The organism is Pseudohaemophilus paraphrohaemolyticus (assembly GCF_003253115.1).
GTDB classification, from domain to species: domain Bacteria; phylum Pseudomonadota; class Gammaproteobacteria; order Enterobacterales; family Pasteurellaceae; genus Haemophilus_A; species Haemophilus_A paraphrohaemolyticus_A.
This window is the reverse complement of the sequence record NZ_QEQF01000008.1, coordinates 1-57671: the sequence shown is the minus strand read 5'-3', so window position 1 is coordinate 57671 and position 57671 is coordinate 1. Positions and strand designations below refer to the sequence as shown.

Sequence of the window (57671 nt, the reverse complement as noted above, 5' to 3'; positions counted from 1 at the left end):
TAGTTGCTGTTCGTGAAAAATCTAAAAAACAAGCACGTATTAAAGCATCATTAGAATTAGCTACTCAACGTGAAAAACCAACTTGGTTAGAAGTTGATGCAACTAAAATGGAAGGTGTATTTAAACGTACCCCTGAACGCTCTGATTTATCAGCAGACATCAATGAACATCTGATCGTTGAGCTTTACTCTAAATAATAGTTAATTTATTTAACATATATTATTTAATTATTAGTAAGCTTATAAACAAAGAGAGGATAAAATGCAGGGTTCTGTGACAGAATTTTTAAAGCCGCACTTAGTGAATATTGAACAAATTAGTTTAACTCACGCAAAAGTGACCCTAGAGCCGTTAGAACGTGGTTTTGGCCATACATTAGGTAACGCACTCCGTCGCATTTTACTTTCGTCAATGCCAGGTTGTGCCGTCACTGAAGTTGAAATTGATGGTGTATTGCATGAATACAGCAGCAAGGAAGGCGTACAAGAAGATATTCTTGAAGTATTGTTAAACCTTAAAGGTCTAGCGGTAAAAGTGCAAAACAAAGATGATATTGTTTTGACACTGACTAAATCTGGAATTGGCCCTGTGACTGCAGGCGACATTACACATGATGGTGATGTTGAAATTGTAAATCCTAACCACGTTATCTGTCATTTGACAGATAAAAATGCGACCATCAATATGCGTATTCGCGTACAACGTGGTCGTGGTTATGTACCAGCATCAGCTCGTGTACATACTCAAGACGATGATCGTCCTATCGGTCGTTTACTTGTAGATGCACGTTTCAGCCCAATTGATCGCATTGCTTATAATGTAGAAGCGGCTCGTGTTGAACAACGTACAGACTTAGATAAACTCGTTATTGAGATGGAAACAAATGGCACAATCGATCCAGAAGAAGCCATTCGTCGTGCTGCAACGATTTTAGCTGAACAGTTAGACGCATTTGTTGATTTACGTGATGTTCGTCAACCAGAAGTGAAAGAAGAGAAACCAGAGTTTGATCCGATTTTACTCCGTCCAGTTGATGATCTTGAATTAACAGTTCGTTCTGCTAACTGTTTGAAAGCAGAGACAATTCACTATATCGGTGATTTAGTACAACGTACAGAAGTTGAGTTATTAAAAACGCCTAATCTTGGTAAGAAATCACTTACAGAGATTAAAGATGTTCTTGCTTCTCGTGGCTTATCACTGGGTATGCGCCTTGAAAATTGGCCACCAGCAAGCATTGCTGAAGACTAATTTCGGGTCAATAGATTTTCTAAGAAGGAATAGGTTATGCGCCATCGTAAGAGTGGACGTCAATTAAACCGTAACAGCAGCCATCGCCAAGCGATGTTCCGTAATATGGCAAGTTCTTTAGTTGAACACGAAATCATCAAAACAACATTGCCTAAAGCTAAAGAGTTACGTCGTGTAGTTGAACCATTAATTACTTTAGCAAAAGAAGACAGCGTTGCAAACCGTCGTTTAGCTTTTGCTCGTACACGCAACATCGAAACAGTTGCTAAATTATTCAATGAATTAGGTCCACGTTTTGCACAACGTGCGGGTGGTTATACTCGCATCTTAAAATGTGGTTTCCGTGCAGGCGACAATGCTCCAATGGCATACATTGAGCTTGTAGATCGTCCTGAAGTTTCAGCTGAAGCTACAGAATAATTTAAACTCAGATTGAGTTAGCTTTTAGAGGTTGATTTTGGTATTCCAGAATCAACCTTTTTTTATGGTTTTTATTGATATAGGGATGCATAACAAGACTTGAGCTTGCTTTTTTGATGTAGCTTATTTTGCTTCAATCGAGAGGGGTATCGTAGTTAGAGAATAGCAATAGACAAAATTGTTGGTAAGAGAATGCTAGAGTTTTATAGTAAAAGAACCTAAGCCACATTTTTGCAATGTGAATAAAAAAATTCCCTTATTGTTTAAATACAGAAATTTAAAAGAATGGTAGGAAAAATCATCTTCAACGATATTTCTGTATCACCCATCATAAAATGTTTTTCTTTAGGCAATAATTAGATTTAATAAGAACTTAGATTAGTTGCACTTCTGGAAATACGCTTATCAATCACTTCCATAAATCTTAATGTTTAATCTAGGCGATACAAGATATGTTGGCAAAGTCTTTTTAAATAGTATTGACGCTTATCATTAATTAATACTGCTTTTTTATCTGTTATTTTTGTGTTTTAGTAATGCTTTGTTCTATTAGGGATGTCTACTACAAACCTATCTATATTCAATAACAAGCAATGGTAAAAATGAACAGATACAGATGGAGCAATTTTATATAGATGCTATGGGATGGAAATTAAGTAAAAAACCACCGCTTGTTTCACAACAAGCGGTGGTTTTACTAGGATGTTTTACTAATTAGATTAGCCAGCTACAGCAATACGTTTCATATCTGTCATATAACCACGTAATTCCTGGCCGATTAACTCAACAGGGTGGTTGCGGATTGCATCGTTGATGTCGCGTAAGTACACGTTATCAATTTCAACCGCTGGAGTTGGCTCGCCTAAGTCACCTTTTTGTAAGGTTGGAATTAATTGCTCTGCAAGAATTGGGGTTGCTACGTTTGCGAATAAGTAGTTACCGTATTCTGCGGTGTCTGAAATTACCACGTTCATTTCATATAAACGTTTACGCGCGATAGTGTTGGCGATTAACGGTAATTCGTGTAATGACTCATAGTATGCAGATTCTTCGTAGATGCCGCTTGCTACCATTGCATCGAACGCCATTTCTACGCCTGCTTTCACCATTGCAACCATCACTACACCGTTATCGAAGTATTCTTGTTCAGAAATTTTGATACCGTCTGCTTTTGGTGCGTTTTCGAATGCAGTTTTGCCTGTGGCTTCACGCCATGCGAATAAATCTTTGTCGCCGTTCGCCCAGTCTGCCATCATTGTTGCAGAGAAGTGACCACTGATGATGTCATCCATATGTTTTAAGTATAAGAAGTTTAATTGTTCTTTAATTTCTTCTGCTAATTCAAAGGCACGGATTTTCGCACTGTTTGATAAGCGATCCATCATTAGCGTAATACCGCCTTGTTTTAACGCTTCAGTGATGGTTTCCCAACCGTATTGGATTAATTTGCCTGCGTATGCTGGGTCTTTACCGTCTGCCACTAATTTGTCGTAGCACACGATTGAACCTGCTTGTAACATACCGCAAAGAATCGTTTGCTCACCCATTAAGTCAGATTTTACTTCTGCTACGAATGAAGATTCTAACACACCCGCACGGTCGCCACCTGTTGCTGATGCCCACGCTTTCGCGATTGCCATACCTTCGCCTTTCGGGTCATTTTCAGGGTGAACTGCGATTAATGTCGGCACACCGAAACCACGTTTGTACTCTTCACGCACTTCAGTACCTGGACATTTTGGTGCTACCATCACTACAGTGATGTCTTTACGGATCTCTTCGCCCACTTCAACAATGTTGAAACCGTGTGAATAACCGAATGCCGCACCTTGTTTCATCAGTGGAACAACATCAGCCACCACTTTAGAGTGTTGTTTGTCTGGGGTTAAGTTAACCACTAAATCTGCAGTTGGAATTAACTCTTCGTAAGTGCCAACTTTGAAACCGTTTTCGGTTGCACGTTGGAATGATGCACGTTTTTCTGCAATCGCTTCAGCGCGTAATGCGTAAGCGATATCTAAGCCAGAATCACGCATATTTAAACCTTGGTTTAAACCTTGAGCTCCGCAACCCACGATCACGATTTTTTTACCTTTTAATACTTCGCAACCCTCTGCGAATTCGCTGCGATCCATAAAACGGCAGCGACCCAATTGGTCTAATTTTTGACGTAAATTTAATGTGTTGAAATAGTTATTAGCCATGTTTGCATTCCTTCTTTGAAATGGGTTTGTTTAAGTTGGAGGCAGTATAGTTCAATCAATTGGTTGCGTAAATTGATATTATTGCGATTTTATATTGCGTTTTTTGCAATATTGGCTTTCGTCACAAAGGATTAAATGAATGCTCCACGCAAGCAATTTTAGATGTATTTGCACAATATCCTGAAATCGAGCAAGTAATTATTTATGGCTCTCGCGTAAAAGGAAATTACCGTGAAGGTTTTGATATTGATTTCACGTTAAAAGGGCAAGCGTTAAACCAAGAAAAACTATATCGTATTCAAGATGCTTTAGGCGCAGCTCATACGCCTATTTATTTGATGTGTCAATTTACGATAAGCTTTCAAATCCCGCTTTAATCGAGGAATGGGGAAGGGGTTTTACCAAAAATAAAGTGTGGTTTGTAACCACACTTTTTGTTATCACTATTTCACTTCCGGAAACAACATCTTAATCACATTCTTGGTCAATCTTCTGGATTTACCTTGATAAGGGAAGATGTGCATCATCATCATTGGGTTGAAGTTGGCTTCAATCACGCCCCACGAGCTAAGCGACGGCTCGGCAGGTTTAGTGAGATCAGGAATAATTAAATCCACTCCACACACTTTTGCACCCATGGCGTGGGCGATGCCTACGGCAAGTTGTTTGTAGCTTTCGTGCATTTGGTCGGTCATATCAATAGAGTCGCCGCCCGTGCTGATGTTGGAATTGGCACGTAGCTGCACAATTTTACCGCTTGCAGGCACGCTCTCTGGCGTTAAACCTTGCTCTTTGAGCTGTAATAATTCAATATCGCCCAAGGCTATTTTTTTCAGTGGCGAACGGGATCCATCGCCTCGCAGTGGATCGGTATTTTTCGCTGCCACTAATTCACGCACTGTTTGCACTCCGTCGCCCACAACATTCGCAGGCACGCGGAGTAATACCGCCAAGGTTTCATCACCTAGCACGAAGAAACGATATTCTGTGCCAGCCAAATAATCTTCCACCATCACTTCTTTATCTTCGCGGAAAGCAATTTCAATCGCTTTAGCGAAATCTTCGCGGTTGGTTACGCCTTGTTGGAAAATCGTAATGCCTAAGCCGTAGTTGGTCGATTTCGGCTTAATCACCACCGATCTGCCTTCAAACAACGGATAGTGTGCCACTGCTTGTTCCACACTGGTAAATTCCACACTTTTTGGCACGTTAAAGTCTGCTTTCGCTAACACTTTTTTAGTCACCACTTTGTTTTCCATAATCAGCGGCGAGATGTATTGGTCGTGGCTGGTCATATTACCATTTTTGACGTATTCGAGATGATCGCCAAATTTAAGGGCAAGGAACTGATCGTTTTCGTCCAGAATTTCGGTGTTGATACCTTGTTGAATCAAATCGAATAGCAACGCTTGGGTGGAAAGCTCCATATTGTCGAATGCAGAAAGCGCATAAAAACGCTCAAAAGCTTGGGCTTTATATTGTTGTGCTAGCTTCGCTCCTAAGGCTTTATAACTGCCAGCTTGTTCAATCGCTTTGAGTAATTTGCCGTTTACCGTTTGGCTCGGATCAGCAAGCTGTGCCAATTTTTCTTCTGCAGTTTTGACCGCACTTTCGTCTGCATTGATGGTTTTCAACATCTTGATAATTTGATGTAACACTGCTTCGCCTTCTGCTTGGAACGTCGTTGGTTCACGCGGATCTTCAAGGGCAACTTGATACAAACGCTGTTTGCCAAGTTCCACCGCTTTTTGACCGCTTGTTTCATCCAGCCAAAGCATTCCAAGCAAGAAGCTGTGGATAAATTTCGCATCTGCCAAGCTAATGCCATACGGCTCCAGCGGATTTAAATCGAAAAGACGAAATTCTGCATATTGCACGCCTTTTTCTAGCAATTCGCGAGCTTTTTTAGCTCCACGCAAACGCACGTTGGAATAGAACTCTTTTTCCGCAATCAGGCGACCCGCTTTCACTTGTTCTTCTAAGGTTTCCACATAGCTTTCAAGGCTGTCGTGGTTCACCACCACATCAGGCGAATTAACATAACCGTAAGGGCTAGAGCGTAGACTTCGCACCAATTGCTCCGCTGCAAGCGGTGAATTTTCAACACCATTTCGCGAAAAATAATTCGCTTCCACCATTGGCGTTGCCGCAAGCAGATAAACCAAAATCCATTGATAACGCAGGAAGTTGTTCGCCAATTTCATATATAAGGCGTTTTGGAAATCTTTGAGTTCCGTATACTCATTTTGTAAGCTGAACACTGCTTTCACAAATTCAGGCGAAAGCTGGAAGTTGTAATGAATACCGCTCACCATCTGCTTATATTTGCCATAATTTTTCGAGAGATGTTCGCGATATTTTACGTCTTCTACATTATCGAGCTGGGCTTCTTGAATCGCACTTTCAGGTGGCAAGCCTGCTGGCATACTAAACGGAAAAATGAATTCATTTTCAGGCAAAGAACGTAAAACAACTTCGTGAATCGCAGAAAGCCAACGCAGGCTGTCTTCAAGCTTGCCATTTGGTGGGGTAATCAGCTCAAGCTGGCTTTCTGCAAAATCGGTTTGAATATAGGGGTGGTAGGAACGATTGCCAAACGCCGCAGGGTGAGGCGTGGTGACGATATTGCCATTTTTATCAATACGTTGGCTCTCCTTTTCTAAGCCAAAATTGCCTTGTTGGAAAAGTAAGCCGAGTTGGTGTTGTTTAATGAGAGATTGTAATTTCATTTGATATCCTTTTAAGAGGAAAATTGGAACTATCATATCATAGAAAACCCAAGTAAATGAGTAGGTTTTATAAGGAAATGGAAGTGAATAGAATTTTGGGTTATATCAAGGTTTTGTATGTTTTTACATAGTATAATTTACAAACTAATTTCTTCGTTTTAACTTCTGCCAAATCTCCCCGTCCCCTCTTTGCTAAAGAAGGGGTATTCTCTAAAAGTTTAATTTTTATGACGTCTTTCTTATTTGAGAATAATTTGCATTGAAATAGTTGAGTAAAAGTGTCAGAATTAGGACATCTAATTCAAAACACAAAAGGAGACTTGTTATGAAAAAAGTGTTATTAGCCTCATTACTCAGCTTTGGTATTGCCTCTATTGCACAAGCAGATATTGGTGTAGTAAAAGATGGCTTCGGTAAAATTATGCAAACGGAACAGTTTACCGTGGTGAAAAAAGCCTTGAAGAAAGGAGAGCAACTAAAACGTCATAACCACGAAGGCGATAGTGTGATTTTTACCGTACTAAGCGGAAAAATGAATGTGGTATTGAATGACAATGAAAAACATGAAATCAACGTAGGGCAAGTGCTTAACTTTGATGGAAAATACTTTATTCAAGGCGAAGCGGCAGAAGACTCAGTCATTATGGTGACATTAGTTGAGGTAGATGATGCCCCACATGAGCATCATCACGATCACAAACACTAATTAAAGCAAAAGCGGTTCAAAATGGTAAAACTTTTACCAAATTGAACCGCTTGTTGTTTTAAGCGTTTAGACCTATTTTTTCTCTTCCTTAATCATATCTTCAGGAATGAAAGATTTTTGGACTTTTTCCATATGTGGAAGATGGTGAGCAATCCCTTTGTGGCAGTCGATACAAGTTTTGTTTTGCTCTTGTGCCAAAGCGTGCATTTGCTGTGCCACGGTTTTTTGTTGGGTGAAGTCCATATCATCAAAGTTGTGGCAGTTACGGCACTCTTTTGAATTGTTGGCTTTCATACGTGCCCATTCGCGTTCTGCCATTTCTAAGCGGTGTGCTTCGAATTTCTCTTTGGTGTCCACTTTACCTGTGATGTGTGCTAAAACTTCAGTAGAAGCTTGCATTTTACGGATCATTTTCGGTACAAATTCGTGTGGTACGTGGCAGTCTGAACAAACCGCTTTCACGCCAGAACGGTTGCTGAAGTGAATCGATGCTTGATATTCAGGCACAACATCGTTCATATGGCAATCAGAACAAAACTGCTCGGTGTTGGTCATTTCCATCCCTTTGTTAAAGCCAGCTGAGGCAATTAAGGTGCCGATGCCAATCACAAGAATAAGTGTGCCAAGGGCAAGTTTGCTTGGTGTACGTAACCAATGCCAGAATTTTTTAATCATCTTGTTGCTCCTTATTTACCTTGTGCCTGACGAATAGCGTCAAATTTGTTTTGAATAATTGGGTTTACGTTTGCTTGTTGCACGTGGCATTGTAAGCAGAAGTAACGACGTGGTGATGTACCTTCAGTGTGTTTGCCATCGCGATCTAAGAAATGGCTTTCTGGCACACGTGGTGCACCTGTAGTTGGGGCAACATCAGGTGAGTGGCAACCCAAACATTGGTTGGCGTTTTTCGTTACTTGTAAACCACGAATACTATGTGGCACAAGTGGCGGTTGATGTGGGAAGGTAATCGGAATATTGCCCACATCTTTAGGAGGGGAGGTAAAGGCTGGGGCGATGCTTTCTGTCGCACCTTCAATATTATTTGCCACTTTTGGGGCATCTGCTAAAGCCACACCCGAAAGTGCGACAAGCATTACAGCAAGGAATTTTTTCATAAATCACTCCATTACAATTTTACAAATTTTTAATGTTAATCTGCTTCTCAAACCGAGAACCAAATGCAAAAACATTTTCAGCGCAAACGTCAATACAACGTCCGCAAGTAATACAATCTTTTGCTAACACAATCGGGCTATCTTCAGGCTTGCCGTGCAAGGGAATGCGTAGCACTTGGGGTTCTGGACAAACGTTGTAGCAGTCCATACAACGGTCGCAACGAGCACGATCCACCACATTCACTTTCACTAAACTTTTCGCCCCGATCAGGCCATACATTGCCCCAATCGGGCAGAGATGACCGCACCAGCCGTGTTCAGCAACCAATAAATCGAACAGGAAAATCACCGTAACTAGCCAGAGGGTTGCTCCTAAACCGTAAACGAAAATCCGTCCTAATGCAGCAACAGGGTTAATCCACTCCCACAATAGCGAGCCTGTAAAGGCACTACCCACTAAAATCACACCTAGAATCACATAGCGTAATTCACGGGAAATTTTAAGCGATTGGCGAATCCCAAGTTTTCGGCGAAGCCACGCTGCAGCATCTGTAACCATATTCATTGGGCAAACCCAACTACAAAAGGCTTTGCTAGCCACCACCGCATAAAACAGCACGATAATGAATGCCCCGATGAGCGTTGTCATTTCAGGCAAATAGCCTGTGGCTAAACTTTCTGCGGTAATCAGTGGATCAGTAAGTGGTACAGTATCGAATAACATACTCGAGCTGTAATTACCTTTTAAGATCCAGAAATTCCACATTGGTCCGCTTAAAAACATCAAAATGATGCTGAGTTGGGTGATTCTGCGTAAAATCAAAAAGCGGTAAGCATGCCAACAACCGAGTTTTTGACGGGCTTCTAAGCCTGCATCTTTCGGTTTGTTTGGGGTATATTTTGGTGCAACTGCCATTATTTCACCCCCTTAATGTTTAAGTCCAAATCCGGGAAGTGCTCTGCTTCAGGTACCGTAGTTGAACTTGGCACATAATCCATAGAAGCTCGGTTTGGCGTTGCCACTTTCTGATTTGGCTTCACTTGCATTGGTTTATAGCTTGCTTCGCTCATCCCCTCTGGCATTCTTGCCTCAAATTGCGGACGCAGTCCATCAGGGTGTTGTGCCTCAATTAAAGATTTACCCGCATTCTGTTTCTCTTTCCAGCCTAAGCGGTAATGACGACCGAGTAAGCCTTTAGCGAGATCCATCGGCAACACTTTAATTGCCGCCTCTTCCAACACACACGCTTGTTCACATTTACCGCAGCCTGTGCAAGCATCAGAATGCACGGTTGGAATCAGTTTGGCATGAATGCCTGTGCGATCGTTATGGACATTCTCAAGCGTAATCGCCTTGTCAATCAGCGGACAAACTCGGTAGCACACGTCGCAACGCAAACCTTGCCAGTTGAGGCAGGTTTCGTGGTCAAGTAACACCGCCAAGCCCATACGGGCATCGTTGATATTTTTAAGCTCTTCGCTTAATGCACCACTCGGACAAGCATTCATACAAGGAATATCGGGACACATTTCGCAAGGCTTATCGCGTGCTACGAAATACGGCGTTCCTGCTTCCATCGGAGCAATCAGCGAAGCCAAGTGCAACATATCGTAAGGACATGCTTGCACGCACTGCCCACAACGGGTACAAGCCGCTAAGAACTCATTTTCAGGCAACGCTCCAGGAGGGCGAAGTGCCACGCCTTCTTTCGCTTTGGCTTGCTGCTGTTGTAGCCCTAAAATCACGCCAGCCCCACATACCCCAGCCGCAGTTCGTGTCACATTTTTCAAAAATTGACGGCGGTTTGGATCTAGTTTCATAGCGTTTCCTTTTTTCGTGGTTTTCAAGCGGTCGGATTTTGCAAAAGATTTGCAAATTTTGACCGCTTGGTCATAGATTCCCCTCTTTTCTAAAGATGGGGTATATTTACGCCTTAACCACTTTCACCGCACATTTTTTGTAGTCGGTTTCGCCTGAAATCGGGTCGGTTGCGTCTAAGGTTAATTTATTGGCTAACTGACCTGCATCGAAGAAGGTGGTGAAAATCAAACCTTCTGGACATTTGTTACGACCGCGAGTGTCTAAGTGCGAAATCATTTCACCGCGACGGGTAATGAGTTTCACTTTATCACCGTGACGTAAGCCACGTTTTTTCGCATCCGCTGGGTGCATCCACACTAAGTTATTTGGGAACGCACGGTGTAACTCTGGTACACGACGAGTCATGGTACCGGTATGCCAGTGCTCAAGTACACGACCAGTACATAACCATAATGGATATTCTTCATCCGGTGATTCTGCAGGTGCTTCATAAGGTACACCTAAGATAATTGCTTTTTTATCAGGATAGCCGTAGAACGCAACATCTTCACCTGCTTTAACATACGGGTCGAATCCTTCACGATAACGCCAGAGCGTTTCTTTACCATCTACTACTGGCCAACGTAAACCACGCACTTTATGATAAGTATCGAATGGTGCTAAGTCATGACCATGACCACGACCGAAGTCAGCGTATTCTTCGAATAAACCTTTTTGTAGGTAGTAACCAAAGTGATCGGCTTCATCATTGATGTATCCCGGAACATCTGTTGGTACTTTATATTTGTTTACTTCACCATTTTCGTAAAGCACTTCATATAAAGTTTTGCCACGATATTCAGGCATTTGAGCTAATAACTCTTCACCCCATACTTCATCCGTTTTGAAGTATTTAGCAAATTCAACAATTTGCCATAAGTCCGAACGAGACTCACCTGGGCCTTTCACTTGTTGACGCCATAATTGAGTACGACGTTCAGCGTTACCGTAGCCCCCTTCTTTTTCTACCCACATACAAGTTGGAAGAATTAAGTCAGCCGCAACAGCAGAAACTGATGGGTAAGGGTCTGAAACAACGATAAAGTTCTCAGGGTTACGCCAACCAGGGAAAATTTCGTCATTGATATTCGGGCCACCTTGCATGTTGTTGGTGGACATTTGCCATAAGAAATTTAGTTTACCGTCTTTTAAGGCGCGACTTTGTTGTACTGCTGCATAGCCTGGTACGGTTGGAATAGTGCCTTTTGGTAATTTCCATTTTTTCTCTGTAATTTCAACGTGTTTCGGATTGGTTACTACCATGTCCGCAGGTAAACGGTGAACGAAAGTACCTACTTCACGCGCTGTACCACAAGCTGAAGGTTGACCAGTTAATGAGAACGGACCACAACCTGGTTTAGAAATTTTACCGGTTAATAAGTGTACGTTATAGAACATGTGGTTAACCCATACACCACGAGTGTGTTGGTTAACGCCCATTGTCCAGTAAGATACTAAGTTTTGTTCTGGATCTGCGTACATCTTCGCAAGAGTTTCAAGCTGATCTTTTGGTACACCAGAAATACGGTGTGCTTCATCTAATGTATAAGGAGCAACGATTTTCTTGAATTCTTCGAAGTCAGAGTCATACATTTTACCTGCAGTTTTACGATTTTTCGCTGCAACTTCAAGTGGGTGTTCTGGACGTAAACCGTAACCGATATCGGTTTCACCACGTTTGAATTTGGTGTGTTTGTTAACAAAGTCCCAGTTCACTTTATCATTTTGGATAATGTAGTTTGCAATGTAGTTAAGAATTGCAAGATCTGAATGTGGATTAAATACGATAGGCACATCAGCTAATTCAAACGAACGGTGTTCGAATGTTGACATAACCACAACTTTCACATTATCAGAAGAAAGGCGACGGTCAGAAATACGAGACCATAAAATTGGGTGCATTTCCGCCATGTTTGAACCCCAAAGCACAAACGCATCGGTTTTTTCGATATCGTTATAGCAGCCCATAGGTTCGTCCATACCAAAGGTACGCATAAACGCAACCGCTGCTGATGCCATACAGTGACGAGCATTCGGGTCGATAGTATTTGAACGAAGACCAGCTTTCCAAAGTTTTACTTTTGCATAGCCTTCATAAATCGTTGTTTGGCCTGAAGAGAACATACCGACTGCATTCGGTTCTTTTTTCTTCAAGATAGCTTTGATTTTTTCCGCCATAATAGTGAAAGCCTGATCCCAAGTCACAGGCGTGAAGTCGCCCTCTTTATGGAATTTACCATCTTTCATACGCAATAAAGGCGTTTGTACACGGTCTGCACCGTACATAATTTTTGAAAGGAAGTAGCCTTTGATACAGTTCAACCCGCGGTTTACTTCTGCATCTGGGTCGCCTTGGGTTGCCACAACACGACCATCTTTGGTGCCTACCAATACGCTACAACCTGTTCCGCAGAAACGGCACGGGGCTTTGTCCCACTTAATGCCTATATCTTCCGCATAGACGTTTTTGACAGGAATTGTCATTCCTGCCGCTGCCGCTGCTGCCATCGCTGCATTGGCTTTCATAAAATCTCTACGATTGAGTTCCATCGTTTTTCCCCACGCTATTATTTTTCATCTAAATAATTTGAAATTAACGACACCACAATTACGCCTGAAATGTCTTTAATTTCATCCATTAAATCGGCAAGTGCTAATTGGCGATTGCTCTCAAGAGTGACCACCAACTTCCCTTCTTCGGGGTTTTCGCCGTGAATTTCCGCCGTTGGGATGGCTAAAATCTCGGCTTTCACTTGTTCTAATTTTTCTGGTCTGGCTTGCACCACAATGCTACACACATACCAATTTTCGTTTTCGCTAAATTGACTCATCAGAAATCACTAAAATTAAATACCACTAAGGCTAATCGCCTTGGTTGGACAAACGCTTAAACACGCCCCACAGCCGTTACAAGCGGTTAAATCTAAAGATAATGTTGCAATTCCGCCTAAACTTGGACGGAACCGAATCGCTCGCTCAGGGCAGTAATCACCACAGGAACGGCATTCAATTTTTTGTTGCAACAAACATTGCTCAGAAATTTCCACCTTATGCGACCAAGCCGCTTCGCTAGTTGGTAAGAAAACGGGTTCAGGACACACCTGCACGCATTTTTCGCAGAAGGTACACTCTTTGTCGCCAAGGGTAAAGTCTATCTCGGGAAAACCACCCGCCCCTCGCTTGATAATCTTGGTTTCACAAGCTGTCACACACTGGCCACAAGCGGTGCATTTTTCCAAGAAATTTGCCAAATCCGCCCAAGGTGGGCGGATTGCCTGATAACCTTGCAGTGCTACTTGTTCTGTTTTTAGCGTACTTAAAAATTGCCCACGCAGAAATGCACGGCGAGGCAAAGATTGATTGGTTAAATCACTCAAAACAGATTTTTCTCTTACAAAATATTGGATGGATATTATCCAACCTTTCCAATCTTTACCTTATTACCTAAAAGGGGTATTTGCAATGCTATTCCCACTTTTCTTGATACGCATCAAAGAACGATAGAGAAAATTTCGTTAAGAAGTTAAAATGTTGTTAATTATTTTTTAGCGAAGGAACTATGATGATACTCTTTTTTATCAGCTGCCTCATTCTTGGATTGATTGTAGGCTTTTTGGCTGGCTTATTTGGCATTGGCGGTGGTTTAATTATCGTGCCAACCTTGGTTTATCTCTTCCCTATGGTGGGCCTACCACCTGAACATTTGATGTCAGCAGCACTCGGCACATCTTTTGCGACGATTGTGATTACAGCATTTTCTTCAGCACAACGCCATCATAAATTGGGCAACGTTGATTTGAGTGTGGCGAAAGTACTGCTTCCTTCTATTATGATTTCCGTCTTTCTTTGTGGGCTGTTTATCAGCGGTTTAGATGCCCAACTAGCAAAGAAACTCTTTGCGGTGATGGTGGTCTATATGGCGGGCAGAATGATTTTCTCCTTGAAAAAAACAGGTAAAATTCGACCACTTACCCAGAAAAGTATGGTAATTGCAGGTGGTGTGATTGGTGCACTTTCAAGCATTGCGGGCATTGGCGGTGGAGGTTTTATCGTGCCGTTTTTAAATGGTCGCGGTGTGGAGATGAAAACCGCAATCGGTACTTCCTCTTTCTGCGGGGCGTTTTTAGGCTTAGCGGGGATGCTTAGTTTTATCGCCAGCGGTTGGAATGTACCTGATTTGCCCGAATTTTCACTTGGTTATGTCTATTTACCTGCATTGGTTGGCATTACGTTAACGTCGTTTTTTACCTCAAAACTTGGAGCCAATGCGGCAAATAGCCTGCCTGTACCTATCCTCAAAAAAGGTTTTGCTTGCTTATTACTTGCGATGGCAGTGAAGATATTTTTGAGTTAGTTATTTACTGGGTTTCCTAAGAAATCCCGTTTTTACATACGAGGTAGGTTGGCTTCTGCCAAATCTCCCCACCCCCTCTTTACTAAAGAGAGGAAATATTTGAGAATTTTTATTACACGAAAATTCAAAAAGGAACTCTATGAACTCACAATTTTTAACTTTCCCACAAATCGATCCGATTATTTTCAGCATCGGTCCAATTTCATTGCGTTGGTACGGTTTAATGTACCTCATCGGCTTTGGTTTTGCTTATTGGCTTGGTATGCGTCGGGCAAAAAATTCGCACGGCGTTTGGACAAGCGAAAATGTCGATCAACTGCTTTACACAGGCTTTTGGGGCGTAGTATTGGGCGGTCGTATTGGCGATGTATTCTTTTACAGCTTCGATCACTTCTTACAAGATCCGCTCTATCTTTTCCGCATTTGGGAAGGTGGGATGTCATTCCACGGTGGTTTGATTGGCGTGATTGTCGCAATGATTTGGGTTTCCCGCCGCCAAGCTCGCTCATTCTGGCAAACGGCTGATTTTGTTGCACCCCTTATTCCGTTTGGATTAGGGGCTGGGCGAATTGGGAACTTTATCAACGACGAACTTTGGGGCAGAGTGACAGACGTGCCTTGGGCGGTGATGTTCCCAAACGGTGGTTATTTACCACGTCACCCTTCACAGCTTTATGAGTTTTTCCTAGAAGGCATAGTATTGTTTGTGATGCTCAATCTGTTTATCCGCAAACCACGCCCAGCGGGTTCGGTTGCCGGCTTATTCCTGATTGGCTATGGCGTGTTCCGTTTCTTGGTGGAATATGTGCGCGATTTCGATCCAACGGTAAACACCGCAGCTGACTTAATCACCCGCGGTCAGTTGTTATCACTCCCGATGATTATTGGTGGGATTGTGATTATGCTTTGGGCGTATAAACGCAAAACAGTATAAATACAAATAATATGAGTAGGCGAGTTAATTCTCGCCTGCAAAACTGATTAAAAAACAACCTCTCCGCATCCTTATTTTTCCCCATCTTTTATTCACTACATAAGATCTTGTTTTCATTGACCTTTTTGATGTGCTTGCAAAGTTACTCTAAGTTATTCACTCACTTTTTGAATTTTTATCACATTTTTATCCACAACTGATGGGGATAATTTTTCTACTGGTATGAATAAAGCTGAAAATTATGTTTTGAAAACAAAGATAAATGGATAGTTATCCAGATGCTTTCTATTTTCTGTTCAAAAATGAAGATCCATACAGTGATAAAAATAAACCAAAAGATCGATATTTTCTCTATTTCTAAAGTCAATGAAATAGCGGATTTACCTCATTTATCATCTGCTTTTTCACAAGGATCTTAAAAGTTATCCACAACTTTATCCGCAATTTGTTTTAGGCTTGTCTAAATGGGCTATTTATGAAACAATCTCTCCATTTTTTAATAAGAAATAGGGAATGAAGTGATCGATTCCGATGGTTATCGCCCGAATGTGGGTATCGTCATCTGTAATAAGTACGGGCAGGTTCTCTGGGCAAAACGGTTTGGGCAAAATTCGTGGCAGTTTCCGCAAGGAGGCATTAACGAAGGCGAAAACATCGAAACAGCGATGTACCGTGAGCTTTTTGAAGAAGTCGGCTTAACCAGAAAAGATGTGCGAGTGATTTGGGCATCAAAATATTGGCTGAAATATAAACTGCCAAGACGCTTAGTGCGTGAAAATTCGGGCAATCAGCCCGTTTGCATTGGGCAAAAGCAGCGTTGGTTTTTGTTGCAATTTATTGGCGATGAGGCGAGCATCAATCTCAAAACCACCAAATCGCCTGAATTTGATGGCTGGCGCTGGGTGAGCTTTTGGTATCCTGTCCGTCAAGTTGTCTCGTTTAAGCGCGATGTTTATCGCAAAGCAATGAAAGAGTTTGCCAGCATTTTGCTAAACGAGCCTTTTATGAAGCTGAAAGAAGAGAAACCACGAGAAGAGAAGCCAAAAGAAAAAGCCCATTTGCAAGAAAATACGAAAAAAGCACCGCTTGTAGTCTATAAGCCAAAGTCTGACAAGCCTGCTCATTTCAAATATAAAAAACACAAAGGTGCTCGACCTAAAGGGTATCGGAAATAACTTATCAAATGGCATAAAAAAATCGGGGCGAATATTCGCCTCGATTTTTTATTACTTTAGAAACAAACTAACAGGTTCCCCAAAGATCGTATTCATCTGCATTGGTAATGGTTACAGAAATAATCTGCCCCACTTGAACCGGTTGGTTTGAAAGATTATCGACATACACCACGCCATCAATTTCAGGTGCATCTGCCATTGAGCGGCCGATAATGCCTTCTTCGTCAATTTCATCGACAATGACTGCAAGGGTTTTGCCAATTTTTTGTTGTAATCGACCGCTTGAAATTTCTTGCTGTAACTGCATAAAGCGGTGGAAACGCTCTTCTTTTACCTCTTCTGGCACTTGGTCTGCCATATCGGTTGCAGGTGCGCCTTCCACAGGGCTAAATTTAAAGCAGCCTACACGGTCGAGCTGTGCTTCTTTTAAGAAATCCAACAACATTTGGAAATCTTCTTCCGTTTCGCCAGGGAAGCCAATGATAAAGGTTGAACGAAGTGTCAATTCTGGGCAGATCTCACGCCATTTTTTGATACGTTCAAGCGTGCGTTCAATCGAACCAGGGCGTTTCATCGCTTTTAAGATTTTTGGGCTGGCGTGTTGGAGTGGAATATCCAAATACGGCAGAATTTTGCCCTGCGCCATTAACGGAATTAAATTATCCACGTGCGGATAAGGGTAAACGTAGTGCAAACGCACCCAAACGCCTAATGAGCCGAGTTGTTCACATAGGCTCATTAAATCATTTTTAATCGGCATTCCGTTCCAGAAAACCGTTTTTGTGCCCTCTTCTTTTTTCTTGTCTAAGGCATAAGCCGAAGTATCTTGCGAAACGACTAAAATCTCTTTCACACCCGCATCGACAAGGCGTTTGGCTTCGTCTAAAACTTGCACGATAGAACGGCTATCTAAATCGCCACGCATTGAAGGAATAATGCAGAAGGTACAACGATGGTCGCAACCTTCGGAGATTTTCAGATAAGCGTAATGCTTCGGTGTGAGTTTCACCCCTTGTTTTGGCACTAAACTCACGTATGGGTTATATTCTGGTTTCGGCACATATTTGTGCACGTGTTTCATTACCGCCTCATAGCTGTGCGGGCCTGTGATTTCTAGCACTTTTGGATGCACTTCACGGATCTGATTTTCTTTCGCACCAAGACAGCCTGTGACGATCACTTTGCCGTTCGCTTCTAAGGCTTCGCCAATGCTTTCAAGCGATTCTTGTACCGCACTATCAATAAATCCGCAGGTGTTCACAATGACTAAATCTGCACCTTCATAGCTAGAAATAATGTTATAACCGTCTGAACGAAGTTCAGTCAAAATACGCTCGGAGTCCACTAAGTTTTTCGGACAGCCAAGACTAATAAAACCAATATTGGGGGTTGAGTTCATCATAAATAATAGGTTAATCAATTAAAAAAAGACCACCGCAAAAGCAGTGGCAAGAAATAGGCAAATATTATACAAAACAAGCGGTCAAATTTCATAAAAATTTTGCAAATTCGTTTGAATTCTCTGTTAAAAGTCACGCAAACGTTTGCTGTGGATTATCTGTCAAATTTTTGTGGCTATTTTATTAGTTTTGTATAAAAATCCGACTTTGTCAGTGTGAAATATCTCCATTTTAAAATGTCAACTTTGTCAAGTTTTGTAGTAAATGCTCGTAAAATAGTTGTCTTTTGTATGGAAAGTGTAAATTCCTGGCGAACTGTTTGATTTCCATCAAATTTCATTTGGAATAGATGTGAATTTTTGGCATAATTCTCGGGATTATCTTGTAGATAACTTAACTTAAATTTAATTTTAACAAACTACTTTCACATTTCGATGGAAAAGTAGTTCTTTTTTCTTAAAGGGCTTATATATGAACAAAATTTTCCGTGTAGTGTGGAACCAAGCAACGCAATCTTGGGTAGCGGTTTCAGAGCTAACCAAAGCGCATAAAAAACAAAGTTCATCAAATTCACAAGGAAGTACGGTTAAATTTTCAGGGAATTTTATTAAATCTTCAGCCATCGCATTGTCGCTATTAAGTGGTCATTCGGCTTATGCTGCCGTCAATGTTCCTGGTACAGGTCATGATACCAGTGTCGCTTGGGGGGCATCGTCAAATGCTTCAGGAAATAATGCAGTGGCGCTAGGTAGAAAAGCACAAGCCACAGGGGATAGTGCAATTGCAGTAGGAATTGACTCTAAAGCATCAGGAGCTTCGGCAGAGGCAATTGGTGTTGGAGCTAATGCGACTGGTGATAGATCTGTGGCGATAGGGAATCAGGGGAAAGCAGAAGGAATTGAAGCGGTAGCGATTGGTAAAGGAGCGAATGCTAGTAAAGCTAGTGCCGTTGCTCTTGGTCAAGGAGCGCAAGCCACAGGGAATCGTGCCAGTGCGATAGGTCAAAACTCTAAAGCAACCCAAGATGATACGATTGCCTTAGGCACAAATTCAAAATCTACAAATACATATACGGTAGCTCTTGGTAGAAATACAGACGCGGCTGGGCAGCGCTCGATGGCATTTGGTAATGAAGCAAAGGCTACTGCGAATGATACAATTGCTTTTGGTTCATCTAGCGAAGCAAAGAAAAATAACGATATTATCATTGGTAAAGAAGCCAAAAGCCGTGATGAAGGGGGCGGACATAGTATTGCCATAGGCTATAATTCCACAGCAGGTTCTACTAAAGTAGGAGCAGCTACTGATGTAACAAGTACAAATACAAATGCTGCTGCAGGTGGCGTGGCGATCGGGGTATCATCTTATACGGGGGTCAATAGAAATAATGCTGCTATTAACTCTTCAGTAGCTATTGGTGCTGGTGCTGGTGCGGGGTTTCGTGCGATTAATGCAGACGGCATACCAACGGGCAATGGTACTGATCCTGATGATAATGCAACTGTACTAGCTAAGGCTTTTGGTAACACATCGACAGAAGCAGGAAACAAGGATGCAGCAAATCGATTTGACTATAAAGGAGTAGATATTAATGAAGGTACTGCGGTTGGCCGTAATACCCGTGCTATCGGGGACCAAGCGGTAGCCTTAGGTGCTCAGTCGATAGCTGGTCAAGGTGCGATTGCCATTGGGGGTAATGATATTACTCAATTTGCGAATGCTAGATATTTTACGTCAAATAGAGATAATTTTGGCGTGGCAGACGTGTCTGATCATGATCAAAGTGGAACGTTAGCTAGTAAAAACATTAGTCAAAAGTACCAAGAACTTGTTGGGGCTGCGTTAAATACAGCATATCAAGCTACATATGCGCAAAATGGATCTACTGTCATTGGTATGCAAGCTCATTCTACTACTCCATTGGGGGTTGCTATCGGTACGAATGCGTTAGTTCGTAAGGGAGCCTATGGTGCCACGGCTATTGGATCTGGTTCTGCTATACAAGCAAATGCGGAAGCTGCAGTAGCCATTGGTATGGGTTCTTGGGTAAATGGCAAGTTTGGCGTAGCTGCAGGTACTGCTTCAAGGGCAGAGCAATCCGCGGTAGCTGTTGGTTATAAGGCAAATGCTGATAAATCTGCGGTAGCTGTCGGTGATAGTTCTAAGGCTACAAACTCTTCTGTTGCAGTCGGTCAGTTAGCACAAGCAACGAAAGAGGCTGATATTGCAGTTGGTCAAGGGGCGAAAGCGTCTGGTAATCAGGGTGCGATTGCCATGGGCTTGGGCACCAATGCGCAAGGTGATTCCTCTATTATGATTGGCGGCTCAGATATTTCATCGGCTGCTAATCAAAGAACAGAGTTTGAAAAAGCAACTGGCGGCATAACCGCTAAAAGCGTAACCGAGAAAATTAACGGTAAAGACGTTACCCGTAATTATACTTTTGCTGAAACAACAACGACTCCAGGAACCATCGCTGAGGCATATAAGGAGCTAACAGGCCTCGATATGGATGTATCCACCCTTGACTTTGCCGATGCGAAAAATAAAAACGGCCATGCTTCAACTTCTTTGGGTGTTCATGCATTATCAAAAGGAAATTTGGCAACGGCCATCGGTGCGGGTGCACGGGCTGATGCTATCGGTTCTCTGGCATTAGGTACCGGAGCACATGCGACTAAACAAAATGCGGTAGCAATCGGTACAGGCTCTACAACCGCGTTGGTGGGTACGCGCCAATTAAGCGTGAACTACGACAGCGACGGCAATATTGTTTCCGATAACGACAAAGACAAGATTGCTTACACATTTAAATGGGCGGGTGGTACCAATACCTCTGAAGGCGACGTAGTATCCTTCGGTAGCTCTGGCGCAGAACGTCAATTGAAAAACGTGGCAGCCGGTCGTGTAGCTGAAGACTCTACAGATGCTATCAATGGTTCTCAGTTGAACTCTATCACCAAAAAAATTGCAGCAGGTTTTAACACAAGCGGTAATGAAGTAGCGGGATCTTCAGGTGTATTTACATCTAAAAAAGCAAATGCGGATTCAGCGAAAAAAGATTATGAAACTGCAATCCGTTCGGATGACAAAGTCCAACTCCAAGTCGGCAACAACTTGAAGTTAGACCGTGATGAAACCGTATCTGAAGTTGATGTTCCGGATGATTTTGATAAAACCAAAACAGTTAAAAAGAAAATCAGAAAAGCCGATTTTGCCTACAGCCTGAACCCTGTATTAACCAACCTGACCAGCGCAGAGTTTATCGGTACGGGTACAGATGCACCGACAACCAAGCTGACTAACGACGGCGTAACTATTACTCCGAAAACTGCAGGCAAGAAACCCGTTTCATTAACTCAAAACGGTTTAGACAACGGCGGTAATCCGATTACCGACGTAGCCGGCAACCTTGACGGTGCGAAAACAGGTACAAATGCACCGACAACCAATTCAACTAAACCAGCAACACTTAATAACAGCAACGCCGCAACCGTAGGCGATGTATTGAATGCAGGCTGGAACTTGCAAGAAAAAGGTACGGCAAAAGATTTTGTTACCGCTTATGACACCGTTAATTTTGTTGACGGAGACGGCACAAGTGTATCTGTTACTACAAATACAGACGGCAAAACCAGCACAATCAAATACAGTGCAAACCTTGGCGATGGTTTGGAAAAAGATGCTACGACCAATAAAATCAAGGTAAAAGCAGCAGATAAGTCTTTAGAAGTAACAAATGACGGCGTTAAAGTAAAAGCTGCCGACAACACCCTTACAACCGATGACAACGGCTTAAAAGTTAATACTGGTACAATTAATCCTGTTGACTCAGGAGATAAAGCTGGAACCGTAGCGGTTAATACTGATGACGCTGGTAAAATCGCAACGGTAGATACGGTTGTAAACGCTGTGAACAACGCGGCTTGGAATGCAACTGCTGCAAAAACCAATGATGGCGAAAATGGCGGTACAGTTAAAAAACAAGCGGTTAAAGCAGGCGATACAGTAACCTTCGAAGCCGATAAAAACATCAAGATTGCTCAAACTGACGGTAAATTCACATTCTCGACAAAAGATAATGTTGAGTTCACAACTGTAAAAGTGGGTGATACCACAAATGGTAAAAAACCGGTTGAGTTAAAAAATGGTGATGTGATTACTGCAAATAATAATCCAGAACAGCCAACAACAGCATTGAACGTGTCTTCAGACGGCAAACCGACCCAGATTACGGGTGTAGGTTCCGTATTGAATACAACCCCTGTTGCAACAACGCCAGATGGTAGTGCTCCGACAACACAGCCTAATGTTGTCAACTTAGGTACGGCTCACGGTCAAACACCATTGTCTCCTAATGTTTTGAACTCTGCTGCAACTGTTAGAGATTTGGCGAACATGGGCTGGAAAGTCTCATCAGATAAAGCGACTGGGGCAGACGGCAAAGACTACAGTGATGTTGTGAGAAATGCGGACGAAGTGAAATTCGTCGGCAAAAACGCAGCTAAAGTATCGGGTAAAACCGAGAACGGCGTGCGCACTATTACCGTTGATGTGGAAGTGCCGGAAACAAAAACTGCCGAACTAGTTTCAAGCAAAGACGGCTCTGTTATTGCGCCGTCAACTAATCCTGAGCTTCAAAAAGCATTAAAAGATGCAAAAGACGAGTTGGCTAAATTGCCTAAAGATGCGTCAGATGAACAGAAGAAAGAGGCTGAGAATAAAGTAAAAGCTGCCGAAACAGAATTAAACAAAGCTTTAGATAACAAAGGTGTTGCTACGGCTAAAAACGTTGCGGATATGATTAACGCATCCGGCTTTACGCTGAAAACTTCCGCAACTGCCGATGGTAAGAAAGAATCCGGCGACGATGAAGTCATCAACCCGGGCAAAGCCGTTGAAATGGTGGCAGGTAAAAACTTAACCGTGAAACAGGAAGCTAATGGTAAAGTGACCTATGCAACCAAAGACAACGTTGAATTTACTTCTGTCAAAGTGGGTGATACCCAAAACGGTAAAGCACCGGTTAATTTCACAACCGAAGCTGCCAGCCCAGCAAGCAACAACGGAGCGGACAAAACTCCGACAACGGCGTTGAACGTCTCTTCAGACGGCAAACCGACCCAGATTACAGGTGTGGGCTCTACTCTGAACGTGAAACCTGTGGATACCAACACAAACGGTACGCCGACAGCCGATGCAGACAAACCAAATCTGGTTGACTTAGTGGGACCAAAAGATGCACCGGTGAATAAAAACGCTGCTGCAACCGTAGGCGACCTGCAAAATATGGGTTGGGTGGTATCAACCAAAGAAGGCAATGGCTACAACGATGTGGTGAAAAATGCCAACCAAGTAGACTTTGTGGGTAAAAATGGCATTACAGTAACAGGCGAAACCAAAGATGGTATTCGTACTATTACTGTTGAAGCGGCACAAACTCCGGTGGTTTATACCAATAAGGCTGGTGACAAGCTGGTTAAAGTTGGCGATAAATTCTATAAAACTGATGAAAATGGTAAACCGACAGCTACAGAAGTGCCTAAAGAAGACGTAATTGCCTCCATGAACAATGGCGATAACACTGCAAACAACCCTATGCACTTGTCAAACATCGGTAGCAACCTGCCGACGGTAAACGATACAACCAAACAGGCATTTGACCCGAACAGCACAACGCCAAAAGCTGACAAAAACAACAAGTCTGCGCCGATGACGGCAGCTGAAGCAGCTGAGTTGTTGAATCCTACAACAGCAGATGGTAAAGCCAATCCTAAATTTGCGGGCAACAATGCGGCAACTGTTTCCGACGTGTTGAATGCGGGTTGGAATTTGCAAAACAACGGCGAAGCTCGTGACTTTGTGAAACCTTACGACACGGTGAATTTTGTAGATGGAATCAATACCAAAGCGGTAGTGACTACGGATGCAGAAGGAAAAGTAAGTAATGTACAAATAGATGTAAAAGACTTACCGATCGCATATACAAATGAAGCTGGAGATAAAGTAGTTAAAGCAGCAGATGGAAAATATTACAAAGAAAGCGATTTAGCTGGAAAAGTATATGATCCAAAAACTAAGCAGTTTAAAAATGCAGATGGAACAGCATTGAATGAGCAACCAACAGAAGTAGCTGGAGATACTGTAAAAACTAATTTAGTAAATCCAAATGCAGAAGCAAACAAAGCTGGCAATGCAACACAATTAGGAAATGTTGCAAGCGGTGCAAATACGTTTGCTCCAGTAGAGGACAAGAAATTAGGAAATGATGGTAAATGGTATCCAGCTGATCAAGTTGAGCCTAATGGTCAACCTAAGAAAGATGCATCTCCAGTAGCTGTACCAAATAATATTGGTAAAGCAGGTTTAATTGATTTTAGTCAGTCTAATCCTAACAATGCAGCGACTGTAGGAGATTTACAAAACTTAGGTTGGGTAGTATCTGCAAAAGGTAATGACTACTCAGATCAAGTACGTAATGCAAATGAGGTGAAATTTGTAGGTGAAGGCACAGCTTCAGTAACGGGTAAAACAGATGAGAATGGTGTTCGCACGATTACTGTGAAAGTAGATGACCAAGTATCTACAAATAATGCACAAGTGCCTGTAAATTACACAACAGCAGATGGTACTAAAGTGTATCCAGTGAAGGATGAAAAAGGTAATGTAACATATCACACAACGCCAGATGGAAAAGGTAAGGGAGATACAGAGATACCAAAAGGTAATGTAATTACATCAATCAATGGTCCAGAGGGTACAACAGCACCAACAATATTATCTAATGTAGCAGGCAACTTAGATGGAGCTAAAAAAGATACAAAAGCGCCAACTACTGAACATGGTCCTGTAAATACAACAGATAAAAATGCTGTTAACTATGTAAATCCTAACAATGCGGCTACTGTAGGTGACGTATTAAATGCAGGTTGGAACTTGCAAAACAACGGCGATGCTCGTGACTTTGTGAAACCTTACGACACAGTGAATTTTGTAGATGGAATCAATACCAAAGCGGTAGTGACTACGGATGCAGAAGGAAAAGTAAGTAATGTACAAATAGATGTAAAAGACTTACCGATCGCATATACAAATGAAGCTGGAGATAAAGTAGTTAAAGCAGCAGATGGAAAATATTACAAAGAAAGCGATTTAGCTGGAAAAGTATATGATCCAAAAACTAAGCAGTTTAAAAATGCAGATGGAACAGCATTGAATGAGCAACCAACAGAAGTAGCTGGAGATACTGTAAAAACTAATTTAGTAAATCCAAATGCAGAAGCAAACAAAGCTGGCAATGCAACACAATTAGGAAATGTTGCAAGCGGTGCAAATACGTTTGCTCCAGTAGAGGACAAGAAATTAGGAAATGATGGTAAATGGTATCCAGCTGATCAAGTTGAGCCTAATGGTCAACCTAAGAAAGATGCATCTCCAGTAGCTGTACCAAATAATATTGGTAAAGCAGGTTTAATTGATTTTAGTCAGTCTAATCCTAACAATGCAGCGACTGTAGGAGATTTACAAAACTTAGGTTGGGTAGTATCTGCAAAAGGTAATGACTACTCAGATCAAGTACGTAATGCAAATGAGGTGAAATTTGTAGGTGAAGGCACAGCTTCAGTAACGGGTAAAACAGATGAGAATGGTGTTCGCACGATTACTGTGAAAGTAGATGACCAAGTATCTACAAATAATGCACAAGTGCCTGTAAATTACACAACAGCAGATGGTACTAAAGTGTATCCAGTGAAGGATGAAAAAGGTAATGTAACATATCACACAACGCCAGATGGAAAAGGTAAGGGAGATACAGAGATACCAAAAGGTAATGTAATTACATCAATCAATGGTCCAGAGGGTACAACAGCACCAACAATATTATCTAATGTAGCAGGCAACTTAGATGGAGCTAAAAAAGATACAAAAGCGCCAACTACTGAACATGGTCCTGTAAATACAACAGATAAAAATGCTGTTAACTATGTAAATCCTAACAATGCGGCTACTGTAGGCGATGTATTGAATGCAGGTTGGAACTTACAAAACAACGGCGACGCTCGTGACTTTGTGAAACCTTACGATACCGTGAACTTCATCAACGGCAAAGGCACAAAAGCAGTTGTTGAAACAGCAGACAACCTGACCAGCACCGTGAAGTTTGATGTGGATGCGGGTGAAATTACTGCGGACGAAACCAAACCTGGTGCGGTAAAAGGTCCTAACACAACAGGAAAAAACCCGGCAGAATTAGCGAAAAACTTAGCAGATGCTCAAAAAGCAGTAGATGATTTAGCGAAAGATCCATCAGCTACAAAAGATGCTAAACAAAAAGCTCAAGATGCCCTTAAAGCAGCCCAAGATGCGGCAGCTCCATTGAACAAAGTGGCGACTGCTCAAAACGTTGCGGATATGATTAACAAATCTGGCTTTACACTGAAAGCGGATAAAACTGAGGGAGACAATTTAACTGCGGCTGATTTAGCAAACGGTGAGATGATCAACCCAGGCGATACCATTACTATGAAAGCAGGCAAAAATATGTCTGTGAAACATGAGAAAGATGGTTCGATTACCTATGCAACCAAAGACGAAGTTGAGTTCAATACAGTTAAAGTAGGTAATCCTAATACTTACGTTGATAACAACGGCAAGCCGTTGGTGAAAGTAGGCGATAACTACTACAAACCAGAACAGCTTGAAAATGGTAAGCCAAAAAATGGCGAAATGCCTGTAGATCCAGCTACGGTGAAAAACCAAGTTGCTCCAGTAAATATGAAAACTGAAGCAGCAACACCAGCGAATAACAATGTTGGTAAAGATGGCAATTCTACACAGCCAACAACAGCATTGAATTTTACATCTGGTGAAGGCGACAACGCGAAACCAACGCAGTTGAAAGGTGTGGGTTCAGTGTTAGATACAAAAGCACAGCCGACATCAACAGGTAAACAAGGAGATACTCCAGCAACAGCGGGCAACCAAAACTTAGTGAACCTTGGTAACAATCCAATTACAGGTAAATCTGACCTTGCACCTGAGATTTTGAACTCAGCGGCAACCGTAGGCGATTTGGCGAACATGGGCTGGATTGTTGGTGCGCCTGAAAATGGTTATGTAGATACTGTGAAAAATGCAAATAAAGTAGACTTTAAAGGCGAAAACGGTATTTCTGTAACGGGTAAAACTAATGATAAGGGCGTTCGTGAAATCACCATCTCTGTTGCTGAAGGTAAAGTAACAAATGATGTGAAGGTTACTAAAGCTGATGGCACAGTTATAGATGGTGTAAAAGGTCCTGATGGTAAACTTTATAAGAAAGGTCCCGATGGTAAGCCAGATACTTCTAAAGAAATTACTCTTGCTGAAGGAGATAAGGTTAACAACGAAGGTTCTAAATTTGTAAGTGGTAACGCTGTCGCTACAGCAATCCAAGAGTCTGGTTGGAATGTTGGTTTGGCTGATTCATCTAAAGCTAATGAAGCATTTAATGATGATAGTAAAGCGTTATCAGCAAATAAACTTGAGAAAGTCAATCCAAATGACAATGTTCGTTTTGCTGATGGTAAAGGTACAAAAGCAGCTGTTGCGACTGTTGAGCGTGTTGATGAGTTCGGCAAGAAAGTGACTGATACTTATGTGAAGTTTGATGTGGATGCGGGTGAAATTACTGCGGACACGACCAAACCTGGTATGGTAAAAGGCCCTGTTACTGCAGATGAAGCGAAGAAACTGGCAGATGATCTGAAGAAAGCCGAACAGGCAGTAAAAGATTTGCCTGCGGATGCAACCCCGGAAGCGAAAAAAGCTGCCCAAGATGCACTTAAAGTAGCCCAAGATGCGGCAGCTCCGTTGAACAAAGTGGCAACCGCACAAAATGTTGCTGAGGCTATCAACAATTCAGGTTGGAGAACAAACTCTACCACTGCAACTGGTGGCGCAAAAGATACGCTAATCAATCCAGGTAAGGCTGTGAACTTTGAATCTGGTAAAAATATGGAAGTGGCACAAACTGTCGATAAAGATGGCAATGTGGCATATACCTATGCAACCAAAGACGATGTTCAATTCAATAGCGTACAGTTTGGAGATGCTAATGGACCTAAGATCACAAACAATGGTGGTAACATCAATGTAAGTGGTGCAGATGGTAAAGCACCAACTAAGATTACAGGTGTTGCTGCGGGTGATATTTCACCAAATAGCACAGATGCCGTAAATGGTGCACAAGTCTATGCATTAAGCCGTGGTAATGTACCAAATGTGAAGAACATTACAGTTGATGGTAAAGAGTATAAGAATGTCATTGTTGATGAGAACGGTACTCCAATCTTGAAGACTTATAATGTTCAAGGTCAAAAAGAGATTATTACTAACTCTGTTGTTGAAGCAATCCACAATATGAATGAGCAAGGTATTAAGTTCTTCCATTCAAATGATGGAATTGAACGTCCTAAACAAGAGCAAACAAATAGTTTTGACTCAAGTGCAAGTGGTAAATTTGCAACAGCGATTGGTTCTAAATCAAGTGCTGAAGGTACAAATGCTGTCGCAATTGGCTTTAATTCTGTTGTAACGGGTAATGATTCAATCAGTATTGGTACAGGTAACCGTGTGACAGGTAATAATTCTGGTGCATTTGGTGACCCAAGCACAGTAAGCGGCCAAGGAAGCTATTCTGTGGGTAACAATAATACCGTGGCGACGAATGATACCTTCGTACTTGGTAATAAAGTTACTCAGACAGTTGAAAACTCCGTTATCTTAGGTACAAAATCAACTGCAACAGCGGGTGATGGCTCTGCAACAGGTACTTTAAACAACATCAAACAAGATGGCACTAAAGGTACAAGCACAACAGCAGGCTCGAAAGGTACTGTGAAACAAGCTATCGTAGGCAATATGGTTTACGGCGGCTTTGAAGGTGCAACCGCTGATGGCGTAGTTTCTGTTGGTGCAGCAGGTAATGAGCGTCGTATTCAAAACGTAGCAGCAGGTGAAATCTCTGCAACTTCAACGGATGCGATTAACGGTAGCCAGTTGTACTCAGTGGCTCAAGGCGTAGGTAACCGTTTAGGTGACTTAAATAATAAGATCAACCGTAACAATAAAAACTTACGTGCTGGTATCGCAGGTGCGAACGCAGCAGCAGGCTTACCACAAGTTTACATTCCAGGTAAATCAATGGTGGCAGCATCTGCGGGTACTTACAAAGGTCAATCTGCATTGGCGGTAGGTTACTCAAGAGCATCAGACAACGGTAAACTTATCTTGAAACTTCAAGGTAATGCGAATACCCGTGGCGATGTTGGTGGCTCTGTAGGTGTAGGCTATCAATGGTAATTAAAGTGATGGTGGGTTAACGCCCACCTATATCTCAAAATGAAAAACCCCCTCTCCGAAAGGATTGGGGGTTTGTTTTATTCAGTGTTTTCCTTATTTATAAAATTCTTGCAAAAATTCACCGCTTATCGTTTCTCTAAAAATCCTTCTAGCCAACGTTCCGCCGTTTCATCGTGTTCAAAATTAGTCACGGTATCAATACGCTCAGAATCGCACACCTGCGCTGCACCTTTGGCTTTTAAGGCATTTTCTACAATATCCACCGCGTGGCAGAAGGTGTCGTAGTCGGAACTGCCTAAACCCACCACACCAAATTTCATCTGACTAAGATCAAGCGGTTGATTTTCGAGTGCTTCAAACAAAGGGCGGATGTTGTCTGGAAGTTCACCTGCGCCGTGGGTGGAGGTAACTACAATCAAGGTTTGTTGTGATTGAATATCGGAAAGCTCAGCGTTGTTAAACAGCTTAACCTCAAAACCTTTAGCGGTTAAACAACTTTCGAGATGATCGGCAACATATTCCGCACCGCCTAGGGTACTGCCTGTGATAATGCAAATGGATTGGGTCATAAATTTTCCTTTGAATGATATTCGTAGGGGAGGGGTTTACCCCTCCCTTTTCTTATAAATAAAGGACAGGGATAAACCCTGTCCCTACGAGTGAATTTGATTAGAAATGAGATTTGAAAAGAAGTTGGCGGAAGGTCATGGGAGTCGAACCCACCCGAGAACGCTGGCGTCCTCAACAGGATTTGAAGTCCTGCCACCTCACCGGAGATGACCACCTTCCGTTTTAAAAGTAGCTATATTCTACTTTATTTATTAGAATTATCCAACGTTTAGATTTTGGATTTTTCCTTATGCAACAGTTATTTCGTCAACTTCCATCGGTTGATAAGCTTTTAAAGCAACCACAAGCGGTCGATTTTATTCAACAATTTGGACATCAAGCAGTCGTCGAACAACTTCGTAAATTGGTTGAACGTGCCCGCCAACATATTCAGCAACATCAAGTATTACCTGATTTCCTTGCTGATGAAACTGCACTTTTTGCCGAGCTTTCCCTGCAGCTTACTCAGCTACAACAGGTTCAACTTCGCCCTGTGTTTAACTTAACGGGCACGGTGTTGCACACTAATTTGGGGCGGGGATTATGGTCAGAGGCGGCAATGCAAGCGGCAACCTGTGCGATGCAAAATAATGTGGCGTTGGAGTTTGATATTGATGAAGGTAGAAGATCGCATCGTGATCTTTATATTTCTGAGCTAGTTGCCAAGATCACAGGTGCAGAAGCGGCTTGCGTGGTGAATAACAATGCGGCGGCGGTATTGTTGATGTTGGCGACTTTTGCGAAGGATAAAGAGGTGATCGTTTCTCGCGGCGAGTTAGTCGAAATTGGCGGTGCGTTTCGCATTCCTGATATTATGTTGCAAGCGGGCTGCAAGTTGGTAGAAGTGGGCACAACCAACCGCACGCATCTCAAGGATTATCGTAACGCAATCAATGAAAACACCGCTTTTTTGATGAAGGTGCATACCAGCAATTACCACATTGAAGGCTTTACCAGTTCCGTGCTAGAGGAAGAATTAGTCGCACTTGGCAAAGAGTTTGGCTTGCCAGTAATAAGCGATTTGGGCAGCGGTTCACTGACCGATATGGCATCGCTTGGTTTACCTGCCGAACCGATGGTGCAACAGAAAGTTGCGGCAGGCGTGGATTTGGTTTCCTTCTCGGGCGATAAGCTCTTAGGCGGGCCGCAAGCGGGCATTATTGTGGGTAAAAAAGTGTGGATTGACGAGCTGCAAGCCCATCCGCTCAAGCGAGTGTTGCGTTGCGATAAAGTGATTTTATCTGCGTTGGAGGCAACCCTTCGCCAATATCTTTTACCTGAAAAATTGTCTGAAACTTTACCGACTTTGAATTTACTCACGCAATCGGTTGATTTGCTGAAAATTCGAGCAGAAGAGCTCAAAGAAGTATTAGGCAAGCGGTTAAATTCACGCTATATTTTGCAAGTTGAGCCAAGCCTTGCCCAGATTGGCAGTGGGGCTTTGCCAACGGAAAAACTTCCCTCTGTTGCTGTTACAATCGAGAGTGAAAAACAGAGCGATTTATTAGCATTAGAGCAACGGTTTAAACAATTACCAACCCCGATTATCGGGCGTTTTGCCGATAAAAAATTTTGGTTGGATTTGCGTTCTGTGGCTCAATTTGAACCGCTGATTGAGATGCTGTCTTTTAATACTCCCCTCTTTAGCAAAGAGGGGCAGGGGGAGATTTGGAAGAAATGAAAACGGAGTTCATCTGAGAATTGAACATCGTTATCAAATCTCCCCTAACCCCTCTTTTCTAAAGAGGGGGATTTTTTTATTGTGATATTCACCACCAACCTACTTCGACACCATTCAACCAGGTGATACAGAATACCGTTACAATGCAGAGCGTAAAAAATCGAAATATGTGACGTTCGACATTTTTGGGGGCGTGAGCTACAACATCGACTTACGCAAACCAAGCGGTGAGAAAATCGTTGATCTGAAACTTGCCGATGGTACCCCTGTAACTGATGATATGAAAATCAAACTTGGTATGAACTCTTATCGCTTTGGTCAAATGACCAAAAAAGGCGGTATTTGGGAAGGTCAGCAAATCCCTACCCTTTGGGAATCTAAAGTGGCAATGGGTCAAGAGAAAGGCACGATCCAAAATATGATGATCGACTACATCTCTAACGTGAAAAAAGGTAAAGTGGAAGGTGTTTCACATAATCGCTGGAAGATTGTGGGTTTATAATTCCTAAACGCTACTTCTCAGTTAACTATAACAGCCCCTTTGGGGCTGTTTTTTCTTCCCAATCGTTTTCGTTTTTCCATTCTTTTATCTTTATCAAAAAACCAACAGAATTTTGCAAAAAATCGTGTAAATCCAACCGCTTTTCAGCTAATCTATCTGAGGTATTTATTCACAATCAAATTACAGAGGATTTGTTATGGAGACACTTTTCACTACAGCTCAAAACTGGTTAAATCAAGACCCAGATCAAGAAACTCGTGCGGAGTTAGAGCAACTGATCGCAGAGGCAAAAGCAGGGAAAGCGGATGCACAAGCAGAATTAGCGAACCGTTTTAACGGTCGCTTACAATTTGGGACAGCAGGCTTGCGTGGTCGTTTGCAAGCAGGCTCAATGGGGATGAACCGTGTGTTAGTAGCACAAGCTGCGGGAGGTTTAGCGGAATACTTAAAAGGCTATGATAAAGAGCCATCTATTGTAATTGGTTACGATGGTCGTAAAAATTCGGATGTGTTCGCACGCGATACTGCAGAAATTATGGCGGGTGCAGGCATTAAAGCGTATTTATTACCACGCAAATTACCAACCCCAGTGTTAGCCTATGCAATCCAATACTTCGATACCACTGCGGGTGTAATGGTAACCGCAAGCCACAACCCACCTGAAGATAACGGCTATAAAGTTTACTTAGGTAAAGCAAACGGCGGTGGTCAAATCGTTTCACCTGCGGATAAAGAGATTGCAGCACTTATCGACAAGGTTGCCACTGGCAATATCAAAGATTTACCACGCAGCCAAAACTTCACTGTATTAAGCGATGAAATCGTAGATGCTTACATTGCGAAAACCGCAAGCCTTGCGAAAGAGCCAGCGTGCGATATCAACTACGTTTACACTGCAATGCACGGCGTGGGCTATGAAGTATTAAGCAAAACCCTATCAAAAGCAGGCTTACCGCAACCGCACGTGGTAGCTGAACAAGTATGGCCAGATGGCACATTCCCAACGGTAAACTTCCCGAATCCAGAAGAGAAAGGGGCATTAGACTTAGCGATTGAAGTGGCGAAAAAACATAACGCTGAATTTATTATCGCAAACGACCCAGATGCAGACCGTTTAGCGGTGGCATTGCCAGATGCAGAAGGTAACTGGAAACCTCTTCACGGTAACGTAATTGGTTGTTACTTAGGTTGGTATTTAGCAAAACAATATCATGCACAAGGCAAAAAAGGCGTGTTAGCATGTTCATTGGTTTCTTCACCAGCCTTAGCGGAAATTGCGAAGAAATATGGTTTTGACTCAGAAGAAACTTTAACTGGCTTCAAATATATCGGTAAAGTAAACGGTTTATTATTCGGTTTCGAAGAAGCATTAGGTTACTTAGTAGATCCAGATAAAGTACGCGATAAAGACGGTATTTCAGCGGCAATCGTATTCTTAGATTTAGTACGTAGCCTCAAAAAAGAAGGTAAAACACTTGCAGACTACGCAGCAGACTTCACAAAAGAGTTTGGAGCTTATGTAAGCGGTCAAATTTCTATTCGTGTAAGCGATTTATCTGAAATTGGTAAATTGATGAGTGCATTACGTCATAATCCGCCAGCAGAAGTGGGTGGTTTCAAAGTGGCGACATTCTTAGATCATACTAAAACAGATCGTCAAAGCGATATTTTAGTATTTGTATTAGAAAATGGCAGCCGTTTAATCGCTCGTCCATCAGGTACAGAACCGAAAATTAAGTTCTACTTAGATGCACGTGGTACTGACCCGAAAAATGCAGATGAAGTATTAGCACAATTCGATAAAAGCGTACGCGTTCTTCTGCGTCAAGAACAATATGGTAAACAAGATTGCTAATTGCAAAATAAGTAAGAAAAAACACCGCTTGTAAAAGTGGTGTTTTTGTATTTAAGCACTTTTGCTTTCTAAAATTTTCCCTAAATTTTTGCTTCATGATTCTGTCCTTCATATCAAACATTGTCTTATTTTAGCATCTCACCAAAAATTTTCGGAATAAGTATTGACTTTAACCTTAGGTCAAGGTTTATGATTTGTGCTCATTCAGTTATCACATAGGAGAAAAACATGAAAAAACTTATGACTTTTATCACACTTAGCGCTGCTGCAGTTTCAATTTGTGCCCAAGCTAATGAACAACCGCATCAAGCACACATGAATATGCCGATGTCGACAGATTCTGCAATGCAACAAGAATTAATGCAAGGTATGAATCAAATGCACCAAGACATGATGGCAGCCTCGCAATATAAAGATCCTGATGTTGCTTTTGCAGCAGGTATGTTACCACACCATATTGGTGCAGTAAAAATGGCGGAAGTTGAATTAAAATACGGAAAAGATCCTGAGATGCGTAAGCTTGCTGAGAATATTATTAACGCACAACAAGCAGAAATTGAACAAATGCAAAAATGGCTTAAAGTGCATAATAAAAAATAAAAAAAGCTCCGTAAAATAATCTGACCCAAAAAGTTAGACTGATTTAGTTCAAGGACTAAGTTCTGTAATTCACAGAGCTCAGTCCTTTTAGTTTCCCCTGAATGCGCTCATGGTTGTAATAATGAATGTACTTATGAATCGTTTTTTCCAGTTGTTAGAACGTCTCAAATCATTTACCGTAATAACATTCCGCTTTTAATCGTCCAAAGAAGCTTTCCATCGAACTATTATCTAAACAATTTTCCTTCCTTGACATACTCTGTTGAATGCCATTCTCTCGTAAAATCGCCTGATAACCGACCATTTGATACTGCCATCCTTGGTTAGAATGCAAAATGGGTTTTGTGCCTTCAAGCCTTGTGACAGCTTGTATCACGTTAAGTTTAAATTCATGTGAGTAATTTCACTTCTTATCCAACGATGCTAACCTATTGATTCTACTATGATTAAATTGGTTAACCCAACATTCTGATGTTGTTTCGGTAAGTTGAAAATGCCTGTGGGTAAGTGAACGATTTTTACCATTTTGAAGATAAAATTCGATGATTTGTTGTTTGAAAAGAAAATTGTATTTGGTCATAAAAAATCTGCACCTTAGTTAGTTGGTTATTTAGTCCAACTTTTGGGGTACAGATCATGTTTTGAATTAATGAATGCACAAGACGAATTAGAAGCTACGGCAAAGCAGAAATCACGCTGGCGTTTAATTTACCATCTAAATTTGTACTACATACAGTTGGGTTAATTATTAATAAAAGCGTCATCGAAAATGACCGTTCTTTACTGGCTGATTGTTATCGTTCATGTTTAGAATTTGCTAAAAAAAGCGGTTTAAAATCGGTCGCATTTTGCTGCATCATCACTGGTGAGTTTCGGTTTCCAAATCAACAAGCAGCAGAAATAGCTGTTCAAACCGTACAAGATTTCTTGGCTAAAAACCCTGAAATGAGCGTAATTTTTAATGTATTTAAAGAGATTGATTTAATAATTTACCAAAAGTTACTTCAACAAAAGGAATCTAGCACATCTATATAGCATTGTCCTTTTTCCTTGCATTTTTGCAAAAAAGCGGTAAAATTCTACCGCTTATTTTCTATATAAATAGAGATAAGTTTCGTACCCTCACCTCGAACGAGGGTTTATTTTTTACTATCAACAATTTAGAGGAAGGTTATGGTAACCATTCGTTTAACTCGTGGCGGAGCTAAAAAACGCCCATTCTATCAAATCGTGGTAGCGGACAGCCGTTCACCTCGTGACGGTCGTTTCATCGAGCGTATCGGTTTCTTCAACCCATTAGCAGCAGGTCAAGCTGAACGTTTACGTTTAGATGTGGCTAAAGTTGATGCTTGGGTTGCTAAAGGTGCTGCACTTTCAGATCGTGTAGAAACTTTAGTAAAAGAAGCACGCAAAGCAGCTTAATAAGCGGTTAAATTTTTAAAAATTTTGCAAAAGGTGACGAATATGAGCGAACAAAAAATTGAAGTTGTCGGAAAATTAGGGTCAACCTATGGTATCCGTGGCTGGTTACGTCTCTATTCTTCCACCGAAGAAGCAGAAAGCATTTTTGATTATCAGCCATGGTTCTTAAAAATTAAAGGTCAATGGCAACCTATCGAGCTAGAAAGCTGGCGTTATCACAGCAATGATTTGATTGTGAAATTAAAAGGTACAGACGACCGTGAAGCCGCACAATTATTAACTAACGCTGAAATTGGCGTAGATTTAAGTGTGTTTCCAGAACTGGAAGAAGGTGATTATTACTGGCACGATTTAATTGGCTGTTCAGTAGTAAACCTCGAAGGCTATACTATGGGCGTGGTAACTGAGTTAATGGAAACAGGTTCAAATGATGTGCTAGTGGTAAAAGCAAATAGCAAAGATGCTTTCGGCAAACAAGAACGATTAATTCCGTTCTTATACGAACAAGTAGTTAAAAGAGTAGATCTCGCCACCAAAACCATTACGGTGGACTGGGACGCTGGTTTCTAACCTCAGGTATGCGGTGTGAGCTTTCGCTTTTAAATAAGCAAAAATGTTGAGGGATTGACGATGTGGATTGGTATTATTTCACTTTTCCCCGAAATGTTTAAAGCAATTACCGATTTTGGGGTTACAGGTAGAGCAGTAAAACAAAATCTTTTACAGGTGCAGTGTTGGAATCCGCGTGATTTCACTCATGATAAACATAAAACCGTAGACGACCGACCTTATGGCGGTGGGCCGGGAATGTTGATGATGGTGCAGCCGCTTCGTGATGCGATTCACGCAGCGAAAGCCGCAGCAGTAAAAGAAGGCGGTGTGGCGGCGAAAGTGATTTATCTTTCTCCGCAAGGGCGTAAACTTGATCAACAAGGCGTGCAAACGCTGGCTTCAAATCAGAAATTGATTTTAATCTGTGGACGATATGAAGGGGTTGATGAAAGGTTGATTCAAACCGAAGTTGATGAGGAATGGTCAATCGGCGATTACGTTCTCACTGGTGGTGAATTGCCTGCAATGACATTGATTGATGCTGTTGCGAGATTCGTGCCAGGTGTGTTAGGCAAACAGGCTTCTGCTTTGGAAGATTCCTTCGCTGAAGGATTACTCGATTGCCCACATTACACCCGCCCTGAAGAATTAGATGGCTTGCCTGTCCCAGAAGTGCTGATGTCGGGACACCACGAAAACATTCGCAAATGGCGGTTGGAACAATCGCTTGAGAGAACGTGGTTACGACGCCCTGAGCTATTGGATAGCCTAGCTCTGACTGACGAACAACAGAAGTTGTTGCGACAAATCAAGCAACGACACAAAATCAGTTAATTCTAGGATTTAGAAAAGGTTTTTAAAATGAGTAACATCATCAAACAACTTGAAACAGAACAATTAAAACAAAACGTACCTAGCTTCCGTCCAGGTGACACATTAGAAGTTAAGGTATGGGTAGTAGAAGGTAGTAAAAAACGTTTGCAAGCGTTCGAAGGCGTGGTTATTGCAATTCGTAACCGTGGCTTGCACTCTGCATTCACTCTACGTAAAATTTCAAATGGCGTAGGTGTTGAACGTGTATTCCAAACTCACTCACCTGCAATTGATAGCATTGCTGTTAAACGTAAAGGTGCGGTACGTAAAGCTAAACTTTACTACTTACGTGAGCGTTCAGGTAAATCTGCACGTATCAAAGAGCGTTTGGGTGCGTAATCCATCGCTTAATGCGAAATTTAAAAATCTTGGGGAAACCCAAGGTTTTTATTTTAAAGGTTTTGTTTTTCGTCAAATAGCCTACAAAGCATACAATCAACCGTAATTCCCAAAAAAAATCTTGATCTTGTTAAAAAAACAAGTAATATATGCATCCGTTACGCAGTATTAAGGGTCGTTAGCTCAGTCGGTAGAGCAGCGGACTTTTAATCCGTTGGTCGAAGGTTCGAATCCTTCACGACCCACCACTTAAACTGCTCAACTCTCTAAAGGGTCGTTAGCTCAGTCGGTAGAGCAGCGGACTTTTAATCCGTTGGTCGAAGGTTCGAATCCTTCACGACCCACCACTTTAGAACATATCCTTTTGGGTCGTTAGCTCAGTCGGTAGAGCAGCGGACTTTTAATCCGTTGGTCGAAGGTTCGAATCCTTCACGACCCACCATCTAAAAAATTCTCTTTTTTATAAATTAAATCTGCTAATTTCATTTCTATTTTTAGGATAGGTTATAGTAAAATTTCAAGCCGATTATAAATTCATTTTAAATTATGCGAAAAAAGATACTACTTTCACTTGGCATGCTAGCCATTGTTGCCGTCTGTGTGTTCGGATATTGCTACCAAAAAATCAATGATCTTGCCCATCATCCCTTAACTATTCATTCCGACCAATTTTTTATTGTTGAAAAAGGTACATCAAGCCAAAAATTGGCAAAACAGCTGGAAGAGCAAGGCATTGTGCAACACGATGACGTTGCTCTTTTGCCTTATCTGATTCGCCTCAATCCTGAGCTCTCTCGTTTTAAAGCAGGCGTATATTCGCTGAATAATTTAAAAACCGTCGAAGATTTGCTCAAACATCTTAATTCGGGTAAAGAAGTACAGCTCAATGTGAAGTTTATTGAGGGCAAAACTTTCAACACTTTCCGCGAGCAATTAGCCAACGCTAGCTATTTAGAGCAAACTTTAATGGGTAAAAGTGAAGCCGAAATTGCCAAAATGCTTGGGCTTTCTCACGAGAAATTAGAGGGCTGGATTTCGCCTGACACATACAATTACGTGCCTTACTCGAGCGATTTTGACCTCCTTAAACGTGCTTACCACAAGCAACAAAAAGCCTTAGATGAAGCTTGGCAAAATCGAGCAGAAAATCTACCGCTTGCAAACCCATATGAGATGCTGGTTTTAGCCTCTATCGTAGAAAAAGAGACGGGCGTGGCAAATGAACGTCCGCAAGTGGCTTCAGTATTTGTGAATCGCCTCAAACAAGGATGGAAATTAGAAACCGATCCAACAGTGATTTACGGCCTGGGCGAGCGTTATAATGGTAAAATCTACAAAAAAGATTTGCAGGAAGCGACGCCTTACAACACCTACATCATCAATGGCTTACCACCAACACCAATTGCAATGCCAAGCGAAGATGCATTAAAAGCGGTTTCGCAGCCTGATAGCACGCCTTACTTTTTCTTTGTTGCCGATGGTACGGGCGGACATAAATTTAGCCGTTCGCTGAATGAGCATAACCAAGCGGTGAAAGAATGGCGTAAAATTGAGCGTGAGCGTAAACAAACAACGGAAGGAACAAAATGATACGGGGTAAATTTATCGTGCTAGAAGGCTTAGAAGGAGCGGGAAAATCCACTGCTCATCAAGCTGTATTAGCAAAATTGGAAGAATTAGGTATTAAAGATGTGGTATTAACCCGCGAGCCAGGCGGCACGCCATTAGCGGAAAAATTACGCCATTTGATTAAGTACGACTTAGAAGAGCCGATTTGCGACAAAGCAGAATTATTGATGCTTTATGCGGCACGTGTTCAGTTGGTAGAAAATGTGATCAAACCTGCCCTTGCAGAAGGAAAATGGGTGCTGGGTGATCGCCACGATATGTCATCGCAAGCGTATCAGGGTGGAGGTCGCCAGATTGATCGCAAAATTTTAGATAATCTAAAACGTACCGTGTTGGGCGATTTTGAGCCAGATTTAACGATCTATTTGGACATTGATCCTGCTGTAGGGCTTGAACGCGTGCGTGGTCGTGGTGAGTTGGATCGTATTGAACAACAGAGTTTAGATTTCTTCTATCGCACGCATCAACGCTATTTGGAACTCACCCAAAACAACGACAAAGCGGTAATTATTGATGCCGAGCAACCATTAGAGAATGTGACTGCCGACATCAAACAAGCGGTCGAAAATTTCGTGAAAAAAGCAAAATGACCGTGATTTCTCTTCAGTCACTCTACCCGTGGCAGCAAGCGATTTATTCGTACATCACCCAGCCTTTCAGCCAAGGGCGAGGGCATCACGCCTTATTGTTCAAAACCGAAGCGGGGCTGGGCTGTGAGGTATTGATTCGCCATTTTGCCCATTGGTTGCTTTGCCAGAATAAAAATGGCAATGAGCCTTGCCATCAATGTAAAAGTTGTTTATTGGTACAAAGCGGTAACCATCCCGATTTTCATCTGCTTGAACCGATTGAAAACAGAGATATTGGTGTCGATCAGGTGCGTGAAGTGCTAGCGACTTTGCAACGTTTCTCCCAACAAGAAGGCAACGTGGTGGTGTATATTCGCCAAGCGGAACGATTGACTGAAGCGAGTTGCAATGCTTTGCTAAAAACCTTGGAAGAACCGCACGACGGCGTTTATTTCTTGCTGGAAACTGATTTGCAAGCCCCAATGATGGCAACTATCCAAAGCCGTTGCCAAACCTGGGTGCTGCATGCTCCCGAAGCGCCCATCGCCTTGCAATGGCTACAAATACACTGCCCGCAATTTAGCGAAGCCGACATCGAAACCGCCTTGCGTTTATGTCACGGTCGCCCGTTAATTTGCAAAACATTTCTAGAAAACGACCGCTTGTCTGCCCGCAAAACCTTTTTGCAAACCTTCTGGCGTTTCTACAAAAACCGCGATCCGTTTTTGCTACTCAGCCAGTTTGAAAAAGAGCAAGTACAGATGCCACTGGAATGGTTGCAAAGCTTTTTCAGCGATGCACTCAAAGCCAAAATGGGTATGACTACAGGCTGGGTAAATCACGATTTAGATAAAGGCATCTGGCTATTTAGTGATGCTCTTTCCGCTCAACAACTTCTCAAAGGTTACGATATCTTGTTTGAGACTGAAAAAAACATTAATGAAATCAATGCAGTAAATGTTGAATTGATGTTGGCGAATGGTTTAACGAGATTGGTGTTGGAGGTGTTTTAACATTCAACACCAATTTCGTGGAAGATAGCCTTGAAAGGTATAGTAAGGGCTATAGTAATGCGAAATTTAATTACGCATTCGTATATTCCGCCTTTTCATTCAACCAGCGTTTAATCAACGCCTCTGCAAGCGGTGGATTTTCCACAATAATTTGCTTGGCGTAGCGTTGGACGAGCGGAATCATTTTGCGATCACGCATTAAATTTGCCACTTTAAATTCCGCCGAACCAGTTTGTTTTGTACCGAGAATTTCGCCTGTTCCACGAATTTCCAAATCTTTCTCTGCAATGTAAAAGCCGTCTTGACTATCTCTCATCACTTGCAGGCGTTTGCTGGAAATTTTGCCTAGCGGTGGTTTATACATCAGCACACAGTGCGAAGCGGTAGCCCCACGACCAACGCGTCCACGTAGTTGGTGCAGCTGTGCTAAGCCTAAACGCTCCGAGTTTTCGATAATCATTAGGCTTGCATTTGGCACGTCCACGCCCACTTCAATCACGGTGGTGGCAACTAGTAAATCAATATTTGCCGCTTTAAATTCCGCCATTATTTCTTGTTTTTCTTGTGGTTTCATTCGCCCATGCACCAAACCAATCCGCAAATCAGGCAAGGCACGTTGCAAATCTTCAGCAATGGCTGCCGCAGCTTGAGCTTCTAACACTTCCGACTCATCAATAAGCGTGCAAACCCAATAGGCTTGGCGTTTCTCATTTTTGCAGGCTTGATAAACCCGCTGTACAATTTCAGGACGACGATCTTCCGATACTACCACCGTGGTAATCGGTGTTCGCCCTGGTGGGAGTTCGTCAATGATTGAGGTATCCAAATCCGCATAGACCGTCATCGCCAGTGTTCTTGGAATTGGCGTTGCTGTCATAATCAGTTGATGTGGATAGTGATCGGCTTTTGCACCTTTTTCGCGTAACGTCAAACGTTGATGCACACCAAAACGGTGTTGCTCATCGATAATAATCAACGCCAAGTCATTAAATTCTACGCTTTCTTGGAACAGGGCGTGCGTGCCAATAATCATCTGCACATCACCATTTTTGATCACTTCCAGCTGGGTATTCCTCGCTTTACCTTTCACTTTTCCCGCCAGCCAGCCGACCTCAATCCCAAACGGACGAAACCAATTGGCGAAATTATTGGCGTGCTGTTCAGCCAGAATTTCCGTCGGTGCCATCAAGGCAACCTGTTTGCCGTTATCAATCGCAGCCAAAGCAGCAAGGGCAGCCACTAACGTTTTACCCGAGCCTACATCACCTTGCACCAAACGCATCATCGGCGATGGTTGAGCCAAATCGTGCTCAATATCTTCGGTAACGCGTTTTTGAGCGTTGGTTGGTTGGAATGGCAGGCTAGCTAAAAAGCGTTGTTTCAAATCGGTTTTATAACTTAATGGTTCTGCATATTGCTGTTTTATGCCCAAGCGAAGCTGTTGCATCGCAAGGTTGTGTGCCAAAAGTTCCTCAAAAATCAACCTCTTCTGAGCAGGATGTTCGCCTTTTTCCAATACCTCTGCTGATACACTTGACGGTGGACGATGCAATAACGCCAACGCTTCTTTCAAGCTATATTGATGCGGGTTGTATTGCTCAGGCAAGAGTTCAGCAACTTGCACATTCTGCAATACCGCCAAGGCTTGCTCGGTCATTTTGCGTAGCGAGGCTTGCTTTAAACCTTCGGTGGTGGAGTAAATTGGCGTGAGTGTTTCCGCCAATGCAAGCGGTTGATTATTGCGAATAATTTGATATTCGGGGTGATGAATCTCTGCCATATAACGCCCACGTTTGATTTCGCCAAAGGCTTTCACCCGCACTCCCACGGCAAGGCTATTTTTCATTCCTGCATTAAAATTGAAGAACTTGAGCATAACCTTGCTCGTACCATCCGAAAGAGTAACCGATAAAATTGGACGACGACCAAACTGCACTTCTGTATGCTGCACATAGCCTTCAATAGTGGCAAAACTCTCGGGGCGAATATCGGCAATCGGTGTAATCCGCGTACGATCCTCATACCGCATCGGTAGATGGAAGAGCAGATCTTGCACATTGTTGATACCAATTCGACTAAGTTTTTCCGCGATAGCAGCCCCCACGCCCGAAAGGCTCGTGAGTGGCACACCGTCTAAAAGTTGAGTATTCATTGCAAAAATGTTGTTAAAAATAACCGCTTGATAGAGTGGAATTATAAATAAGACTGGAAATTTATACAAACTTTCTCAGAAATTTGTACTTTTTAAGAACTTATTTCTCGGTTGTTCATCTTAATAAATGCGTAATTTCACGCAGATTGATAAGGAATACAAAATGAAATTAATCTCTAAAATGTTTGTGTTAAGTTTAGTGATGGGCATTGCTGCTTGTGGTAATCTAAATAAACAACAACGCAATACGGCGATTGGTGCGGCAATTGGTGGTGTCGCAGGACACGTCATTGGCGAATCAACAGGTGCAACCTTAGGTGGAGCCGCCTTAGGTGGTGTGATTGGGAGCCAAATTAAGTAATGTAAAGCGGTCATTTTCGCCACGTATTTTGCAAATTGCATAAGGAAAATGACCGCTTTTTTATTCTTCCAGATTACTCAACTGTCACAGACTTCGCTAAATTACGCGGCTGATCCACATCAGTACCTTTAATCAGTGCAACATGGTAAGAAAGTAGTTGCAGTGGTACGGTGTAGAAAATTGGTGCAGTGACTTCGTCCACTTTCGGGAACACTAACGTTTTGTAGCCCAAACCTGTATCGTGGTCGGCGAAGATGAATAATTGACCGCCACGTGCTTTCACTTCTTCAATGTTTGATTTCACTTTTTCGAGCAAATCATTTTCAGGGGCAACTACAATCACTGGCATTTCGCTGTCGATTAATGCTAGCGGTCCGTGTTTTAATTCGCCCGCGGCATAGGCTTCGGCGTGAATGTATGAAATCTCTTTTAATTTCAACGCAGATTCCATTGCGATTGGGTAGAATTCGCCACGACCTAAGAATAAGCTGTGTTGTTTATCTGCAAAGTCTTCAGAAAGTTTTTCGATCTCTTTTTCGTGCGTTAATGCTGCCTCAATTAACGCTGGCAAACGTTGTAATGCGTGAACGATATCCGCTTCTTGCTCCGCTGAAACATTGCCTTTTAAGCGACCTAATGCCGCCGTTAAAAGTAATAAACAGGTTAATTGGGTTGTGAAAGCTTTGGTTGAAGCTACGCCCACTTCCACGCCCGCACGAGTCATAAAGGCGAAATCTGATTCGCGAACTAATGAAGAGGTTGCCACGTTACAGATGGTCATTGCCGCCATAAAGCCCGACTCTTTCGCCAAGCGTAATGCTGCTAAAGTATCTGCAGTTTCACCTGATTGTGAGATGGTTACCAGCAAGCTATTTGCACGCGTTACAAATTTGCGGTAGCGGAATTCAGAGGCAATTTCCACATCACACGCCACGCCTGCGATCGATTCTAACCAGTAACGTGCTACCATACCAGCGTTGTAAGACGTACCGCAAGCGACGATTTGAATGTGTTCTACTTTTGATAAAATCTCTGCCGCATTTGGTGCAATGGCTTCTAAATTCACTTTGCCCTCTTTGATGCGACCGTCTAATGTGTTCATAATTGCTACAGGTTGCTCGAAGATTTCTTTCTGCATATAGTGACGGTATGGGCCTTTGTCTGCTGCATCTTGTTCGAAGTTGCCTTCGTAAATTTCACGTTCAACTTTATTGCCTTCACGGTCGTAAATATCAACTGAAGTGCGGGTAATTTCCGCCACGTCGCCTTCTTCTAAGTAAGCGAAACGGCGGGTTACGCTTAATAACGCAAGCGGATCAGAAGCTAGGAAGTTTTCACCAATGCCGTAACCGATAACTAACGGAGAACCTGAACGTGCCACGATTAAATGCTCTGGTTCTTCTTCATTTAATACTACGGTACCGTATGCACCTCGAAGTTGTTTCACGGTTTTTTGCACTGCGTCTAATAAAGAATTTGACGTGCGGAATTCCCATTCAACCAAGTGAGCGATAACTTCAGTGTCGGTTTGCGATTGGAACACATAACCGCGCGCTTGTAATTCTGCGCGTAATTCCTCGTAGTTTTCGATAATGCCGTTATGGACTACCGCAATTTTGCCTGAACGGTGCGGGTGTGCATTAGTTTCACTTGGTTCACCGTGGGTTGCCCAGCGGGTGTGTGCGATCCCTGTGCCGCCTAATAATGGTTTAGCTTCTAACGCATCGTCTAAGGCTTTTACTTTACCCACACGGCGCAAAATGTTCATTTGTTTGTCTGTACCTAATACGGCAACGCCCGCTGAATCGTAACCACGATATTCTAAGCGGTGTAATCCATCGACTAAAATTGCTGCTATATCACGTTGTGCTACCGCACCGACAATTCCACACATAAATTTGTTTCCTAATGTTTGTTTAATTTGAGTTTAAATTTATAGATTTCTCCGTTTTTTCTTCTGCCAAATCTCCCCTACTCCTCTTTGCTAAAGAGGGGGGATATCGAAGATATTTTAATATCACTTGAGATATTCACTTATCTAAAAGTGTTTCGATATTAGTTTTACGTTTGAATAGGCTCCCCTCTTTAGCAAAGAGGAGTAGGGGAGATTTGGCAGTAGTAATTAACGGAGAAAATACAAGATAAAATAAGTACTACTTCGCCACAATCACTTCTACGCCGTTTTGTTCAATCAAAACTTTCGTTTCGTAACTTAATTGGCTATCAGTGATGATTTTGTCAATCTTCGCCCAATTAAGTTCCACATTGGGCATTTTTCTTCCGATCTTTTGTGATTCAATCAATACAATCACTTCACGGCTCACTTCCGCCATGACTTGGCTTAAGCCAACTAATTCGTTGAAAGTCGTTGTGCCACGCTCTAAATCTAAGCCATCAGCACCGATAAAAAGCTGGTCGAAATCGTAAGAACGCAAGGAGTTCTCTGCTATTTTACCTTGAAAGGATTCCGAGCGAGCATCCCAAGTACCACCAGTCATGAGCACTGTAGGCTCACATTCTAAGGTGGTTAGCTCATTGGCAAGCGAAAGGGAGTTTGTCATAATGACCAACCCTTTCTGGTTCAAGGCTTTGACGAGCGCGCCTGTCGTGCTGCCGCTGTCGATAATAATGCGGTTATGATCAGCAATTATATCGCGTGCGGCTTTGGCAATGGCTAACTTTTGTTTCGAAAGTTGCTCATCGTTGTTCTCTTCTTCTATCATCTCCGATGGTATTTTTATCGCCCCACCATAACGGCGAAGCAAGAAACCGCCTTCTTCTAATACGCGTAAATCTTTACGGATAGTCACTTCTGAGGTTTCAAAAAATTGAGCGAGATAATCCACGCTTAATTCATTTTGTTCTATCAGCATCGAAACGATCAGCTGACGGCGTTGTTGGGTGTTTCGTTTTGACATAGTTTTTAAACCATAAAGTTTCGTTTCAAAACTTGTCGAATTATAATGAAATTTTGACCGCTTGCAAGCATAAAAATGGCTAGGGGGTTACCTAGCCATTGTTTTTACATTCAAAGAATATTACGCCTTCACACTCTTTTTCAAAAACGCTCCACTATATTGAGTAAGTCGAACATTGCTGACATTGCCGCATTACCTTCCTAATTGACGTTGAAGTAGTGTTTGCATAATTGCAAAATTAAAAAGAAAACCGGTCGATTGGTCGGTTTTTTGTAGGTTACTTCTTAGATTGTTTATTTAAAATATAAATAATACCTTGTGTTACTGCAATGGGTACAACAAATGCAGTAGTTAATGTTGTATAAGCTACATAAACAGGCGTAAATAACGTTATAGTTGTCAGTTCTAAGGCGATATCATCGGCTATAACTTCTTTATGTGATGTTCTTCGCACTAAAGAAATTTCGATTGGTTCAGGCATTGAAAATTTACTGATAATTTCATCTCTATTATTAAAGCGAATTCGCTTTCCAAATGCTCGGTATTGCCGTTTTAGTGCTGGCTGATTAGCTTTCCAGTTCGGATTTCTAAGTTTTACTGCTGATAAGAAATCAGAATGAATATGGCTAATAGGATTAAACCAATATTGCTTTTGCAACTGCTCTTTTTCTTCTTTACTATATTTGCTTTCGTCTAAATAAACGGTGTATTCGCCAGTGACCTCATTATCAAGGCTATCTAATTTCATTGTAAAAAAGAGTGTTTGTTTTGCATAAGGGCTAGTCAAGAAATGTTGCATTGCTTCAACATCTTGATTTTGTAAAAGATAGTCCGACTGCTCACCTATCAGATAAATTTTATTTTTTTCAATCATAAAGGCATAAATTTTTTCTGTGGTTTTTATGGGCTTGTTAATATGGGTAACGCAACTCGTGAGCAAGCAAATTAAAATAAGATAAAGTTTTTTCATTGTTATTTTGTGGGACATTTATAGTATGGGGAAAGTGAAACGTTTGTGATGTTTTCCTCAGTAATATCTTTCAAAACAACTGAGCACCCCATTGGCTTAATTTCATATTGATGCCCGGCTTTAGGGATAAATGATGCACGATTATCTCGGTGTTCTCCTCCATCGGTGGTACCCAAAGTAATGGTTTTTATCAGAAATTTTCGAATAGTATCATAGCCCGCAATTGGACCGTACTGACATAATTGTGTTGTTTCGGTCTGGCAAGGTTTTCCCGCAACGCGGCAAACAGTTTTACTGATTTGATGCGATGGGGTGAGATTGATTATTTTATCCGTAGGAATGACGTATTCTCTAAACGTATAATTTTCCTTCTGGGCGATATCTGAGTCCTCGGTTTGAGTCATACCTATTCGATGTTGCCCACCGCCAAACCATCCAGTAGGGCGAAGATGTATTCCTCTCTTATCTTTTTCACAATCCATGATTTTTATATTGATTTCGCCATCTTTTCCTATATTAAAGATTCGGATACGGGCATGTTTTGTTGCGTCATATTCTTGAGGATTGATGATTTCTTTTGTTGCACATCCTATAAGCAGTATTGCAAGCATCAGTGTTTTCCATCTATTTTTCATGTATCTCCCTTCTTTGAATAAAAAAACGACTAGGCAAAGCCTAGCCGTTAAATATATTACGCCTTCACATTTTCTTTCAAAAACCCTAACAACTGCTCTTTCGCAATCATCTGTTTTTCCCCAGTGCGACGGTTCTTATATTCAATTTCACCGTTCTCTAGGTTTTTCTCACCGATTACAACCATATGCGGTACACCAATGAGTTCCATATCGGCGAACATCACGCCTGGGCGTTCTTTACGATCATCAAAAATCACATCTACGCCTTGTGATTGTAAAGTGCGGTAAAGTTCTTCAGCGTATTTTTGCACGGTTTCAGATTTGTGCATATTCATTGGCACGATTGCCACGGTGAATGGTGCAATTTCATCTGAAGGCCAGATGATACCTCGGTCGTCGTGGTGCTGCTCAATCGCTGAAGCCACCACACGAGTTACGCCGATACCATAACAACCCATTGTCATCACAAGAGGTTTACCATCTTCGCCTTGAACAGTTGCTTTCATTGCTTCAGAGTATTTTTTACCAAGTTGGAAAATATGTCCCACTTCAATACCACGTTTGATTTGAAGAGTACCTTTACCATCTGGACTTGGATCGCCTTCAACTACGTTGCGTAAATCAAAAACTTCTGGCATTGCAACATCGCGTTCCCAGTTCACATTGAAGTAATGTTTTCCATCGATATTCGCACCACAACTAAAATCAGACATTAACGCCACAGTGCGGTCAATAATTGCAGGAATATTAAGATTTACCGCGCCTAATGATCCCACGCTCGCACCAATTTTTGCTTTAATTTCAGTTTCGTCCGCAAACTCAAGCGGATCTGCCACTAATGGATGTTTTTGTGCTTTGATTTCGTTTAATTCGTGGTCGCCACGAATAATCAAGGCAACAAGCGGTTGATTTTCATTAGATCCTTTCACAATCAAGGTTTTTATTGTTTTCTCGATTGGCAAGCTGAATTGCTCTACAAGTTCATTGATCGTTTTCGCATTTGGCGTATCTACTAAGATCATTTCTGCCGTTGGTGCTTGACGCTCACCGATAGCCACCGCTTCTGCAAGCTCAATATTCGCTGCAAAATCTGATTCTGTTGAGAATACAACATCATCTTCACCGCTTGAAGCTAACACTTGGAACTCGTGCGAAGCTGAACCACCAATAGACCCTGTATCCGCCTGTACCGCACGGAAATCTAAGCCTAAACGGTTAAAAATGTTACTGTACACTTGGTACATCACATCATAGGTTTCTTGCAAACTTTCTTGTGTTGTGTGAAATGAGTACGCATCTTTCATAATAAATTCACGCGAACGCATTACACCAAAACGAGGGCGCACTTCATCACGGAATTTAGTTTGAATTTGGTATAAGTTAAGTGGAAGCTGTTTATATGAAGAAACTTCACGGCGGACTAAATCTGTAATCACTTCTTCGTGAGTTGGACCTAACACAAAGTTACGGTTTCCGCGGTCTTCAAAACGAAGAAGCTCAGGACCATATTGATCCCAACGACCAGACTCTTCCCATAATTCCGCAGGTTGCACCACAGGCATTAATACCTCGATCGCCCCGCCTTTGTTCATCTCTTCGCGAATGATGTTTTCCACTTTCTTCAACACACGAATCCCCGTCGGCAACCAGTTATATAAACCTGATGCCATCGGGCGAATCATCCCTGCACGGAGCATTAACTGATGGCTCACCACTTGAGCATCATTTGGGGTTTCTTTGAGCGTGGAAAAGAGATATTGACTTGTACGCATTGTTTTTCCTATTAAAAATGGTAAATAAATTTATCTACAAAAATGGAGCTATTTTAGCGTAAAAAGGCGGGGTGTGGTATGATTGCCCACAATAAATACAGAAATTCAGCAAGGGAATAAGATGATTGTTGTTACCGCAGGTCACGTTGATCACGGCAAAACCGCACTATTGCAAGCCTTAACAGGCACAAACACGGCTCACTTACCTGAAGAAAAAAAACGTGGGCTGACCATTGATTTGGGCTACGCTTATCTGCCAATTGAAACCCCACATGGCAAGCACGACATTCTTGGCTTTATCGACGTGCCAGGGCACCAACGCTTTTTGTCGAATATGCTTGCAGGCGTGGGCGGTATTCAGCACGCCTTGCTGGCGGTCTCAGCCGAAGAGGGCATTAAACCGCAGACCGAAGAGCATCTTGAAATTCTGAAATTGCTCCGTTTTTCGCACATTATGTTGGTGATTACCAAAGCGGATCGGGCGAAAGCAAGCCGAATCGAACAACTGATTTACACCATTCAAAACCATTATCCGTTCTTGGTGGAAGCACCTGTTTTTGTGACTTCCGCTCACACAGGGCAAGGCATCGAAGCGTTAAAAAATCATCTGATTATGCTAAATGAGCAAGCCAAAAGTGCGACCGATAAACCATTCCGCTATGCGATTGACCGCGTGTTCAACGTGAAGGGCGCAGGCTTGGTAGTGACAGGTACGGCAGTAGCGGGGCAGGTTAAAATCGGCGATGAATTTTACCTCACAAGCGATCAAAAAGTGCGCGTAAAAGGCATTCATGCCCAAAATAGCCCGTCGGAAATCGGCTTGGCGGGGCAGCGCTTGGCGCTCAACATTGCGAACGTGGAAAAAGAGCAGGTGCAGCGTGGCGATTGGATTACCGAACTCGCTCCGCATTTTGCGACCGATCGCATCACCGTGCGGCTCAACGTGATTCAGCCGTTAAAAGAGAGCACCGTCGCCCATCTTTACCATTTTGCCTCGCACGTAACAGGCAAAGTGAGCTTGCTGAACACCAAACAAGCGGTTGAAAATGGTGATTATTTTGCAGAAATTTTGCTAGATGAGCCGTTGCACATTGCGGTAAACGACAGATTGATTATTCGTAGTGGCGATGACCGACAAACGCTTGGCAGTGCGGAGGTGTTGGAGATTCATTCGCCTAAACGCTACAAACGTAGTGAAGCTCGTCTTTCTTTTGTCAATGAATTGGCAAAAACAACCGCTTGCGATGATTTTACTGCTCGTCTGGCGTTGATGTTGCAAAATCGTGCTTTGACGTTGGATTTCTTGCTTTGGGCAGAACAGCGTTTTGCTAGCCAATTACCTGAAAATACAGATGCGATAGTTTATGATAAGTGGATTTTCTCCTGCAAATTTAAGCAACAAATCCAGCAAAGAATGGTCGAGAAACTAACGGAATATCATGCCAACCATCAAGACCAACTAGGGCTTTCGAAAGCTCGCCTTTATCGAATGGCAGTACTTGAACAGCCTGAAGGTTTGGCGTTGCAATGGCTGAATGAATTAGTAGCAGAAGGCGTGCTAGCTCAAACGCGCGGTTGGGTGCATTTGCCTGAGCATCGCATTGAGTTTTCCGATAGAGAACTGCAAATTTGGCAACAAATTCGACCGCTTTTTGAAGCAACTAATCAAGCCCTCTGGGTGCGCGAAATTGCTACCGAACTCAACCTGGATGAAACGGATACGCGAAACTTGCTCTACAAAGCAGGAAAACTGGGCTATGCCGTGCCAATTGTCAAAGATCGCTTCTTATTTGCTGAACAAATCCAACAATTCGCAAGCTGGATTAAAGCATTTGTGCAAACCCACGGTGAGATTTCTGTTAATCAATTACGCGATGAATTGCAATATGGACGCAAACTTACGGTGCAGTTGATGGAGTATTTTGATCGCACAGGTTTCCTCCGTCGTAAAGGGAATGTGCATCTGTTGAGGGATGCGGAGAGTTTTTAATATTACTCCCCTCTTTGCTAAAGAGGGGAATTTTCTTAGAAAAATATATGATGAAAAAAAGATCCCCTCGTGCGGTTGCCGCACAAATTATTTTAGAGGTGTTGGATCAGGGGAAATCGCTTTCTACCCTCATCCCTGAAGCTCAACATCAGCTTGAGCCAAAAGATTTACCGCTGGTGCAAGAGATTACCTTTGGCATCTGTCGTGTGTTGCCTCGTTTGGAAAGTATCATCAAGCAATTAGTGGCAAAACCGCTCAAGGGTAAAACTCGCTTGGTGCATTGCCTGCTGTTGGTTGGGTTGTATCAACTACTTTATATGCGAATTCCATCCCATGCCGCGGTCGATGAAGTAGTGAATGCGGCTAAAACGTTGAAACTCGACAGCTTCCGTGCGTTAACCAACGGCGTGTTGCGTCGTTTCCTGCGTGAGCAAGAGCAGATTTTAGCCATTGTAGATAAGCATTGGCAGACGCTACACCCAGAATGGTTCGTGAATAAAATCAAAAAAGCCTATCCACATTGGCGTGAAATTGTGGAGGCGAACAACCAACGCCCACCGATGTGGCTTCGTGTTAACCAACAACATATTCAGCCCAAAGATTATGTGGCTTTGTTGGGCGAGTTAGCAAATCAAACCGAAAACTCGACCGCTTGCGTGCCTGATTATGCGATTCTGCTTGAACATCCTGTATCGGTGAACCAATTGCCAAACTTTGAACAGGGCTGGGCAACGGTGCAAGATGCTCATGCTCAATGGTCGGCGGAATTGTTGGATGCTCAAAATAATGAGATGATTTTAGATGCCTGTGCCGCTCCTGGTGGCAAAACTACGCATATTCTCGAAAAAGCCCCACAAGCGGTCGTTTTTGCGTTGGATATTGAAGAAAATCGCTTAAAACGTGTGCGTGAGAATTTAGCTCGCCTTAATCAAACTGCGACGGTGATTTGTGGCGATGCGAGCCAGCCAGATACGTGGCTTGAAGAAGGCGTGATGTTCAACCGTATTTTGCTGGATGCGCCTTGTTCTGCAACGGGCGTGATTCGCCGCCATCCTGATATAAAATGGCTTCGCAAAGAGACGGATATTGCCGAGCTTGTCAATTTACAAGCCAAGATTTTAGAGACACTTTGGGTGAGATTAAAACCGAATGGCACTTTGCTTTATGCGACTTGCTCGATTTTGTCCGAAGAGAACAGCTTGCAAATCCAACGTTTCCTTGAAAATCATATAGATGCTGAAGCGGTGGAGATGGATTTCCACGGTGAAAAAGTGACTGAAAAACAATTCTTCCCGCAACTCAATGGAGGGGATGGGTTCTTTTATGCGAAGTTGAAAAAAGTGGGTTGATAAGAACAATATAATTCGTAGCAATCTTGTTTTGTGTAGGGACGGGGATACCCCCTACGCAAATGAGGGTAATACAATAAAAATAAAAAATCATTATGAAAATAATCATCCTCGGAGCAGGGCAGGTGGGCTCGACGCTGGCTGCTTCACTTTCCAATGACGAAAACGATATCACGCTGATTGATGAGCGACAAGAACTGCTTGATAAGTTGCAGGAAAAGCACGATCTACGCGTGCTAAAAGGCAATGGGGCGTCGCCTCGTATTTTGCGGCAGGCGGGAGCGAACGATGCAGATATGCTGGTGGCGGTAACCGATAGTGATGAAATCAACATGATCGCCAGCCAAGTCGCTTATAGTTTGTTTAAAGTACCGACTAAAATTGTGCGTATTCGCAATAGCGATTATGTGCGTGAGCGTGAAAATCTGTTTGGCAACGATAATTTACCGATTGACCACGTGATTGCACCTGAATTGTTGGTGCAAAAGGATATTTTACGTCTGATTAACTATCCTGGGACATTGCAAGTGGCACATTTTGCCGATGATCTGGTCAGCCTAGTGAGTGCAAAAGCTTATTATGGCGGTCCTTTGGTGGGCTATCCAATTTCCGCTTTGCACGATCATCTGCCTTATATTGATGCTCGCATTGTGGCAATTTTCCGGCAAGATCGTGCCATTGTGCCACAAGGCTCAACCATTATTGAAGCAGGCGATGAGGTCTTTTTTATCTGCGAAACTCAAAACATCAAGGCGATTATGAGCGAATTGCAACGCTTAGAACGTCCGCATAAGCGGGTGATGATTGTGGGGGGTGGAACAATCGGTTTGGGTTTGGCGAAGGATTTGGAAAATCAGTGCAGCGTGAAAATCATTGAGCGTAACCGCGAAAAAGCGGAAATGCTCTCTGCTAAATTAGAAAAAACGTTGGTATTGCAAGGCGATGCCTCGGATCAGGAATTGTTGTTTGAAGAACACATCGAAAATATTGACTTGTTTCTTGCCCTGACGAGTGATGACGAAGCAAATATTATGGCGGCACTGTTGGCAAAACGTTTAGGGGCGAAAAAAGCGATTGTGTTGGTGCAACGGATGTCTTATTTGCACTTAATTCAAGGCGGAACGATTGATATTGCGATGTCACCACAGCAATCGACTATTTCTGCCCTGTCTAGCTATGTTCGCAAAGGCGATATTGTGAAAGTGGTTTCGCTCAAACAAGGTTTAGCTGAAGGGATTGAAGTGGTCGCCCACGGTGATGAGGAGTCTTCCAAAGTGGTAGGGAGAAAAGTACGAGAGCTTAAGCTTCCGCAAGGGGCTATTGTTGGGGCAATTGTGCGAAATAATCAGGTGATGATTGCCCACAAATCCACTGAAATACAAGCCGAAGACCGCGTGATTTTGTTCGTAAACGATAAAAAACACGTGAGTGAAATTGAAAAATTGTTCCAAGTAAGCTCGTTTTTCTTATAGCAATTTTAGGCATAAAAACACCGACCAAGCGGTCGGTTTTCTTTTGGTTATTCCTTATTAAGGAGAAATTCCTCGTAAAATCGGATTCTGCATCGAGATAAGTGTTTCTGTCGATTGAATCTCATCAACGCTTTGGATTTTTCCTGCAAGCACTTGGTGTAGCTCTTCGATGGTGTGGGTCATTACTTTGATGAAAATGGAGTAATTGCCCGTGGTGTAGTAGGCTTCAACCACTTCGGGGAAGTCGTTAAGTTTGGCGATCACTTTTTCGTAATCTTTTGCCGATTTGAGGATGATGCCGATAAAACAGCAGACATCGTAGCCAAGTTTGCGTTCGTTGATTTTGAGTTGTGTCGCTTCGATCACGCCAGATTGTCGCATTTTTTCCACGCGAACGTGGATAGTTGCGGCACTCACGCCCGATTGCTTGGCGATTTCGGTATAGGGCGTTTTGGCATCTTTAACTAAGGCACGTAAAATTTGTTGATCGAGCTGGTCTATGGGTTGTTTGAAAGCGGTCAAAATTTCCTCACAATTTACAATTTGTTAAATGATATTTAAAATTTAGCATAGATTATTAAATTCTATCTAATCTTATTTTTAATTTATTATAATTTTATCTAAAAAAGATTGAGTTTTTTAAGAATTCCTTTAAATTGAATGCCATTCCGTTAAACAACATCAAAATTTTATAGAAAAAGGTAGGAAACAGATGAAAAAATCATTTATTTTGCAACAAAACGAAATTAGCTTTGTAAAAAACACGTTTACACAATATTTAATCGATAAATTAGGCGTGATTGAGGTGCAAGGCCCGATTTTGAGCCAAGTGGGTAATGGGATGCAAGACAACTTATCAGGGATCGAAAAAGCGGTGCAAGTAAATGTGAAATGTATTCCCGATGCAACTTTTGAGGTGGTACATTCATTAGCGAAATGGAAACGCCATACGCTCGGACGTTTTGGTTTCCAAGAAGGAGAAGGTTTGTTTGTGCATATGAAAGCACTTCGTCCAGATGAAGACTCACTCGATCCAACTCACTCTGTTTATGTGGATCAGTGGGACTGGGAAAAGGTAATCCCAGCAGGTCACCGCAACTTTGATTACTTAAAAGAAACGGTAAACGAGATTTACAAGGCAATTCGTTTAACCGAATTAGCCGTGGAAGCTCGTTTTGATATTCCATCCATTTTACCAAAAAAGATTACTTTTATTCATAGCGAAGATTTAGTGAAACGTTACCCAGATTTATCGGGCAAAGAGCGTGAAAATGCGATTTGTAAAGAGTATGGTGCAGTATTCTTGATTGGTATTGGTGGTAAATTATCAGATGGTAAACCGCACGATGGTCGTGCGCCAGACTACGATGACTGGACAACAGAATCAGAAAACGGCTACAAAGGTTTAAACGGCGATATTTTGGTATGGAACGATCAGTTAGGCACAGCCTTTGAGCTTTCTTCAATGGGTATTCGCGTAGACGAAAAAGCGTTACGCTTACAAGTGGAAATTACGGGAGACCAAGATCGTTTAGAGATGGATTGGCACAAAGAGTTGCTTGCGGGTAAATTACCTTTAACCATCGGTGGTGGTATTGGTCAATCTCGCTTGGCAATGTTCTTACTTCGTAAACAACATATTGGCGAAGTGCAATCAAGTGTATGGCCACAAGCGATGTTAGAGAAATATCAAAACATCCTTTAATCAATAAGAGAAATGAAACCCCAGACGAATGTTTGGGGTTTTGTTTTTCTTGAACGAAAAGGGAGAAGAGAGTAGCATTTGCGGGAATTTATTGAGTAAAAAATATGAAACCGACTATTCTCTTATATGATTCGGGCATTGGTGGCTTGACGATTTATGATGAGGTGCGAAAAGCCTTACCGAATGCTCACTATTTATATTGCTTTGATAATGCCTTATTCCCGTATTCGGAAAAATCGGAGCAGGAATTGATTACACAAGCGGTCAACATTGTGCAAAAGATTGCAGAAAAACAACCGCTTGATTTGGTGGTGGTAGCGTGTAACACCGCAAGCACAGTGGTATTGCCTGCTTTGCGAGCAAATTTTACTTTCCCAATTGTGGGAACCGTGCCTGCGATAAAGCCTGCGGCGACAATATCTGAGACGAAAACGATCGGTCTATTGGCGACGGTGGGAACGATCAAACGTCCTTATGTATTGGATTTGATTCAGAAATATGCTTCGGAGTGTATTGTAGAGAAGATTGGGCAGACAAAAATTGTGGAACTCGCCGAAGAAAAATTATTGAATGGCAAAGTTGATGTAGATGCTCTGGCTGATTGCGTGAAAGAGTGGAAAGTGCATTCAAAATTGGATACGGTGATTTTGGGCTGTACGCATTTTCCATTCTTGAAAGCAGAATTGCAGCAGATTTTGCCAAACGTGAAGTTTTTTGTGGATTCGGGTGAAGCAATTGCGAAACGAGTGAAGTCGTTAATTGCCGAAAAATCGGATTTTAATGGTAAACAGAATGCAAAAAATCAGGCATTCTGCACAAAATTGACCGATGATTTTGCCGAACGTGAGAAAATTTTAAAACAGTGGGGTTTTGAAAGCTTGAATATGATTGAGATTTAACGCTAGAAAAACAGCAAAAATGGATGGTTATTCATACTTTTTGCATAAAGTTTCAACAAGCGGTAAATTTTTTAAAATTTTTTGTAAAAAGTGCTTGCACGAGTTTTATTTTTCTCTATAATGCACCCCACACAACGACGCACTGTTGTGAATGATTTAAATTGATATGCAGTGCGTCGTTTCTTTTTGTTCTTTAACAACTTATCAGACAATCTGTGTGGGCACTTGTTGATTGACTTAGTTAAAATATTTTAATTTTGAAGTCTTGATAAAAGTGCTAACTAGAAATTCATTTTTACCTTTAAATTAAAT

At 42.2% G+C, this 57671-nt stretch carries 44 protein-coding genes, 4 tRNA genes and 2 pseudogenes (1 of these 50 running past the window's edge); 30 read left to right on the top strand and 20 right to left on the bottom strand.

The genetic code is table 11. The annotated features are described in order from the left end of the window. The 3 genes from rpsD to rplQ form a co-directional block, all read left to right on the top strand. On the top strand, positions 1–197 hold the end of the coding sequence (rpsD, locus tag DPV92_RS07980) for a 30S ribosomal protein S4 (protein WP_005705947.1). It extends 430 nt beyond the left edge of the window; the window shows 197 of its 627 coding nt (coding positions 431–627); its start codon lies off the left edge, out of view; the stop codon is at positions 195–197. A gap of 64 nt (positions 198–261) precedes the next feature. Then, complete coding sequence (locus DPV92_RS07975; RefSeq protein WP_005708109.1) at positions 262–1251, top strand: DNA-directed RNA polymerase subunit alpha; 990 nt, start codon at positions 262–264, stop codon at positions 1249–1251. A 36-nt stretch (positions 1252–1287) separates the two neighbouring features. Beyond that, positions 1288–1671 carry a 50S ribosomal protein L17 gene (gene rplQ, locus DPV92_RS07970; protein WP_111354411.1) on the top strand — a complete coding sequence of 128 codons (384 nt, stop codon included), beginning with the start codon at positions 1288–1290 and terminating at the stop codon, positions 1669–1671. Positions 1672–2390: 719 nt separating this feature from the next. On the opposite strand, the gene ilvC is transcribed toward rplQ, so the two are convergent. Then, positions 2391–3875 carry a ketol-acid reductoisomerase gene (ilvC, locus tag DPV92_RS07965; protein ID WP_111354410.1) on the bottom strand — a complete coding sequence of 495 codons (1485 nt, stop codon included), beginning with the start codon at positions 3873–3875 and terminating at the stop codon, positions 2391–2393. A 71-nt stretch (positions 3876–3946) separates the two neighbouring features. Between ilvC and DPV92_RS10010 the strand changes: the two genes are divergently transcribed. Then, positions 3947–4252 carry a nucleotidyltransferase domain-containing protein gene (locus DPV92_RS10010; protein WP_318655608.1) on the top strand — a complete coding sequence of 102 codons (306 nt, stop codon included), beginning with the start codon at positions 3947–3949 and terminating at the stop codon, positions 4250–4252. Between the two features lie 66 nt (positions 4253–4318). Here the strand turns inward: DPV92_RS10010 and gshAB are convergent, their stop codons facing one another. After that, positions 4319–6604, bottom strand: a complete 2286-nt coding sequence (gene gshAB / locus DPV92_RS07955) for a bifunctional glutamate--cysteine ligase GshA/glutathione synthetase GshB (RefSeq protein WP_111354409.1) — start codon at positions 6602–6604, stop codon at positions 4319–4321. Between the two features lie 325 nt (positions 6605–6929). On the opposite strand from gshAB, the gene DPV92_RS07950 reads away from it, so the two are divergent. Further along, the gene (locus tag DPV92_RS07950) at positions 6930–7310 is read left to right on the top strand and encodes a cupin domain-containing protein (RefSeq protein ID WP_040218818.1); all 381 of its coding nucleotides are present in this window, start codon (positions 6930–6932) and stop codon (positions 7308–7310) included. Between the two features lie 72 nt (positions 7311–7382). On the opposite strand, the gene DPV92_RS07945 is transcribed toward DPV92_RS07950, so the two are convergent. From DPV92_RS07945 to napF, 7 genes are all read right to left on the bottom strand, one after another. Beyond that, a complete protein-coding gene (locus DPV92_RS07945; protein ID WP_111354408.1) occupies positions 7383–7985 on the bottom strand; it encodes a NapC/NirT family cytochrome c in 603 nt (200 codons plus the stop codon). An 11-nt stretch (positions 7986–7996) separates the two neighbouring features. Then, positions 7997–8425 carry a nitrate reductase cytochrome c-type subunit gene (locus DPV92_RS07940; RefSeq protein ID WP_111354407.1) on the bottom strand — a complete coding sequence of 143 codons (429 nt, stop codon included), beginning with the start codon at positions 8423–8425 and terminating at the stop codon, positions 7997–7999. A 19-nt stretch (positions 8426–8444) separates the two neighbouring features. Next, positions 8445–9341, bottom strand: a complete 897-nt coding sequence (napH, locus tag DPV92_RS07935) for a quinol dehydrogenase ferredoxin subunit NapH (RefSeq protein ID WP_111354406.1) — start codon at positions 9339–9341, stop codon at positions 8445–8447. Continuing rightward, positions 9341–10246, bottom strand: coding sequence for a ferredoxin-type protein NapG (napG, locus tag DPV92_RS07930; RefSeq protein ID WP_111354405.1), 906 nt, complete (start codon positions 10244–10246; stop codon positions 9341–9343). The genes napH and napG overlap by 1 nt, the downstream gene beginning before the upstream one ends. 106 nt (positions 10247–10352) lie before the next feature. Next, the gene (gene napA, locus DPV92_RS07925; protein WP_111354404.1) at positions 10353–12836 is read right to left on the bottom strand and encodes a nitrate reductase catalytic subunit NapA; all 2484 of its coding nucleotides are present in this window, start codon (positions 12834–12836) and stop codon (positions 10353–10355) included. A gap of 17 nt (positions 12837–12853) precedes the next feature. Next, positions 12854–13117, bottom strand: a complete 264-nt coding sequence (locus DPV92_RS07920) for a chaperone NapD (RefSeq protein ID WP_111354403.1) — start codon at positions 13115–13117, stop codon at positions 12854–12856. 15 nt (positions 13118–13132) lie between these two features. Further along, the gene (gene napF / locus DPV92_RS07915; RefSeq protein ID WP_111354402.1) at positions 13133–13663 is read right to left on the bottom strand and encodes a ferredoxin-type protein NapF; all 531 of its coding nucleotides are present in this window, start codon (positions 13661–13663) and stop codon (positions 13133–13135) included. Positions 13664–13848: 185 nt separating this feature from the next. Here napF and DPV92_RS07910 point away from each other — a divergent pair, with 185 nt between their 5' ends. The 3 genes from DPV92_RS07910 (at position 13849) to rppH (ending at position 16749) form a co-directional block, all read left to right on the top strand. Continuing rightward, positions 13849–14640, top strand: a complete 792-nt coding sequence (locus DPV92_RS07910) for a sulfite exporter TauE/SafE family protein (RefSeq protein WP_111354401.1) — start codon at positions 13849–13851, stop codon at positions 14638–14640. Between the two features lie 139 nt (positions 14641–14779). Further along, positions 14780–15574: a prolipoprotein diacylglyceryl transferase gene (lgt, locus tag DPV92_RS07905; RefSeq protein WP_111354400.1), complete on the top strand. Its 795-nt coding sequence runs from the start codon at positions 14780–14782 to the stop codon at positions 15572–15574. 518 nt (positions 15575–16092) lie between these two features. Then, complete coding sequence (gene rppH, locus DPV92_RS07900; protein ID WP_111354399.1) at positions 16093–16749, top strand: RNA pyrophosphohydrolase; 657 nt, start codon at positions 16093–16095, stop codon at positions 16747–16749. Between the two features lie 67 nt (positions 16750–16816). On the opposite strand, the gene rimO is transcribed toward rppH, so the two are convergent. Next, entirely contained in the window at positions 16817–18148 is a 1332-nt protein-coding gene (gene rimO / locus DPV92_RS07895; protein WP_111354447.1) for a 30S ribosomal protein S12 methylthiotransferase RimO, read from the bottom strand. A 472-nt stretch (positions 18149–18620) separates the two neighbouring features. On the opposite strand from rimO, the gene DPV92_RS07890 reads away from it, so the two are divergent. Next, entirely contained in the window at positions 18621–29492 is a 10872-nt protein-coding gene (locus tag DPV92_RS07890) for a YadA-like family protein (RefSeq protein WP_111354398.1), read from the top strand. A 125-nt stretch (positions 29493–29617) separates the two neighbouring features. Here DPV92_RS07890 and mioC read toward each other — a convergent pair whose 3' ends face one another. Both mioC and DPV92_RS07880 read right to left on the bottom strand, forming a co-directional pair. After that, the gene (mioC, locus tag DPV92_RS07885) at positions 29618–30061 is read right to left on the bottom strand and encodes an FMN-binding protein MioC (RefSeq protein WP_111354397.1); all 444 of its coding nucleotides are present in this window, start codon (positions 30059–30061) and stop codon (positions 29618–29620) included. Positions 30062–30186: 125 nt separating this feature from the next. Further along, positions 30187–30281 (bottom strand) — tRNA-Sec (locus tag DPV92_RS07880). 70 nt (positions 30282–30351) lie between these two features. Here DPV92_RS07880 and selA point away from each other — a divergent pair. From selA to copM, 4 genes and pseudogenes are all read left to right on the top strand, one after another. Further along, positions 30352–31782 (top strand): L-seryl-tRNA(Sec) selenium transferase, encoded by a 1431-nt coding sequence (gene selA / locus DPV92_RS07875; protein WP_111354396.1) that lies wholly within the window; start codon positions 30352–30354, stop codon positions 31780–31782. 100 nt (positions 31783–31882) lie between these two features. Continuing rightward, a pseudogene (locus DPV92_RS07870) lies at positions 31883–32284 on the top strand (5'-nucleotidase C-terminal domain-containing protein); the annotation flags it as partial. A 196-nt stretch (positions 32285–32480) separates the two neighbouring features. Then, positions 32481–34139 carry a phospho-sugar mutase gene (locus DPV92_RS07865; protein ID WP_111354395.1) on the top strand — a complete coding sequence of 553 codons (1659 nt, stop codon included), beginning with the start codon at positions 32481–32483 and terminating at the stop codon, positions 34137–34139. Between the two features lie 228 nt (positions 34140–34367). Then, entirely contained in the window at positions 34368–34739 is a 372-nt protein-coding gene (copM, locus tag DPV92_RS07860) for a CopM family metallochaperone (RefSeq protein WP_111354394.1), read from the top strand. 55 nt (positions 34740–34794) lie between these two features. On the opposite strand, the pseudogene DPV92_RS09945 reads toward copM, so the two are convergent. Continuing rightward, positions 34795–35109 (bottom strand): annotated as a pseudogene (locus DPV92_RS09945) (transposase); the annotation flags it as partial. Between the two features lie 275 nt (positions 35110–35384). Here DPV92_RS09945 and DPV92_RS07850 point away from each other — a divergent pair. The 11 genes from DPV92_RS07850 (at position 35385) to DPV92_RS07800 (ending at position 41136) form a co-directional block, all read left to right on the top strand. Next, a complete protein-coding gene (locus DPV92_RS07850) occupies positions 35385–35774 on the top strand; it encodes a macro domain-containing protein (RefSeq protein ID WP_318655607.1) in 390 nt (129 codons plus the stop codon). Between the two features lie 138 nt (positions 35775–35912). Further along, positions 35913–36161, top strand: coding sequence for a 30S ribosomal protein S16 (gene rpsP / locus DPV92_RS07845; protein ID WP_111354393.1), 249 nt, complete (start codon positions 35913–35915; stop codon positions 36159–36161). A 42-nt stretch (positions 36162–36203) separates the two neighbouring features. Continuing rightward, positions 36204–36731 (top strand): ribosome maturation factor RimM, encoded by a 528-nt coding sequence (gene rimM / locus DPV92_RS07840; RefSeq protein WP_005708635.1) that lies wholly within the window; start codon positions 36204–36206, stop codon positions 36729–36731. Positions 36732–36791: 60 nt separating this feature from the next. Further along, positions 36792–37547 (top strand): tRNA (guanosine(37)-N1)-methyltransferase TrmD, encoded by a 756-nt coding sequence (trmD, locus tag DPV92_RS07835; protein ID WP_111354392.1) that lies wholly within the window; start codon positions 36792–36794, stop codon positions 37545–37547. A 27-nt stretch (positions 37548–37574) separates the two neighbouring features. After that, a complete protein-coding gene (rplS, locus tag DPV92_RS07830) occupies positions 37575–37925 on the top strand; it encodes a 50S ribosomal protein L19 (RefSeq protein WP_005706147.1) in 351 nt (116 codons plus the stop codon). A gap of 172 nt (positions 37926–38097) precedes the next feature. Next, positions 38098–38173 (top strand) — tRNA-Lys (locus DPV92_RS07825). A 23-nt stretch (positions 38174–38196) separates the two neighbouring features. Then, a tRNA-Lys gene (locus tag DPV92_RS07820) sits at positions 38197–38272 on the top strand. 19 nt (positions 38273–38291) lie between these two features. After that, positions 38292–38367, top strand: a tRNA-Lys gene (locus tag DPV92_RS07815). A gap of 104 nt (positions 38368–38471) precedes the next feature. After that, on the top strand, positions 38472–39515 hold the full coding sequence (gene mltG, locus DPV92_RS07810; RefSeq protein WP_111354391.1) for an endolytic transglycosylase MltG: 1044 nt from the start codon (positions 38472–38474) through the stop codon (positions 39513–39515). Then, complete coding sequence (gene tmk, locus DPV92_RS07805; RefSeq protein ID WP_111354446.1) at positions 39515–40144, top strand: dTMP kinase; 630 nt, start codon at positions 39515–39517, stop codon at positions 40142–40144. Before mltG ends, tmk begins: the two co-directional genes overlap by 1 nt. Next, on the top strand, positions 40141–41136 hold the full coding sequence (locus DPV92_RS07800) for a DNA polymerase III subunit delta' (RefSeq protein ID WP_111354390.1): 996 nt from the start codon (positions 40141–40143) through the stop codon (positions 41134–41136). Before tmk ends, DPV92_RS07800 begins: the two co-directional genes overlap by 4 nt. Positions 41137–41206: 70 nt before the next feature. Here the strand turns inward: DPV92_RS07800 and recG are convergent, their stop codons facing one another. Continuing rightward, complete coding sequence (recG, locus tag DPV92_RS07795; RefSeq protein WP_111354445.1) at positions 41207–43288, bottom strand: ATP-dependent DNA helicase RecG; 2082 nt, start codon at positions 43286–43288, stop codon at positions 41207–41209. A gap of 181 nt (positions 43289–43469) precedes the next feature. On the opposite strand from recG, the gene DPV92_RS07790 reads away from it, so the two are divergent. Beyond that, the gene (locus tag DPV92_RS07790; protein WP_404810745.1) at positions 43470–43649 is read left to right on the top strand and encodes a glycine zipper 2TM domain-containing protein; all 180 of its coding nucleotides are present in this window, start codon (positions 43470–43472) and stop codon (positions 43647–43649) included. A gap of 73 nt (positions 43650–43722) precedes the next feature. Here DPV92_RS07790 and glmS read toward each other — a convergent pair whose 3' ends face one another. The 5 genes from glmS to proS all read right to left on the bottom strand — a co-directional run bounded on the left by glmS (position 43723) and on the right by proS (position 49944). Continuing rightward, positions 43723–45543 (bottom strand): glutamine--fructose-6-phosphate transaminase (isomerizing), encoded by a 1821-nt coding sequence (gene glmS, locus DPV92_RS07785; RefSeq protein WP_111354388.1) that lies wholly within the window; start codon positions 45541–45543, stop codon positions 43723–43725. 259 nt (positions 45544–45802) lie between these two features. Next, positions 45803–46567: a DeoR/GlpR family DNA-binding transcription regulator gene (locus DPV92_RS07780; RefSeq protein ID WP_111354387.1), complete on the bottom strand. Its 765-nt coding sequence runs from the start codon at positions 46565–46567 to the stop codon at positions 45803–45805. 277 nt (positions 46568–46844) lie between these two features. Then, entirely contained in the window at positions 46845–47537 is a 693-nt protein-coding gene (locus DPV92_RS07775; RefSeq protein ID WP_225791976.1) for a hypothetical protein, read from the bottom strand. A 2-nt stretch (positions 47538–47539) separates the two neighbouring features. Beyond that, on the bottom strand, positions 47540–48172 hold the full coding sequence (locus DPV92_RS07770; RefSeq protein ID WP_111354385.1) for a hypothetical protein: 633 nt from the start codon (positions 48170–48172) through the stop codon (positions 47540–47542). 56 nt (positions 48173–48228) lie between these two features. Then, positions 48229–49944 carry a proline--tRNA ligase gene (proS, locus tag DPV92_RS07765; protein WP_111354384.1) on the bottom strand — a complete coding sequence of 572 codons (1716 nt, stop codon included), beginning with the start codon at positions 49942–49944 and terminating at the stop codon, positions 48229–48231. Positions 49945–50065: 121 nt separating this feature from the next. On the opposite strand from proS, the gene selB reads away from it, so the two are divergent. The 3 genes from selB (at position 50066) to trkA (ending at position 54755) form a co-directional block, all read left to right on the top strand. Continuing rightward, entirely contained in the window at positions 50066–51934 is a 1869-nt protein-coding gene (selB, locus tag DPV92_RS07760) for a selenocysteine-specific translation elongation factor (protein WP_111354383.1), read from the top strand. 50 nt (positions 51935–51984) lie between these two features. Beyond that, complete coding sequence (gene rsmB / locus DPV92_RS07755) at positions 51985–53283, top strand: 16S rRNA (cytosine(967)-C(5))-methyltransferase RsmB (RefSeq protein ID WP_111354444.1); 1299 nt, start codon at positions 51985–51987, stop codon at positions 53281–53283. Positions 53284–53378: 95 nt separating this feature from the next. Further along, a complete protein-coding gene (gene trkA / locus DPV92_RS07750) occupies positions 53379–54755 on the top strand; it encodes a Trk system potassium transporter TrkA (RefSeq protein WP_111354382.1) in 1377 nt (458 codons plus the stop codon). A 57-nt stretch (positions 54756–54812) separates the two neighbouring features. On the opposite strand, the gene asnC is transcribed toward trkA, so the two are convergent. Continuing rightward, positions 54813–55277 (bottom strand): transcriptional regulator AsnC, encoded by a 465-nt coding sequence (gene asnC / locus DPV92_RS07745; protein WP_111354381.1) that lies wholly within the window; start codon positions 55275–55277, stop codon positions 54813–54815. 190 nt (positions 55278–55467) lie between these two features. Between asnC and asnA the strand changes: the two genes are divergently transcribed. Together asnA and murI are read left to right on the top strand one after the other, a co-directional pair. Then, positions 55468–56460: an aspartate--ammonia ligase gene (gene asnA, locus DPV92_RS07740; protein WP_111354380.1), complete on the top strand. Its 993-nt coding sequence runs from the start codon at positions 55468–55470 to the stop codon at positions 56458–56460. 104 nt (positions 56461–56564) lie between these two features. Further along, positions 56565–57359, top strand: coding sequence for a glutamate racemase (murI, locus tag DPV92_RS07735; protein ID WP_111354379.1), 795 nt, complete (start codon positions 56565–56567; stop codon positions 57357–57359). The last annotated feature ends 312 nt before the right edge of the window (positions 57360–57671 follow it).

Coding starts and splice junctions, on each gene's coding strand:
- recG (WP_111354445.1), bottom strand. CDS start 43,288: ATGAATACTCAACTTTTAGACGGTGTGCCACTCACGAGCCTTTCGGGC.
- trkA (WP_111354382.1), top strand. CDS start 53,379: ATGAAAATAATCATCCTCGGAGCAGGGCAGGTGGGCTCGACGCTGGCT.
- rsmB (WP_111354444.1), top strand. CDS start 51,985: ATGAAAAAAAGATCCCCTCGTGCGGTTGCCGCACAAATTATTTTAGAG.
- DPV92_RS07770 (WP_111354385.1), bottom strand. CDS start 48,172: ATGAAAAATAGATGGAAAACACTGATGCTTGCAATACTGCTTATAGGA.
- DPV92_RS07780 (WP_111354387.1), bottom strand. CDS start 46,567: ATGTCAAAACGAAACACCCAACAACGCCGTCAGCTGATCGTTTCGATG.
- DPV92_RS07940 (WP_111354407.1), bottom strand. CDS start 8,425: ATGAAAAAATTCCTTGCTGTAATGCTTGTCGCACTTTCGGGTGTGGCT.
- murI (WP_111354379.1), top strand. CDS start 56,565: ATGAAACCGACTATTCTCTTATATGATTCGGGCATTGGTGGCTTGACG.
- copM (WP_111354394.1), top strand. CDS start 34,368: ATGAAAAAACTTATGACTTTTATCACACTTAGCGCTGCTGCAGTTTCA.
- gshAB (WP_111354409.1), bottom strand. CDS start 6,604: ATGAAATTACAATCTCTCATTAAACAACACCAACTCGGCTTACTTTTC.
- selB (WP_111354383.1), top strand. CDS start 50,066: ATGATTGTTGTTACCGCAGGTCACGTTGATCACGGCAAAACCGCACTA.
- DPV92_RS07945 (WP_111354408.1), bottom strand. CDS start 7,985: ATGATTAAAAAATTCTGGCATTGGTTACGTACACCAAGCAAACTTGCC.
- rpsP (WP_111354393.1), top strand. CDS start 35,913: ATGGTAACCATTCGTTTAACTCGTGGCGGAGCTAAAAAACGCCCATTC.
- mioC (WP_111354397.1), bottom strand. CDS start 30,061: ATGACCCAATCCATTTGCATTATCACAGGCAGTACCCTAGGCGGTGCG.
- rplQ (WP_111354411.1), top strand. CDS start 1,288: ATGCGCCATCGTAAGAGTGGACGTCAATTAAACCGTAACAGCAGCCAT.
- DPV92_RS07920 (WP_111354403.1), bottom strand. CDS start 13,117: ATGAGTCAATTTAGCGAAAACGAAAATTGGTATGTGTGTAGCATTGTG.
- DPV92_RS07775 (WP_225791976.1), bottom strand. CDS start 47,537: ATGAAAAAACTTTATCTTATTTTAATTTGCTTGCTCACGAGTTGCGTT.
- DPV92_RS07790 (WP_404810745.1), top strand. CDS start 43,470: ATGTTTGTGTTAAGTTTAGTGATGGGCATTGCTGCTTGTGGTAATCTA.
- asnA (WP_111354380.1), top strand. CDS start 55,468: ATGAAAAAATCATTTATTTTGCAACAAAACGAAATTAGCTTTGTAAAA.
- DPV92_RS07800 (WP_111354390.1), top strand. CDS start 40,141: ATGACCGTGATTTCTCTTCAGTCACTCTACCCGTGGCAGCAAGCGATT.
- trmD (WP_111354392.1), top strand. CDS start 36,792: ATGTGGATTGGTATTATTTCACTTTTCCCCGAAATGTTTAAAGCAATT.
- rimO (WP_111354447.1), bottom strand. CDS start 18,148: ATGAACTCAACCCCCAATATTGGTTTTATTAGTCTTGGCTGTCCGAAA.
- DPV92_RS07975 (WP_005708109.1), top strand. CDS start 262: ATGCAGGGTTCTGTGACAGAATTTTTAAAGCCGCACTTAGTGAATATT.
- napH (WP_111354406.1), bottom strand. CDS start 9,341: ATGGCAGTTGCACCAAAATATACCCCAAACAAACCGAAAGATGCAGGC.
- napG (WP_111354405.1), bottom strand. CDS start 10,246: ATGAAACTAGATCCAAACCGCCGTCAATTTTTGAAAAATGTGACACGA.
- ilvC (WP_111354410.1), bottom strand. CDS start 3,875: ATGGCTAATAACTATTTCAACACATTAAATTTACGTCAAAAATTAGAC.
- DPV92_RS07910 (WP_111354401.1), top strand. CDS start 13,849: ATGATACTCTTTTTTATCAGCTGCCTCATTCTTGGATTGATTGTAGGC.
- mltG (WP_111354391.1), top strand. CDS start 38,472: ATGCGAAAAAAGATACTACTTTCACTTGGCATGCTAGCCATTGTTGCC.
- rimM (WP_005708635.1), top strand. CDS start 36,204: ATGAGCGAACAAAAAATTGAAGTTGTCGGAAAATTAGGGTCAACCTAT.
- napA (WP_111354404.1), bottom strand. CDS start 12,836: ATGGAACTCAATCGTAGAGATTTTATGAAAGCCAATGCAGCGATGGCA.
- rplS (WP_005706147.1), top strand. CDS start 37,575: ATGAGTAACATCATCAAACAACTTGAAACAGAACAATTAAAACAAAAC.
- DPV92_RS07950 (WP_040218818.1), top strand. CDS start 6,930: ATGAAAAAAGTGTTATTAGCCTCATTACTCAGCTTTGGTATTGCCTCT.
- lgt (WP_111354400.1), top strand. CDS start 14,780: ATGAACTCACAATTTTTAACTTTCCCACAAATCGATCCGATTATTTTC.
- glmS (WP_111354388.1), bottom strand. CDS start 45,543: ATGTGTGGAATTGTCGGTGCGGTAGCACAACGTGATATAGCAGCAATT.
- selA (WP_111354396.1), top strand. CDS start 30,352: ATGCAACAGTTATTTCGTCAACTTCCATCGGTTGATAAGCTTTTAAAG.
- proS (WP_111354384.1), bottom strand. CDS start 49,944: ATGCGTACAAGTCAATATCTCTTTTCCACGCTCAAAGAAACCCCAAAT.
- DPV92_RS07890 (WP_111354398.1), top strand. CDS start 18,621: ATGAACAAAATTTTCCGTGTAGTGTGGAACCAAGCAACGCAATCTTGG.
- DPV92_RS07865 (WP_111354395.1), top strand. CDS start 32,481: ATGGAGACACTTTTCACTACAGCTCAAAACTGGTTAAATCAAGACCCA.